45 protein-coding genes, 2 tRNA genes, 1 rRNA gene and 1 pseudogene (1 of these 49 running past the window's edge) are annotated in these 57,671 nt (G+C 33.8%); 30 read left to right on the plus strand and 19 right to left on the minus strand.

Features of this window, described 5'->3' with window-relative positions; translation table 11 throughout:
* Nucleotide 1 precedes the first annotated feature (1 nt).
* The 4 genes from rrf to QLS97_RS14645 all read left to right on the plus strand — a co-directional run bounded on the left by rrf (nt 2) and on the right by QLS97_RS14645 (nt 2,523).
* Nucleotides 2–111 (plus strand): 5S ribosomal RNA (gene rrf, locus QLS97_RS14630).
* Between the two features lie 68 nt (nt 112–179).
* Nucleotides 180–252 (plus strand) — tRNA-Phe (locus QLS97_RS14635).
* A 6-nt stretch (nt 253–258) separates the two neighbouring features.
* Nucleotides 259–344 (plus strand) — tRNA-Leu (locus QLS97_RS14640).
* A gap of 556 nt (nt 345–900) precedes the next feature.
* Nucleotides 901–2,523: an amidase gene (locus tag QLS97_RS14645; protein WP_282717673.1), complete on the plus strand. Its 1,623-nt coding sequence runs from the start codon at nt 901–903 to the stop codon at nt 2,521–2,523.
* 47 nt (nt 2,524–2,570) lie between these two features.
* Here QLS97_RS14645 and QLS97_RS14650 read toward each other — a convergent pair whose 3' ends face one another.
* The 3 genes from QLS97_RS14650 to QLS97_RS14660 form a co-directional block, all read right to left on the minus strand.
* Nucleotides 2,571–3,215: an endonuclease III domain-containing protein gene (locus QLS97_RS14650; protein WP_282717675.1), complete on the minus strand. Its 645-nt coding sequence runs from the start codon at nt 3,213–3,215 to the stop codon at nt 2,571–2,573.
* A gap of 4 nt (nt 3,216–3,219) precedes the next feature.
* Nucleotides 3,220–3,609, minus strand: coding sequence for a peptide-methionine (R)-S-oxide reductase MsrB (msrB, locus tag QLS97_RS14655; RefSeq protein WP_282717676.1), 390 nt, complete (start codon nt 3,607–3,609; stop codon nt 3,220–3,222).
* An 89-nt stretch (nt 3,610–3,698) separates the two neighbouring features.
* On the minus strand, nt 3,699–4,565 hold the full coding sequence (locus tag QLS97_RS14660) for an alpha/beta fold hydrolase (RefSeq protein WP_282717677.1): 867 nt from the start codon (nt 4,563–4,565) through the stop codon (nt 3,699–3,701).
* Nucleotides 4,566–4,732: 167 nt separating this feature from the next.
* Between QLS97_RS14660 and QLS97_RS14665 the strand changes: the two genes are divergently transcribed.
* The 6 genes from QLS97_RS14665 to QLS97_RS14690 all read left to right on the plus strand — a co-directional run bounded on the left by QLS97_RS14665 (nt 4,733) and on the right by QLS97_RS14690 (nt 14,430).
* On the plus strand, nt 4,733–6,154 hold the full coding sequence (locus tag QLS97_RS14665; protein ID WP_282717678.1) for a glycogen synthase: 1,422 nt from the start codon (nt 4,733–4,735) through the stop codon (nt 6,152–6,154).
* Complete coding sequence (locus QLS97_RS14670; RefSeq protein ID WP_282717679.1) at nt 6,151–7,431, plus strand: glucose-1-phosphate adenylyltransferase; 1,281 nt, start codon at nt 6,151–6,153, stop codon at nt 7,429–7,431. The genes QLS97_RS14665 and QLS97_RS14670 overlap by 4 nt, the downstream gene beginning before the upstream one ends.
* 68 nt (nt 7,432–7,499) lie before the next feature.
* A complete protein-coding gene (glgB, locus tag QLS97_RS14675) occupies nt 7,500–9,407 on the plus strand; it encodes a 1,4-alpha-glucan branching protein GlgB (RefSeq protein ID WP_282717681.1) in 1,908 nt (635 codons plus the stop codon).
* A gap of 197 nt (nt 9,408–9,604) precedes the next feature.
* Complete coding sequence (locus tag QLS97_RS14680; RefSeq protein ID WP_282717683.1) at nt 9,605–12,004, plus strand: glycoside hydrolase family 31 protein; 2,400 nt, start codon at nt 9,605–9,607, stop codon at nt 12,002–12,004.
* An 89-nt stretch (nt 12,005–12,093) separates the two neighbouring features.
* Nucleotides 12,094–12,909, plus strand: coding sequence for a M48 family metallopeptidase (locus tag QLS97_RS14685; protein ID WP_282717685.1), 816 nt, complete (start codon nt 12,094–12,096; stop codon nt 12,907–12,909).
* 195 nt (nt 12,910–13,104) lie between these two features.
* Nucleotides 13,105–14,430: an MFS transporter gene (locus QLS97_RS14690; protein ID WP_282717686.1), complete on the plus strand. Its 1,326-nt coding sequence runs from the start codon at nt 13,105–13,107 to the stop codon at nt 14,428–14,430.
* Nucleotides 14,431–14,464: 34 nt separating this feature from the next.
* Here QLS97_RS14690 and QLS97_RS14695 read toward each other — a convergent pair whose 3' ends face one another.
* The 4 genes from QLS97_RS14695 to QLS97_RS14710 are packed head-to-tail and all read right to left on the minus strand — an operon-like array spanning nt 14,465 to nt 17,351.
* Nucleotides 14,465–15,199, minus strand: a complete 735-nt coding sequence (locus QLS97_RS14695) for a head GIN domain-containing protein (protein ID WP_282717687.1) — start codon at nt 15,197–15,199, stop codon at nt 14,465–14,467.
* Nucleotides 15,200–15,215: 16 nt separating this feature from the next.
* On the minus strand, nt 15,216–16,280 hold the full coding sequence (locus QLS97_RS14700; protein WP_282717689.1) for a hypothetical protein: 1,065 nt from the start codon (nt 16,278–16,280) through the stop codon (nt 15,216–15,218).
* On the minus strand, nt 16,264–16,800 hold the full coding sequence (locus QLS97_RS14705; RefSeq protein WP_282717690.1) for an anti-sigma factor: 537 nt from the start codon (nt 16,798–16,800) through the stop codon (nt 16,264–16,266). Before QLS97_RS14705 ends, QLS97_RS14700 begins: the two co-directional genes overlap by 17 nt.
* Nucleotides 16,797–17,351, minus strand: coding sequence for an RNA polymerase sigma factor (locus QLS97_RS14710; RefSeq protein ID WP_282717692.1), 555 nt, complete (start codon nt 17,349–17,351; stop codon nt 16,797–16,799). Before QLS97_RS14710 ends, QLS97_RS14705 begins: the two co-directional genes overlap by 4 nt.
* 308 nt (nt 17,352–17,659) lie before the next feature.
* Here QLS97_RS14710 and lon point away from each other — a divergent pair, with 308 nt between their 5' ends.
* The 6 genes from lon to QLS97_RS14740 all read left to right on the plus strand — a co-directional run bounded on the left by lon (nt 17,660) and on the right by QLS97_RS14740 (nt 26,535).
* Nucleotides 17,660–20,113, plus strand: coding sequence for an endopeptidase La (gene lon, locus QLS97_RS14715; protein ID WP_282717694.1), 2,454 nt, complete (start codon nt 17,660–17,662; stop codon nt 20,111–20,113).
* A 164-nt stretch (nt 20,114–20,277) separates the two neighbouring features.
* Nucleotides 20,278–21,300, plus strand: coding sequence for a type IX secretion system protein PorQ (gene porQ / locus QLS97_RS14720; protein WP_282717697.1), 1,023 nt, complete (start codon nt 20,278–20,280; stop codon nt 21,298–21,300).
* 58 nt (nt 21,301–21,358) lie between these two features.
* Nucleotides 21,359–22,051, plus strand: coding sequence for a (d)CMP kinase (gene cmk, locus QLS97_RS14725; protein WP_282717698.1), 693 nt, complete (start codon nt 21,359–21,361; stop codon nt 22,049–22,051).
* 76 nt (nt 22,052–22,127) lie between these two features.
* Nucleotides 22,128–23,504: a nucleoside permease gene (locus QLS97_RS14730; protein WP_282717700.1), complete on the plus strand. Its 1,377-nt coding sequence runs from the start codon at nt 22,128–22,130 to the stop codon at nt 23,502–23,504.
* 371 nt (nt 23,505–23,875) lie between these two features.
* Nucleotides 23,876–25,654: a 30S ribosomal protein S1 gene (gene rpsA, locus QLS97_RS14735; protein WP_282717702.1), complete on the plus strand. Its 1,779-nt coding sequence runs from the start codon at nt 23,876–23,878 to the stop codon at nt 25,652–25,654.
* Between the two features lie 326 nt (nt 25,655–25,980).
* Complete coding sequence (locus QLS97_RS14740) at nt 25,981–26,535, plus strand: fasciclin domain-containing protein (RefSeq protein WP_282717704.1); 555 nt, start codon at nt 25,981–25,983, stop codon at nt 26,533–26,535.
* Nucleotides 26,536–26,658: 123 nt separating this feature from the next.
* Here the strand turns inward: QLS97_RS14740 and pheT are convergent, their stop codons facing one another.
* Entirely contained in the window at nt 26,659–29,079 is a 2,421-nt protein-coding gene (gene pheT / locus QLS97_RS14745) for a phenylalanine--tRNA ligase subunit beta (RefSeq protein WP_282717705.1), read from the minus strand.
* Between the two features lie 295 nt (nt 29,080–29,374).
* Between pheT and QLS97_RS14750 the strand changes: the two genes are divergently transcribed.
* Together QLS97_RS14750 and QLS97_RS14755 are read left to right on the plus strand one after the other, a co-directional pair.
* Nucleotides 29,375–30,880, plus strand: a complete 1,506-nt coding sequence (locus tag QLS97_RS14750; RefSeq protein WP_282717706.1) for an aldehyde dehydrogenase family protein — start codon at nt 29,375–29,377, stop codon at nt 30,878–30,880.
* A 227-nt stretch (nt 30,881–31,107) separates the two neighbouring features.
* A complete protein-coding gene (locus QLS97_RS14755; protein ID WP_282717707.1) occupies nt 31,108–31,482 on the plus strand; it encodes a DUF779 domain-containing protein in 375 nt (124 codons plus the stop codon).
* Between the two features lies 1 nt (nt 31,483).
* Here the strand turns inward: QLS97_RS14755 and QLS97_RS14760 are convergent, their stop codons facing one another.
* The 6 genes from QLS97_RS14760 to recG all read right to left on the minus strand — a co-directional run bounded on the left by QLS97_RS14760 (nt 31,484) and on the right by recG (nt 41,570).
* On the minus strand, nt 31,484–32,407 hold the full coding sequence (locus QLS97_RS14760) for an AraC family transcriptional regulator (RefSeq protein WP_282717708.1): 924 nt from the start codon (nt 32,405–32,407) through the stop codon (nt 31,484–31,486).
* Nucleotides 32,408–32,481: 74 nt separating this feature from the next.
* Nucleotides 32,482–33,345, minus strand: a complete 864-nt coding sequence (locus QLS97_RS14765) for a bestrophin family protein (RefSeq protein WP_282717709.1) — start codon at nt 33,343–33,345, stop codon at nt 32,482–32,484.
* 28 nt (nt 33,346–33,373) lie between these two features.
* On the minus strand, nt 33,374–34,687 hold the full coding sequence (locus QLS97_RS14770) for a TolC family protein (protein ID WP_282717710.1): 1,314 nt from the start codon (nt 34,685–34,687) through the stop codon (nt 33,374–33,376).
* An 89-nt stretch (nt 34,688–34,776) separates the two neighbouring features.
* Nucleotides 34,777–37,872: an efflux RND transporter permease subunit gene (locus QLS97_RS14775; RefSeq protein WP_282717711.1), complete on the minus strand. Its 3,096-nt coding sequence runs from the start codon at nt 37,870–37,872 to the stop codon at nt 34,777–34,779.
* Between the two features lie 67 nt (nt 37,873–37,939).
* The gene (locus QLS97_RS14780) at nt 37,940–38,998 is read right to left on the minus strand and encodes an efflux RND transporter periplasmic adaptor subunit (protein ID WP_282717713.1); all 1,059 of its coding nucleotides are present in this window, start codon (nt 38,996–38,998) and stop codon (nt 37,940–37,942) included.
* Between the two features lie 466 nt (nt 38,999–39,464).
* Nucleotides 39,465–41,570 carry an ATP-dependent DNA helicase RecG gene (recG, locus tag QLS97_RS14785; protein WP_282717715.1) on the minus strand — a complete coding sequence of 702 codons (2,106 nt, stop codon included), beginning with the start codon at nt 41,568–41,570 and terminating at the stop codon, nt 39,465–39,467.
* A 212-nt stretch (nt 41,571–41,782) separates the two neighbouring features.
* Between recG and QLS97_RS14790 the strand changes: the two genes are divergently transcribed.
* From QLS97_RS14790 to QLS97_RS14805, 4 genes are all read left to right on the plus strand, one after another.
* Nucleotides 41,783–42,352: a hypothetical protein gene (locus QLS97_RS14790; RefSeq protein WP_282717717.1), complete on the plus strand. Its 570-nt coding sequence runs from the start codon at nt 41,783–41,785 to the stop codon at nt 42,350–42,352.
* A 113-nt stretch (nt 42,353–42,465) separates the two neighbouring features.
* The gene (locus tag QLS97_RS14795) at nt 42,466–43,011 is read left to right on the plus strand and encodes a DUF1697 domain-containing protein (RefSeq protein ID WP_282717718.1); all 546 of its coding nucleotides are present in this window, start codon (nt 42,466–42,468) and stop codon (nt 43,009–43,011) included.
* A gap of 402 nt (nt 43,012–43,413) precedes the next feature.
* The gene (locus tag QLS97_RS14800) at nt 43,414–43,839 is read left to right on the plus strand and encodes a hypothetical protein (protein ID WP_282717720.1); all 426 of its coding nucleotides are present in this window, start codon (nt 43,414–43,416) and stop codon (nt 43,837–43,839) included.
* Between the two features lie 253 nt (nt 43,840–44,092).
* The gene (locus tag QLS97_RS14805; protein ID WP_282717722.1) at nt 44,093–45,577 is read left to right on the plus strand and encodes an aminopeptidase P N-terminal domain-containing protein; all 1,485 of its coding nucleotides are present in this window, start codon (nt 44,093–44,095) and stop codon (nt 45,575–45,577) included.
* Nucleotides 45,578–45,644: 67 nt separating this feature from the next.
* On the opposite strand, the gene QLS97_RS14810 is transcribed toward QLS97_RS14805, so the two are convergent.
* A complete protein-coding gene (locus QLS97_RS14810) occupies nt 45,645–46,382 on the minus strand; it encodes a Dph6-related ATP pyrophosphatase (RefSeq protein WP_282717724.1) in 738 nt (245 codons plus the stop codon).
* A gap of 103 nt (nt 46,383–46,485) precedes the next feature.
* On the opposite strand from QLS97_RS14810, the gene QLS97_RS14815 reads away from it, so the two are divergent.
* On the plus strand, nt 46,486–48,549 hold the full coding sequence (locus QLS97_RS14815; RefSeq protein ID WP_282717725.1) for a M1 family metallopeptidase: 2,064 nt from the start codon (nt 46,486–46,488) through the stop codon (nt 48,547–48,549).
* Nucleotides 48,550–48,653: 104 nt separating this feature from the next.
* Here the strand turns inward: QLS97_RS14815 and QLS97_RS14820 are convergent, their stop codons facing one another.
* A complete protein-coding gene (locus QLS97_RS14820; protein WP_132072420.1) occupies nt 48,654–49,175 on the minus strand; it encodes a DUF7935 family protein in 522 nt (173 codons plus the stop codon).
* Between the two features lie 129 nt (nt 49,176–49,304).
* Between QLS97_RS14820 and QLS97_RS14825 the strand changes: the two genes are divergently transcribed.
* The 4 genes and pseudogenes from QLS97_RS14825 to QLS97_RS14840 all read left to right on the plus strand — a co-directional run bounded on the left by QLS97_RS14825 (nt 49,305) and on the right by QLS97_RS14840 (nt 53,736).
* A complete protein-coding gene (locus QLS97_RS14825) occupies nt 49,305–50,075 on the plus strand; it encodes a sulfite exporter TauE/SafE family protein (RefSeq protein WP_131917261.1) in 771 nt (256 codons plus the stop codon).
* 125 nt (nt 50,076–50,200) lie between these two features.
* Complete coding sequence (locus tag QLS97_RS14830) at nt 50,201–52,558, plus strand: ATP-dependent helicase (protein ID WP_282717730.1); 2,358 nt, start codon at nt 50,201–50,203, stop codon at nt 52,556–52,558.
* A 102-nt stretch (nt 52,559–52,660) separates the two neighbouring features.
* Nucleotides 52,661–52,947 (plus strand): annotated as a pseudogene (locus tag QLS97_RS14835) (GIY-YIG nuclease family protein).
* Between the two features lie 168 nt (nt 52,948–53,115).
* Complete coding sequence (locus tag QLS97_RS14840; protein ID WP_282717733.1) at nt 53,116–53,736, plus strand: L-threonylcarbamoyladenylate synthase; 621 nt, start codon at nt 53,116–53,118, stop codon at nt 53,734–53,736.
* A 101-nt stretch (nt 53,737–53,837) separates the two neighbouring features.
* On the opposite strand, the gene QLS97_RS14845 is transcribed toward QLS97_RS14840, so the two are convergent.
* Genes QLS97_RS14845 through QLS97_RS14855 form a run of 3 tightly spaced genes read right to left on the minus strand, consistent with a single transcriptional unit; the run spans nt 53,838 to nt 56,186 of the window.
* On the minus strand, nt 53,838–54,671 hold the full coding sequence (locus QLS97_RS14845) for an OmpA/MotB family protein (protein ID WP_282717735.1): 834 nt from the start codon (nt 54,669–54,671) through the stop codon (nt 53,838–53,840).
* Nucleotides 54,672–54,715: 44 nt separating this feature from the next.
* Nucleotides 54,716–55,723 carry a glycosyltransferase family 2 protein gene (locus QLS97_RS14850; protein WP_282717737.1) on the minus strand — a complete coding sequence of 336 codons (1,008 nt, stop codon included), beginning with the start codon at nt 55,721–55,723 and terminating at the stop codon, nt 54,716–54,718.
* A 13-nt stretch (nt 55,724–55,736) separates the two neighbouring features.
* Nucleotides 55,737–56,186 carry a type I restriction enzyme HsdR N-terminal domain-containing protein gene (locus QLS97_RS14855; protein ID WP_282717738.1) on the minus strand — a complete coding sequence of 150 codons (450 nt, stop codon included), beginning with the start codon at nt 56,184–56,186 and terminating at the stop codon, nt 55,737–55,739.
* 92 nt (nt 56,187–56,278) lie between these two features.
* Between QLS97_RS14855 and holA the strand changes: the two genes are divergently transcribed.
* The 3 genes from holA to ettA all read left to right on the plus strand — a co-directional run.
* On the plus strand, nt 56,279–57,283 hold the full coding sequence (gene holA, locus QLS97_RS14860; protein WP_282717739.1) for a DNA polymerase III subunit delta: 1,005 nt from the start codon (nt 56,279–56,281) through the stop codon (nt 57,281–57,283).
* A 73-nt stretch (nt 57,284–57,356) separates the two neighbouring features.
* Entirely contained in the window at nt 57,357–57,539 is a 183-nt protein-coding gene (locus QLS97_RS14865) for a CAL67264 family membrane protein (RefSeq protein WP_282717740.1), read from the plus strand.
* A 42-nt stretch (nt 57,540–57,581) separates the two neighbouring features.
* Nucleotides 57,582–57,671: the 5' portion of an energy-dependent translational throttle protein EttA gene (gene ettA / locus QLS97_RS14870; protein ID WP_282717741.1), read on the plus strand. 1,605 nt of this gene lie beyond the right edge of the window; only the first 90 of its 1,695 coding nucleotides appear in the window; the start codon lies at nt 57,582–57,584; its stop codon lies beyond the right edge, outside the window.

Genomic DNA, 57,671 nt, shown 5'->3' on the forward strand with positions numbered 1-57,671 from the left:
TTAAGGTGGTTATTGCGGCGGGGCTCACCTCTTCCCATCCCGAACAGAGTAGTTAAGCCCGCCTGCGCAGATGGTACTGCAGTTATGTGGGAGAGTATGTCGTCGCCTTTCTTTGAAGACCCCGTTCTAACGAATGGGGTTTTTTATTCATACTTCTTTCATTTTAAGTGAAGTATACTGGTACCTTAGCTCAGATGGTAGAGCAATGGACTGAAAATCCATGTGTCCCTGGTTCGATCCCTGGAGGTACCACAAAATGCTCGGATGGTGAAATTGGTAGACACGCTGGACTTAAAATCCAGTGAACAGCAATGTTCGTGCGGGTTCAAGTCCCGCTCTGAGTACAAAAACTTCAGTTGGCTAACGCTAGCTGAAGTTTTCTTTGTTTTAAGAATAAAGAATTCTCATCATTTATTTGATTTTTGTATTATAACTCATTCAATGACAGTTATATTTTACAAATGTTTACTCAATGTGTACTGCATTAGTGGGGTTAACATTTTTGAAAAGCAATGTTTATTGAATGGATAAGTATTTAATATTTTTAATCTTTGATGAAGATAGTTTTAGTTAAACTTAAATGTTATACCTTTTTTATATTAAAATTTTGAGGCCTTATTCCTTTATATATATTGTTTTCGTATGAATTTCTTTATTTGAAATAAATTCTTCAACACTGAAGTTATTTAGAGTATAACATAAACGCTGCTCATATTAATGCTGTTTTTAGAAGTAAAAAAGTCTAGTTTTTAATTAACGGTTCATTTTAGATATTTAAGAAGTTGTTGATGAATTATTAAACTTTAACGTTTGTTCCACTTAATAGTTTATTGCATTTGATGAAAAAAAAGTACTTTAGTTAATTGTTTAATAAATCGTTATCCAAAAAACAATAAATCTATGAAAAGAAGATCTTTTTTAACTACTGCAACTTTAGCGTCTGCAGGTCTTACCACACTTTTGATTACAGGCTGTACTTCTGGTACTAAAAAGGAAGAAGATTCAGTATCAATTGAAAATTCCAATGCGATCTTTGAATTGGATGAAGAAACCATCGGTAGTTTAAGAGAAAAATTAGCTTCTGGAAAATATACTTCGGAACAATTAGTACAATTATATTTAAAACGTATTGAAGCTATTGATAAAGATGGACCTCAATTGAATTCTGTTATCGAAGTCAATCCTGACGCAGTTGCTATTGCAGTTGCTATGGATAAAGAGTTGAAAGCTGGTAAAAGCAGAGGACCTTTACATGGAATTCCAGTTTTAATAAAAGACAACATCGATACAGCGGATAAAATGCAAACAACTGCGGGATCTTTGGCAATGGCAGGAAATATTGCTTCAAAAGATGCTTTTGTAGTACAAAAATTGAGAGAGGCCGGTGCAATAATCATTGGGAAAACCAATTTGAGTGAATGGGCAAATTTTCGTTCCACCCAATCGTGTTCCGGATGGAGCAGCAGAGGCGGTCAGACTAAAAATCCATATATTTTAGATCATAATCCATGTGGTTCCAGTGCGGGTTCCGGAACTGCTGTGTCAGCTAATCTTTGTGTAGTTGCTGTTGGAACCGAGACGGATGGTTCAATTGTTTGTCCGGCTTCGGTAAATGGAATTGTAGGCATTAAACCAACTGTAGGTTTGGTCAGTCGATCTGGAATTATTCCAATTTCAAAAACACAAGATACAGCAGGTCCTATGGCTAGAACTGTAACCGATGCCGCTATTTTATTAGGCGCAATGGCAGGTGTTGACCAAGATGATGCTGTAACGCTTCAAAGCAAAGGAAAAGCGCAGAAGGATTATACTATGTTTCTAGATATAAATGCTTTGAAAGGCAAACGTATTGGTATTGAAAAAAAGCCACAGGGAAATAATAAATACATTAATGCACTTTTAGCAGATGCTATCAACCTTCTAAAAAAACAAGGTGCTATTATTATCGAAATTGACTATTTGGAGAAAATCAATGCTTTGGGTCAAGCTGAATTTGAAGTTTTGCAATATGAATTTAAAGACGGACTAAACAACTATTTGGCTTCAGCCAATGCAAGAGTAAAAACTTTAAAAGAGGTAATTGATTTTAATAGCAGTAATGAAGATAAAGCAATGCCTTATTTTAAACAAGAAACACTGGAGAGTTCTAACGTTAAAAAAGGATTAGAGGATAAAAAATATCTAGAAGCACTAACCGTAAGTTTTGAAGGAAGTAAAAGTATTTTAGATGCTGTTTTTAAAGAAAATAAGTTAGATGCCATTTGCGGAATTACCATGGGACCAGCATGTAGTATTGATGTGATTTACGGAGATCGCTGGGGAGGATATTCTTTGACTTCTCCTGCTGCTGCAAGTGGATATCCACATATTACTGTTCCTAATGGGATGGTTTATGATCTACCTGTTGGATTATCTTTTTTTGGAACTCCGTATACGGAAGGGGAATTAATAGGATTGGGTTATGCTTACGAACAAGCCTCTAAAAAGCGTATAAAACCGAAACTTAAAGCTTCTTTTTTATAATAATTACGTTTCAGAAATATTAAAAAGGGTAAAGAGTGAATCACTTTTTACCCTTTTATTTTTTTATAATACTCACAAATAGAGTTAATAGGACATTCTAGACATTTGGGTTGTGGGCGGCAAATTTCTCTTCCTAAAAATGAAATTGCCATCCCGATTTCTCCCCAAATTTCTTTTGGTAACACTTGCATTAGCTGTTTTTCGGCTTTGATTCCGTCTTTGGTTTCCGGGATTAATCCAATTCTTGGTGCAACCCTAATAACATGTAAATCAGCTATAATTCCTTCTGCGGGAATTTTTGCTTCGCGAAGAATTACATTAGCTGATTTTCTTCCAATGCCTTTTAAAGCAACCAAACCTTCCATAGTAAGTGGAATATTTTCGTCTTTTTGGATGGTTTGCGCTATTTCTAAAAGCCAGTTTGCTTTGGTTCCAAAATTTCTGACTTTAGAGATGTATGGAAATAATGCTTCAGCATTAGAAACAGCTAGACTTTCCATATTAGGATATGCTTGAAATAGGACAGGGGCAATTTTATTAATATTGGCATCGGAATCCTGTGCTGATAAAACGACCATCACCATAAGTTGGTATAAATTATGATACTCCAGCGGATGTTTTGTTCCTTTATATTTTGTTAGAATTGGCTCAAAATTTTTAGCCCAATCAGTTGCGTTTCCAAATAAATCCATACTATTATTCTTTAAAGTCAACTGATAAAGAGTTTACACAATAGCGTTGTCCTGTTTTTGTAGGACCGTCATCAAATACATGTCCTAAATGGCTGCCACAATTTGCACAAAGGATTTCGGTTCGTTTCATGCCATGTGTAACATCTGAAATGTATTGTACTTTTCCAGGAATGGATTCATCAAATGACGGCCAACCACAATGTGCATCAAACTTAGAATTGCTTTCGAATAAAGGTTCTCCACAGGCGCCACAACAGTATGTTCCTTTTTCATAATGTAGGTTGTATGTTCCCGTATGCGGATATTCAGTCCCTTTTTGTCGAAGAATTCTATAGCGCTCCGCTCCTAATTGTTCTTTCCATTCTTGTTCGGTTTTTTCTACAGGATATTTCATGATTTATTAATTTTATTAAAAAATTAGTATTCTTTATTTTTTATCTCTTGCGGATAAGAGTTTGATTTTTTTATAATGCTGTGAAACAGTTATTTATTTTGAATGAATTGAACTGTTCTTTCAATTACTTTATGGTTTCCTAGAATTTTTCTATGGCCTAATCCATCAGTTAATAATAACTCCCCATTTTTTAAGTATTCATGAATGTGAATTCCTGCTTTTACAGGAACTTCAGGGTCATTGTTGTCATGAATTACTAAAACTGGAATAGTGGTTTCCTTTGCGGCTAGAAAAGCAGAATAACTATTCATTTTTTCTCCATATTTTTTTTCGAAATGCAAACGTAAAAGAGTGCTTATAGCTGGTTTCAATGCTAACTTTGCCACAAAATCATCCATAATATCTTCTACAATGTCTCCACTGCCAATAACTACGGCATGATTTACTTTTAAACCTTTTTTTATAGCATTCAAAACGGACATTCCACCTAATGAATGACCAATGGCTGCTTCAAATGGTCCAAATTGTTTGTCTATTTCTAAAATTGTAGCGATAAAATCGACCATAATAGTAGTTTTTCCGGGTGATTTCCCATGAGCTGGCGCATCAAAACTAATAGTGGAATATCCTGCTTTAAGCAATTCATCGGCAATTTTGAATAATTGTGTTCCACGCCCTGACCAACCGTGAACTAATAAAATTTTCTTCTCACTTTTTCCATATTCATACAAAACAACCTCTTTATCAATGGCGGGTATTGGGATTAATTTTTGAATGCTATTGCGATCCATTTCTAATTCTCTTTTTGGAATTTTATGTTTTATGGGTGTTGTAAAGAGTTTAGCAGTAAATAATGTAATTAGTTTTGGAGAAATAAAAGAGATTAATTTACTGGTTAATAAAATAATCTTAGGAATTTTCAATGATTGGGTATGATTAGAAGTTTTTTTTGTCATTTCAATAAATTTTCAAGCGAGTTATTATATTATAATTTTTTTAGTAAATTTAGAAAAACATAAAAGTAGTATTTTTTATAAAGTTTTTATTGGTATTAACATAAAAGACGGAAATATTAAATAATTCAATAGTATTAGAATTAACTGAAAACATCAAAATTTCATAAATGGAAATATTTCATATCAGTGCAGAATGTTACCCGGTAGCTAAAGTAGGCGGTTTAGCTGATGTTGTGGGAGCATTGCCAAAATATCAAAATAATGCAGGACATCAAGTAAGGGTTGTGATGCCCTGTTACGACACAAAATTTAAAAAAGAAAATGATTTTGAATGTGTGCATTGGGGGCATGTAAAGTTGGGGAATTTTAATTTTCCTTTTAGTATTCTCAAAGAAAAAACAGATAATTTAGGATTTGAATTGTATTTGGTTGAAATCCAGGAATTATTTGACAGGAAAGATGTTTATGGATATAAAGACGATATCGAACGCTTTTTATCTTTTCAAATCGCTACTTTAGATTGGATTACAGGTAGAAATGAAGTTCCGGATGTAATTAATTGTCATGATCATCATACTGGTTTGATTCCATTTATGATGTTGTATTCTTATAAATACGAAAAAATCCGAAATATTCCTTCCATGATTACCATTCATAATGGTTTGTATCAAGGGCAGTTTGGTTTTGATAAATTGTATTATTTGCCAGAATTTGATTTGGCCCATGTCAAAGTTTTAGAATGGGATAATTGCATCAATTCATTGGCAGTAGCCATAAAATGCGCTTGGGCAGTTACCACAGTTTCTCCTAATTACCTGAATGAGATTAATTATTCGGCTAATGGTTTAGAAATGTTGTTTAATCTGGTTCGCTATAAATCCAGAGGAATTTTAAACGGAATTGATATCGAAGTCTGGGATCCTGCTAAAGACGCGATGTTAGAAAAAAACTATTCGATTAAAAATTTCGAAAAAGGAAAACAAGAAAATAAAGAAAAATTATGCAACCTTTTTAATCTAGACCCAACAAAACCACTTTTTAGTTTCATTGGTAGGTTATTAGAAGAAAAAGGAGGTGATTTATTACCGCATGCTGCAGCGTTAGCTTTATCTGAAAATTATCAACAAATTAATATTTTAATTTTAGGTTCAGGAAATACAGCTATTGAGAATCAATTGAATGGCTTATTATCTGATTACAAAGGGAATTACAATACATTTATTGGTTATAATGAGGAATTAGCGCACTTGATTTATGCAGGCTCTGATTTTTTATTAATGCCTTCAAGAGTGGAACCTTGTGGTTTAAACCAAATGTATTCGTTGCGATACGGAACAATTCCTATAGTACGCAGGACTGGAGGATTGAAGGATACTGTCATTGATTTTGGAGATGATGGAAATGGAATTTGCCATGATCAAGCAACTGTTGGTGATGTTTGTTATTCGATTCAAAGGGCAGTAAATTTATACGACGATAAAAAACACTTAAATAAAATTATAAAAAAAGGAATGAGCACTGATCATTCTTGGGGCAGCGTTTGTCTGGAATATATAGAAATGTACAATTTAATAATTAACAAAAAATGAAAGCTAAAAAGAAAAACGTTATTGCAATTATTTTAGGGGGAGGACAAGGATCCAGATTATATCCATTGACAGAAACAAGATCTAAACCTGCAGTACCAATAGGAGGTAAATATAGATTGGTTGATATTCCGATTTCAAATTGTATGAATTCAGATATTTACAGAATGTTTGTACTGACGCAATTCAACTCTGCTTCTTTAAATGCCCATATAAAAAACACGTATAATTTTAGTATTTTTAGCCATGCTTTTGTTGATATTCTTGCAGCTGAACAAACTCCCGATAACCCAACTTGGTTTCAAGGTACAGCAGATGCTGTAAGACAATGCATGCCTCATTTCTTGAACCATGATTTTGATTATGCTTTGATTCTTTCCGGAGATCAGTTGTATCAAATGGATTTTAATGATATGTTAGAAGAACACATTAAAAGAGAAGCCGATATCACAATTGCTACCTTGCCAGTAAATGCAAAAGATGCTCCTGAATTTGGAATATTAAAAACAAACTCCGAAAGCTGTATTGAATCTTTCATTGAAAAACCAGCAAAGGAATTGTTGCCAGATTGGGAATCGGATGTGAGTGAGCAAATGAAGAGCGAAGGCAAGCATTATTTGGCTTCAATGGGAATTTATATCTTCAACAAAAAACTGTTGGTAGACATCATGTCAAACAAAGAAACCAAAGATTTTGGTAAAGAAATTATTCCACAAGCGGTAGGCCACAAAAAGATATTAAGTTACCAATATGAAGGATATTGGACTGATATTGGTAATATTGATTCCTTTTTTGAAGCGAATATTGGACTGACAGAAGACTTGCCTAAATTTAATTTATTTGATAACGATAATAAAATTTATACAAGACCAAGATTATTGCCGCCATCTAAATTCCAGAAAACAACAGTTGATAAATCGTTGATTTCTGAAGGCTGTATTTTGAATGCCAAAGAAATAAACCATTCCGTAATTGGGATCCGATCCAGAATAGGCGAGGGAACCATAATTCAGAATTGTTATGTGATGGGGAATGATTTCTATCAGAATATTGATGATATGAATGAAGATGTTAAAAGTGATAGACAATTGGTAGGAATTGGGGAAAGATGTTTCATAAACAATGCGCTTGTAGATAAAAATTGCAGAATTGGTAATGATGTTTACATCAATGGAGGAAATCATTTAGAAGATTTTTCTAATGAATTATACGCCATAAAAGACGGAATTGTTGTCATTAAAAAAGGAGCAGTTATACCGGATAATTACATCATAAAGTAAATTTATAAACTGTTTTTTCTTAAAATAATATTCTATTCTTTTTTTAAATAGAATTATACAATTGTTATATGAGCAAAGTTATCTCGCATTCCCTTTTTACCGATTTTGATATTGATTTATTCAAAGCTGGGAAACATTTCCGTCTGTACGAAAAACTAGGCGCACATCTAATAACTGTTGACGGAGTAGATGGTGTTTATTTTGCCGTTTGGGCTCCTACGGCACATTCGGTATCTGTAGTAGGGGATTTCAATTTTTGGACACAAGGAGAGCATCTGTTGGAAGTACGTTGGGATTCTTCCGGTATTTGGGAAGGATTTATTCCAAACGTCAAAAAAGGGACAACCTATAAATATAAAATACAATCCAATAATGGTGGGATTGTAACTGAAAAAGCTGATCCGTTTGCTTTTTATTGTGAGAAACCACCACATACAGCATCTGTAGTTTGGGATTTAGATTATAAATGGAAAGACAAAAATTGGATGGAAACCCGTCAAAATCATAATGGTTTAGACAAACCTTATTCAGTATATGAAGTACATTTAGGTTCATGGAAACGGCATACGGATGAAAATCGTTTTTTGACCTATCTAGAATTTGCCGAAGATTTAGTAAACTATGTAAAAGAAACAGGTTTTACCCATGTGGAGTTTATGCCTATTATGGAATATCCTTACGATCCGTCATGGGGATACCAATTAGTAGGATATTTTGCGCCAACTTCCCGTTTTGGGAATCCGCAGGAATTCATGCATTTGGTAGATAAATTACACGAAGCAGGAATTGGAGTAATTCTGGATTGGGTTCCATCTCATTTTCCAGATGATGCACATGGTTTAGGGTTTTTTGACGGATCGAATCTTTTTGAACATCCTGATCGCAGAAAAGGCTATCATCCAGATTGGAAAAGTTTAGTTTTTAATTATGGACGAAATGAAGTTCGTTCCTTCTTAATCAGTAATGCGTTATTTTGGTTGCATCATTATCATGCAGATGCTTTGCGTGTTGATGCTGTTGCATCGATGTTGTATTTGGATTATTCTAGAAATGATGGTGAATGGGAACCCAATATCTATGGAGGAAGAGAAAATCTTGATACTATAAGTTTTTTAAAGGAATTTAATGAAGCCGTATATCTAAATTATGAAGGAGTACAAACCATCGCTGAGGAAAGTACTTCTTTTCCTATGGTTTCCAGACCTACATCAGTTGGTGGTTTAGGTTTTGGAATGAAATGGATGATGGGTTGGATGCACGATACTTTAGAATATTTTCAAAAAGATACGGTGTATAGAAAGTACCATCAAAATGATTTAACTTTTTCCATGACCTATACTTTTTCGGAAAATTTCATGTTGCCGCTTTCGCATGACGAAGTGGTATATGGAAAGAAATCTATAGCGGGAAGAATGCCAGGAGATGAATGGCAAAAATTTGCGAATTTAAGATTACTCTATGGCTATATGTTTATGCATCCCGGAACTAAATTGTTGTTTATGGGGAGTGAATTTGGACAAAGTAGTGAATGGAATTTTGAAGGAAGTTTAGATTGGCATTTACTGCAATATCCGTATCATGAAGGTGTAAAACTATTAATTACAGATTTGAATAAATTGTACAAAACACAACCTGCTTTACATGAAAAACAATTTAGCCCGGAAGGTTTTGAATGGATTAATTACTCTGATCATCAAAATGCTGTGATGTCTTTCATTCGAAAAGGAAATGATCCAAAAGACGATGTAATTGTAGTTTGTAATTTTACTCAAGTGGTGCGCTCTAATTATCGAATTGGTTTACCTAAAAAAGGTAAATTAACCGAGATTTTTAATAGTGACGCCGCAAATTATGGAGGAAGTGGTCTTTCTAATCCTAAAAAAATAACAATTGAAGCGATGCCTTATGATGGAAGAGATTATTCTACAGCGTTGCTTTTACCTCCTTTAAGCGTTACTGTTTTTAAAATTTCATAGTTTACAAATTGTTGAATTTTGAAGTAATAATAGCTAATGGTTTTCATTTATAATGGAAACCATTATTATATATTACTGATTGTTACATTGAAATACACTATAACGTTTTCGCGAATAAAGCCCACATATATAACTGTTTACAAAGTAATTTTGTAAGTTTGAGTTCTAGAAAAAGATTAAAATTAATACCATATAAAATGATTACAAATACAGAATTAGAATATAAAGGTGATTTATATCCCACAAAAATAACTTCTTTTGAGCATGAAGTAGATTCAATATTTTTTCATACTGATAATAGTGTCATATTAAAAGTAACCGTATTAAGAGATAGTTTAATCCGGTTTCGATTTACGACAAAAGGGTATTTCAGCAACGATTTTTCTTATGCAGTTGATAAAAGTCATTCTCATGGATATAATTTTCTTGAAGTTTCTGAAGTGGAAGATTATTATCAGATAAAAACAAGTAAAGTAAAATGTAGAATTCAAAAAATAGATATGAGATTGTCTATTTTTGATTTAGAAGACAATATTATTTTAGAGGATGAATTGGGTTTTCATTGGGAAGAAAGCTATGAATACGGTGGGAATATCGTAAAAATGAGTAAGGCTTCAAAAGATGGGGAATGCTTTTACGGACTTGGTGATAAGGCAACCCAACTAAATTTGAAAGGAAAGAGACTGGAAAATTTTGCAACAGACCAATATGCTTTTCAAAAAGATCAGGAACCGTTGTATAAAGTAGTTCCGTTTTATATTGGATTACAAAACAAGCAATCCTACGGTATTTTCTTTGATAATACATTTAGAACCTATTTTGACTTTTGTCACGAAAGAAGAAACGTAACCAGTTATTGGGCAGAAGGAGGAGAAATGAATTACTATTTCATTTATGGACCGCAAATGCAAGATGTTGTTACCACTTATACTGATTTGACAGGAAAACCTGAATTGCCGCCACTTTGGGCACTTGGATACCACCAATGTAAATGGAGTTATTATCCAGAAAGTAATTTAAAAGAAGTTGCTGCCAAATTTAGAGAGTTGAAAATTCCGTGCGATGCACTGTATTTGGATATTGATTATATGGAAGGTTTTCGATGTTTTACTTGGAACAAAGAATATTTTCCAGATCCCAAAAGAATGGTGGCTGAATTAGCCGAAGATGGTTTTAAAACTGTTGTAATTATTGATCCAGGAATAAAAATTGACAAAGAATACGCCATATATAAAGAAGCCCTAGAAAAAGATTATTTCTGCAAAAGAGCTGACGGTCCATACATGAAAGGGAAAGTTTGGCCAGGAGAATGTAATTTTCCGGATTATACAAATCCCGCAGTAAGAGAATGGTGGGCAGGATTATTCAAAGAATTAATTTCAGATATTGGAGTAAAAGGCGTATGGAACGATATGAATGAACCCGCAGTAATGGAGGTTCCTAATAAAACGTTTCCTATGGATGTACGACACGATTATGATGGAAACCCTTGCAGTCATAGAAAAGCACACAATATTTATGGTACGCAAATGGCAAGAGCAACGTATCACGGTGTGAAACGATTTGCGTATCCAAAAAGACCTTTTGTAATAACAAGATCAGCATACGCAGGAGCACAACGTTACACATCTTCTTGGACAGGAGATAATGTTGCCACTTGGGAACATTTATGGATTGCAAATATTCAGGTGCAACGTATGTCAATTTCTGGTATGGGTTTCACAGGCTCAGATATTGGTGGATTTGCAGAACAACCTTCGGGAGAATTATATGCACGTTGGATTCAATTGGGTGTTTTTCATCCTTTTTGCAGAACGCACTCTTCAGGAGATCACGGAGACCAGGAGCCATGGGCTTTTGATGAAGAAGTTATTGATATCACCAGAAAATTTGTCAATTTGAGATATCAATTATTACCGTATTTATATACTATGTTTTGGCAATATATTGAGGAAGGAATTCCTATGCTGAAACCATTGGTTTATTATGACCAAGATGATATTCAGACACATTACAGAAATGACGAATTTGTTTTTGGAAATCAAATATTGGTTTGCCCAATTTTAGAACCAAATGCTTTAGGCAGAAGAATGTATATTCCTCGTGGACAATGGTATAATTATTGGACCAACGAAGAAGTTAAAGGAGGAAAAGAAATTTGGGTTGACACTAAATTTGATCAAATTCCAATTTTTGTAAAAGCTGGAGCAATTATTCCTAAATATCCTGTTCAGCAATATGTTGGAGAATTAGAATTTGATGAGTTAACATTAGATATTTATTACAAAGAAGGGAAAGAAAAATCAGTAGTTTATGAAGATGCCCAAGACGGGTATGATTATAAAAAAGGAAGATATAGTTTTTTATCGTTTCAAACAACCGGTAAAGAGAAAGAATTGATTATCCAGCTGCATAAAGAAGGAAAATACGATACGAATTATTCGAAATATAAAATAAATCTTATCGGATTACCATTTAAAGTTAAAATGATCGAAATTGATAATGTAGAAGTATCATTTGATAAAATCACTTTAGAAAAAGAGGGGTACTTAATTGTTGATAAAGGGTTTACGGCATTTCATATTACTGGAGAATAACAAAAAAAGTTGATACTTTTATATTTAATTATGTAAATTTAAATGTTTATAATAATTGTATTTTTGTTTAATATTTAAAATCTAAAATTATGAAAAAGCATTTATTAATAGGGATTTTTGCAATAGGATTGGTTTATTCTTGTGCTACGAATCCAATTACAGGGAAAAAAGCACTTAATTTAGTCCCTAATGATCAGTTGTTCCCAACATCTTTTCAACAATATGGTACTTTTTTAAAGGAGAATAAAGTGATTACTGGAACTGCAGAGGCTAGAAAAGTGGAAGCAGTTGGGATGCGAATTAAAGCGGCAGCAGAAAAATATTTAACCTATTTAGGCCAATCACAATATTTGGCTGATTACCGTTGGGAATATAAATTAATTGACAATAAAGAAGTGAATGCTTGGTGTATGCCGGGAGGGAAAATTGTTGTTTATTCAGGGATTTTGCCAGTAACATTGAATGATTCTGGTTTGGCTACCGTAATGGGACACGAAGTATCTCACGCATTAGCTAATCATGGTGCTCAACGTATGAGTGCTTCTCAATTGCAACAATTAGGAGCGGTAGGTGTTGCAGTAGCGACTGGAGGTAAAAGTGAACAAACACAACAAATATGGGGTCAAGCATATGGATTAGGATCTCAGTTTGGTGTAATGCTTCCTTTTAGTAGAAATCACGAAACTGAAGCAGATAAAATTGGTTTGACTTTAATGGCAATTGCAGGGTATAATCCGGATGAATCTATTGTTTTTTGGCAAAGAATGGCTGCGCAATCTTCAGGACAGGCGCCACCGGAATTTTTAAGTACACACCCATCTGATGCTACCAGAATTGCAAATCTAAAAGCATTAATTCCAGAAGCTAAAGCTCTAGCGGCTAAAGTTGGAATTATTTACAGATAGTTACTTATTATTATTATTATTATTATAAAATATTTAAACAGGCTGTCCTTAAGAAGGATAGCCTGTTTTTTTTCAATTGATGAATAAATATTTTGATTCACATAACTCATTAATGATTTGTTAATGTATAAATTATTTACTTTTTATATTGTTCTTAGCAAAAAATAAATAAATTCGTATCATAAAAAAATAAACATGGCAGATTTACAAAAAGGGAGTAAAAAATTACTAAACGCTTGGGCTTTTTATGATTGGGCAAATTCAGTTTATACGCTTACCATTGCATCTGCAGTATTTCCAATTTTTTATGAAGCTTTATTTTCTGATCGAGATCATTACATTGATGTTTTTGGTTTGCATCTCAAAAATTCAGCTTTAATAAGCTTTGTTACCGCTTTTGCATTTTTATTAGTGGCTTTTATTTCGCCTTTATTGTCTGGTATTGCAGATTATGTGGGGGATAAAAAATCATTTATGAAATTCTTTTGCTACTTGGGAGCGCTTTCTTGTATGGGATTGTATTGGTTTAATCTTGAACATATATACATCGGATTGGCATTTTATTTTTTTGGATTGATTGGATATTGGGGAAGTTTAGTTTTTTATAATTCCTATCTACCAGACATTGCTTATGTAGATCAACAAGATAAAATTAGCGCTAAAGGATATTCATTTGGATACATTGGAAGTGTAATTTTATTGATTATCAATTTAGCGATGATCATGAAACCAAAACTTTTTGGAATTACTGGAACTGATGGAGAAGCAGCCATGAAAGCCATGCGATATTCATTTGTTATGGTTGGAGTTTGGTGGATATTATTCAGTCAATATACGTACTATTATTTACCAAAAGGTAATAAAAATGCCGACCGTAAAGTTACACATCATGTAGTATTTAACGGTTTTAGAGAGTTAAAAAAAGTTTGGTTTTTATTGAAAGAAAACATTGCATTAAGACGGTATTTAGGAAGTTTTTTTGTGTACAGTATGGCCGTACAAACGGTAATGCTAGTTGCCACTTATTTTGGAGCACAAGAAATTGCTTGGTCCTCTAAAGCAGAAAGTACAACGGGTTTAATTATTTGTATTTTGATAATACAATTAGTTGCTGTTCTGGGGGCAGTTATAACTTCAAGAGCCTCAGAAAAATTCGGAAATATTCCAACTTTAATTGTAATTAACTGTATTTGGGCAGTATTTTGTGCACTTGCATTTTTTATTACTTTGCCAATACATTTTTATGTTATGGCAGGAATTGCAGGACTTGTAATGGGCGGAATTCAAGCTTTATCACGTTCAACATATTCTAAATTATTACCTGAAACAGATGATACGGCTTCCTTTTTTAGTTTCTTTGATGTTGCTGAAAAAATCGGAATTGTTATAGGAATGTGTATCTATGGAATTATCGATCAAATCACGGGAAGTCCAAGGTTAGCGATTGTATTTCTTGGTGTATTCTTTGTTGTGGGTGTTCTGTTATTAAAAAGAGTGCCAAAAAAAGGCGTTTTAAATTAATAAAACACCTTTCATAATAATTTTGTTTTTAAAATTAGGCTCTCGATATAGCTCCTGAGCCATTTACTTTCGTATCTTTTTTCTTTGGCTCTCCAATGTATTCAATATCTCCTGAACCAGAAACTCTGGCATGAAGACTTTCACTGCAAAAAACTTTACTGTCTCCTGAACCAGAAACGGTAATCTTAGCGTTTTTAGCTTTCAAATCTCCGGCATCAATATCACCAGAACCATTTAAATTACTGTTGAAATTTTCAGTTTCCCCACTTAAAACCATATCTCCCGAACCACTTAAATTAACATCAAAGTCATTAGCTTCAACATCTAATTTCATATCACCTGAACCGGTTAATTTAGCTGAAAATGATTTAGATTTAATGCTATTTTTAGTTAGTACATCGCCTGAACCAGTCAAAGAAACTTGATCAATGCTTTCGAAAGGGACAACTATGACAATTTGACTTCCTTTGCTGGTACTGATATATTTATTCTTTTCAGTAGAAATTTTTAATACTTGATCAACAACTTCAACTTTAATGTAAGGCAATAAATTTTCTTCTCCTTTTATAGTAATGTTTCCTTCCTTTCCCGAAACTAATTCGACATCAAAAAAACCAGTTATTGCAATTCCGTCATAAGAAGCTGTTGTTCTTTTTTCAGAAATTACTTTTCCATTTCCTTTTATTTTTTGATTGGATGACCATTGTGCATTAGCCATTGTCGTTAGTAATAGTAAACAACTAATAAATAATTTGATTGAATTTTTCATAAATAAAGCTTTAAGATTATTGATTTTTTACTAGCATTACATTTCCGTAATCTGAAATTATAGTGATATTGTTGACTCCTTTTTTCTTGTAGAAACCACTGTATTTTTTCAAATTGTGTGAGTCTTCTTTAGAGTTTATCTCTAATTCATTGTCATATTTAAAATTAGCATATTTTAGAGTCACATTAAAATCAAAAGCATAATTAGCATCAAACCCAATGTTTAATCCCGTGTAACCAGCTACAATAGTTACAGTATTGGCTTTTGCACTAATAGTTCCAATAGTTACTTTGCTGTATTTTGTGGACAGTTTTAAATTATTAGATAATTCACCAACTTTGAGAGTTAAATAATTCCCGGTTGCATCTAACGATTTTACATTCTGAATTTTAATATTTCCGTATTTACTAATGTATTTAACGACATCACTTTCTTGAATATCTACATCCGTATAATCTGAAGCTAAATCTAGTTTTGTGACTTCTCCAATTTTCAAATTTGAATATTTTGCCGTAATAGTTGCATTTTTTAAAAATGAAATACTCGAGTTAGAGCAATATTCTGCTTGTATGTTACTGGAATTTCCGGATAATCTACCTAATGCTATTTTGCCGTATTTACATTTAATTTCAGCTTCAGAAAACAAGTCAGATGTAGTGATATTTCCATATTTATTATGAAGTTTTACACTTCCATTTTTTGGTATTTTGAGCGTATAATTAATTTGAAAACTATTGTTTTTGCCATTACTCTTATAACTGGAGTTTCCTAAAATAGTTTTTGCAGTAATCATTCCTTTCAGTGCAATTATATCAACATCAATATCGTTGATGCGTTGGTTGACCCAATTTTCGTTATCACCACTCACTTTTATGACAATATCCAATTCGGTTTTATCTTCGTCCCAAGTTGTTACTGAAATATTGCCGTATGAGTTATCAATATAAAGACCAGCATCCGAATTGACGAAATAAGCTTTTTTAATATTTTTTTGTTTGGTATGGATATAATCAGGATCATTGGAAAATCCTAAAAATGGAATTAAAACGAATAATAGGAGTAGTTTAAATTGTTTTTTCATTAGAAATATTTTTTAATTTTTCATTGTTTTCAATGTGTAACAGTACATTTTGTAAAAAAGAAATTCGGGTTTGAAGATTGCGGATCATCGCATAAATAATTTGCTTACTTTCTCCATTTGTTTCTAATTCCTTAATTATTTTTTCATAATCACTATCTAATGTTCTCATTTGTTTGAGTGCATCGGAAATTATTTTTTCATTTTCAGGTGATTTTTTCTCTCTTATTTTTTCTAATTCATTTTCAATTAAAACGGTAAAAATAGAATCTGTTTGTTTCGTTTCTTTTGATGCAAATCGCAATTCTTCTGTTTTTTTAGGAGTAGTATTGAAGATTGAAAGTCCCAACATAACTACGATAGAAGCAGCGATTCCAATAGAAACGAAACGTTTCCAATTCGATTTCTTAGATTTTAATTTTTGCACAAATCGCTGCTCATGATTGTTTTCAAGAGCCTCGATGTCCCATTGATTTTCAAATTTGTCAAATAATTTGTCCAGTTTTTTATTTTCCTTTTTCATATTTCCTCTAGTTTTTTTCTTAAACAATCTTTGGCTCTGCTGAGTGTAGTTCTGCAATTGGCATAACTTATATTAAGTATTTCGCTAATTTCTTCTTGGTCATAACCTTCAATAAAAAAAAGAGTCAAAACCATTCTGTAATTGTATTTCAGGGAGTTAATGACCTCTAAAATTTGTTTTACTTTTAGTTCATTGAAGTTTGTAATTTCAGTTAAAGCTGATTCTTTTTCTTCAATTTTATAAAGCGTGGCATCAAAATCTTCCGGTTTGAATTGATTATTCTTTTTGTAAAAATCAATACTACAGTTCACCACAATTCTTTTTAACCAAGCGCCAAAAGCAACTTCTTGTTTATAGTCGTTTATTTTAGTGAATGCTTTTAAAAAACCTTCCTGCATTACATCTTCAGCAAAATGAACATCTTTGACAATCCTAAAGGACACATTATACATCGCTTTTGCATAGCGATTGTAAACCTCACACTGTGCTTTTTGATTTTTTTGCCTACAAAGCAAGATTAATTCTTCGATATTATAGTTGGTTAAACTCAAACAGCTGATTTTAGTTTATTATAAGGACTCTGTCTTTTTACGTTTGTTACACTTTTATAAAATTAAACTATATTTTTTCTTTTGATGTGTTGTGAATTGTTTTATTTGGCTATTGTTTGTTGTGTATAAAATATCTCTTTCTAAAGGAAAATAGGATAAAAATATTATATTTTGGCACAGAGATTGACTCTTTTACCGTTATTCAAATATTGAGGATTAAAGATAGATTTTATATAAAAAGACTACTTTGAAACCTTATATTTGCTTAAATAATGAAATTTTTAATGACAAAAAGACTTAAATAATATATGTCAAATCATAAAATACTTACTATTGACAATCTGTCACTTCAGGAATTTGATTCGGAAGCAGATTTAATTCCACTTTTAACTCCCGAAGACGAGGAGGAAATGAATAATGAAGCCTTACCGGAATCATTGGCTATTTTACCTTTGCGAAATATGGTTTTATTTCCTGGAGTTGTGATACCAATTACTGCGGGTCGTGATAAATCAATAAAATTAATCAATGACGCGAATGCTGCTGGTAAAACGATAGGAGTTGTTGCTCAAGTAAATGAAGAAGATGAAGATCCAACCAAAGATGATATTCATAAAATAGGTACTGTAGCCCGTATTTTGCGTGTGCTAAAAATGCCCGATGGCAATATAACGGTAATTCTTCAAGGGAAAAAACGCTTCGAAATTGATTCAGTTGTTTCTGAAACGCCATACATAACTGCAAAAATTAAGGAAGTTCCTGAAAAAAGACCTAAGAAAAACGATACTGAATTTGTAGCAATTCTGGATTCAATCAAAGAATTAGCAATTCAAATCATTAAAGAAAGTCCAAACATTCCTAGTGAAGCAACCTTTGCGATTAAAAATATTGAGAGCCAATCGTTTCTTGTCAATTTTGTTACTTCAAACATGAATTTATCTGTTAAAGAAAAACAAGATTTACTGGCTATTAATGGGTTGAAAGAAAGAGCTTTAGAGACGCTTCGGTATATGAATGTGGAGTTACAAAAACTCGAATTGAAAAATGATATTCAATCTAAAGTTCGTTTCGATTTAGACCAACAACAACGCGAATATTTCCTTCACCAACAAATGAAAACTATTCAGGAAGAATTAGGTGGTGTTTCTCAGGAAGAGGAAATGGACGAAATGTTACAGAAGTCTTTGACCAAGAAATGGGATGAAAAAACCAAAAAACATTTCGATAAAGAATTGTCTAAAATGCGACGCATGAACCCACAAGCGCCTGATTTTGGTATTCAAAGAAACTATTTAGAGTTGTTTTTAGAATTGCCTTGGAACGAATATTCTAAAGATAATTTTGATTTAAAAAGAGCACAAAAAATATTGGATAGAGACCATTTTGGTCTTGAAGATGTTAAGAAAAGAATGATTGAGCATTTGGCAGTTTTAAAATTGCGAAATGATATGAAATCTCCAATTATTTGTTTGACAGGACCTCCGGGAGTCGGAAAAACGTCCATTGGTAGATCGATAGCTGAAGCATTGGGTAGAAAATATGTTAGAATTTCTCTTGGTGGTTTACGTGATGAAGCGGAAATTCGTGGGCACAGAAAAACTTATATTGGCGCTATGCCAGGAAGAATTATCCAAAGTTTGAAAAAGGCAGGAACTTCAAATCCAGTTTTTGTTTTGGATGAAATCGATAAATTATCAAACAGCAATCAAGGAGATCCATCTTCGGCATTACTGGAAGTTTTAGATCCGGAGCAAAACAATTCTTTTTATGATAATTTCCTTGAAATGGGATACGATTTGTCTAAAGTGATGTTTATTGCTACGTCTAATAATATGGCGGCCATTCAACCTGCGTTGAAAGACAGAATGGAAATTATCAAAATGTCAGGTTATACAATTGAAGAAAAGGTAGAAATTGCGCGTCAGCATTTGTTTCCAAGACAATTGAAAGAACACGGTTTGACAACTAAAGATTTGACTATTGGAAAAAAACAATTAGAAAAAATTGTTGAAGGATATACGCGTGAATCTGGAGTTCGTGGTTTAGAAGCTAAAATTGCTCAAGTAATCCGTAACGCAGCAAAATCTGTTGCGATGGAAGAAGAGTATAACAAAAAAGTAACTGACGAAGATATCATAAAAACACTTGGTGTTCCAAGATTAGAAAGAGACAAATACGAGAATAATGATGTTGCCGGAGTGGTAACTGGTTTGGCTTGGACTTCTGTTGGCGGTGACATTCTGTTTATAGAATCGTTACTTTCCCCAGGAAAAGGAACTATGACTATTACCGGAAACTTAGGTACGGTCATGAAAGAATCTGCAACTATTGCTTTGGAATATATTAAAGCGAATGCAAAACTTTTAGGATTGGATTCAGAGATACTTTCTAAATATAATATTCATTTACACGTTCCTGAAGGAGCCACTCCAAAAGATGGTCCAAGTGCCGGAATTGCAATGTTGACGTCATTAGTTTCGCTGTTTACACAAAAACGAGTGAAGAAAAACTTGGCCATGACAGGAGAAATAACCTTGCGTGGAAAAGTGTTGCCAGTAGGCGGAATCAAAGAAAAAATTCTGGCAGCTAAAAGAGCGAATATCAAAGAAATTATTCTGTGTCACGAAAACAAAAGTGATATTGATGAAATAAAACCAGAATACTTGGAAGGACTTTCTTTTCACTATGTAAAGGAAATGAGCGAAGTATTGAAATATGCTTTGACTGATCAGAAAGTGAAAAATGCCAAGGATTTAAAATAAAAATTAATTCCAAATTTTAAAATTCCAAATTCTAAAACCTGATTTTCAGTGTTTAGAATTTGGAATTTTTATTTGCAAAAACGAGTTTTAAAGGTATCATTTATTGTATTTATAATTTTATCTTCGCAGTTGCGTTTTACCTTACATAAGTTGCAATTTAAAGCATGTTAAAAAAACTTTTATTATACTCCCTATTTTTCATTTGTTCTGTGTCTTACAGTCAAATAGGAGGTAAGTATACCTATCAGTTTTTGAATTTGGTCACTTCGCCAAGACAAGCCGCGTTAGGCGGAAAAGTAATCACGATTTATGATGATGATGTCAATCAAGCCCATTTTAATCCAGCAACTATTAATGCAGAAATGGATAACCATTTGGCTTTGAATTATGGGAGTTATTTCAAGGAAGTAACATATGGAACGGCTTCTTATGCGTACACATACGATCGACATTTGCAAACTTTTCAGGCTGGAGTAAATTATGTGAACTATGGCAATTTTGAAGGCTATGACGAAAATGGTCAGCCAACTTCAGAATTTACCGGAAGCGAAATTGCCCTTTCTTTTGGGTATGCCTATAACATTCCCAATACTACGATTCATTTAGGCGCCAGTGCCAAATTGATATCTTCTACCTTAGAAAGTTATAATTCTTTTGGTGGTGCAATTGATATTGGAGCACTTTTTATAGATGAAAAAAATGATGTGAATTGGGGTTTGGCAATTCGGAATATTGGAACTCAATTTTCTACGTATAATGGAACTAATGAAAAGTTGCCACTCGAAATCATTGCAGGTGTTTCACAAGAATTAGAAAATGTGCCTATTCGTTGGCATCTTACTTTGGAAAATTTACAACAATGGAATATTGCTTTTTCGAATCCGGTCAGAGCAGAATCATCATTTGACGGCACGGAAACCCAAGAAAAAGTTTCATTTGTAAATAATGCGTTGCGACATGTAATAGTAGGAGTAGAGCTTTTTCCAAAAAAAGCATTTAATTTGCGTGTGGGATATAATTTTAGAAGAGCTGAGGAATTACGCCTTCAGGAACAACGTAATTTTTCGGGAGTTTCATTAGGTTTCGGACTTAAATTGAATAAGTTGAAATTTAATTATTCGTATTCCAGATACACATTGGCAGGAAATACAAGCCTTTTTGGGTTAACCATTAATTTCCAAGAATGATTTCTCCTTCGAAATTAATAGCAGAGAACAATTTGATTAATTATTAAAATACTATATTTTGAAAAAAATTACCATAGCAATTGACGGATTTTCATCTACAGGAAAAAGTACATTGGCCAAGCAACTTGCGAATCATTTAGGATATATTTACGTTGATACCGGAGCAATGTACCGTGCCGTAGCTTTATTTGCTATGCAAAACGGTTACATAAATGCGGATTTTTTTGATAAACAAACATTAATTAACAATCTTCCAAATATAAAATTGCAATTCAAATTCAATGCTGATTTGGGTTTTGCTGAAATGTACTTGAATGAAGTAAACGTTGAAACAGAAATCAGAACGATTGAAGTTTCCAGTTTTGTGAGTAAAGTAGCTGAAGTTTCTGAGGTTCGTGCCAAATTAGTCGAACAGCAAAAAGAAATGGGAAAAGACAAAGCAATAGTAATGGACGGAAGAGATATTGGTACCGTAGTTTTTCCGGATGCCGAACTTAAAATTTTCATGACTGCAAGCGCAACTACAAGAGCACAAAGACGTTACGATGAGTTGATTAAAAAAGGCGATACCGTGACATTTGATGAAGTTTTGGCAAATGTAGAAGAGCGCGATTACATTGATACGCACCGTAAGGATTCCCCTTTGGTCATGGCTGAAGATGCTATAGAAATAGATAATTCGCATTTGAATCGTGAGGAACAATTCGAGCTTGTATTGGAATTAGTAAATGAAATTACTAAAAAGGTATAATTATTTGCAGATCTCATTTTTAATAGTAGATTTACGCCCTGTTAATTTTTAAAAAATAAAAAAAACAATTCATCTCATGGGAATTAAAAATAGATTAGTAATAATGAGCTTTCTTCAGTTTTTTGTTTGGGGAGCTTGGCTGATTACCATTGCAAATTACTGGTTTGGCACAAAAAACTGGGAAGGAACTCAATTTGGGTTAGTTTTCGGAACTATGGGAATTGCTTCTTTATTTATGCCAACACTAACGGGGATTATCGCTGACAGATGGATAAATGCTGAAAAATTATATGGAACGCTACATATTTTGTATGCTGCGGTTTTATTCTATATTCCTCAAGTCACCACTCCCAATTCCTTTATCTATATTATGCTTTTGGCGATGTGTTTTTACATGCCAACGATTGCTTTGAGTAACTCTATATCGTATAATGCACTTAAATTAAACAATAAAGATGTTATTAAAAATTTCCCGCCTATTCGGGTTTGGGGAACAATAGGTTTTATTGTTGCGATGTGGATTACTAATTTAACAGGAAACAAATCGACGGAATATCAGTTTTATATTGCAGGTTTAGCGGCAGTATTTCTAGGGATTTATTCCTTCACTTTACCAAAGTGTAAGCCGCAACGTTTGTCTAAAGAGAATGCTTCCATTATGGAAACATTAGGGTTAGAGTCGTTTAAATTATTTGCAGATTATAAAATGGCTTTGTTTTTTGTTTTCTCTATGTTTTTAGGAGGCGCTTTACAATTGACAAATGCTTATGGAGATGTATTCTTGGATGAATTCAAACATTTTCCAAAATATGCGGATTCTTTCGTTGTGGAATATTCAACTATTATAATGTCAATTTCTCAAATTTCGGAAACCTTATTTATTCTTGCGATTCCTTTTTTTTTAAGACGTTTTGGTATCAAACAAGTGATGTTAATTAGTATGTTGGCTTGGGTATTGCGTTTTGGATTATTTGCTTACGGAAATCCAACAAGTGGTTTATGGATGATTATTATGTCTTGCGTGGTTTACGGGATGGCATTTGATTTCTTTAATATCTCAGGATCATTGTTTGTTGAAACGAATACAGACCCTAAAAATCGTTCGTCCGCACAAGGTTTGTTCATGATGATGACCAATGGTTTTGGAGCGGTTTTGGGAAGTTTTACTTCCGGATGGGCTATTGATAAATATTTTACAAAATCATTTAGTAACACTACAGATTTGGCTGGTTTTCTGGAAACAGAAACGACGAATTCAAAAATGTTGGAATTTGTTACTGATCAAGGGAATTCAATAACAGCCGATGGATTGTTTAGTAAAGCCATTTTCATGAAAGACTGGCATACGATTTGGCTGGCTTTTGCTATTTACGCGTTGATAATTGCAGTAGCATTTGCTATTTTATTCAAACACAAACACAATCCTATGGATGTTGAAAATGTAAGTCATTAAAACAGGATTTAAATAAATACAGCCCGATAACTTTTATGAGATATCGGGTTTTTTTATGCTGAAAAATAACGATTTAAGCTAATTAGCCCCGATGGAGCTGATATCCTCGCATCTCGTCTTTTGGGACGAGAGGAGAGATAAAGGCGAGAGCGGGAACTCTGTCAGCAAAAAAGCCAATTAATTCGCTCCTGATTATCAATTGATTATCTTATCTGTAAAATTTTGCAGTTTAAGATAAATGTGTTACTTTTGCAGTCCTTTTGGTGAATAAGAGTTTCCTTTAGGGTTCAACTAATTATACAAACAACTTCTGTTGTTTTCTAGCACATTAAGAAACTCGAGAAAATACAGAATACAAATTTTTAATCAGCATGTCTGAACAAGTAAAATCACAAGAAGAGTTTTTAGCAAATTTTAACTGGCACAATTTCGAAGAAGGTATTGATGCTGTTGATGAGAAAAACTTATTAGAATTCGAAGAACTAGTTTCAAAAACATTTATCGCTACGGATCAAGAAGAAGTGGTTGATGGTACAGTTGTTAGAATTACAGATAGAGACGTTATCGTTGATATCAACGCAAAATCGGAAGGTGTTATTTCATTGAACGAATTCCGTTACAACCCAGCATTAAAAGTAGGTGATACTGTTGAAGTATTAATTGACATCCGTGAGGACAAAACTGGTCAATTAGTGTTATCTCACAGAAAAGCACGTACTATCAAATCATGGGATAGAGTTATTTCGGCTAACGAAACAGGAGAAATCGTTAATGGTTTTGTAAAATGCAGAACTAAAGGTGGTATGATCGTTGACGTTTTCGGAATTGAAGCTTTCTTACCAGGATCTCAAATTGATGTTAAACCAATTAGAGACTACGATGTATATGTAAACAAAATGATGGAATTCAAAGTGGTAAAAATCAACCACGAATTCAAAAATGTTGTTGTTTCTCATAAAGCGCTTATTGAAGCGGATATCGAAATCCAGAAAAAAGAAATCATCGGTCAATTACAAAAAGGACAAGTATTAGAAGGTGTTGTTAAAAACATTACTTCTTATGGTGTCTTTATTGACTTAGGTGGAGTTGATGGATTAATTCACATTACTGACCTTTCTTGGAGTAGAATCAACCACCCAAGTGAAGTTCTTGAATTGGATCAAAAATTAAATGTTGTAATCCTTGATTTCGATGACGAAAAAACAAGAATACAATTAGGATTGAAACAATTAAACGCTCACCCTTGGGATGCTCTAGATGCTAAATTAGCAATTGGAGATAAAGTAAAAGGTAAAGTAGTTGTAATCGCTGATTACGGTGCTTTCATCGAAGTTGCTGAAGGTGTTGAAGGTTTAATCCACGTTTCTGAAATGTCTTGGTCTACTCATTTACGTTCTGCTCAAGATTTCGTAAAAGTAGGTGATGTTGTTGAAGCTGTTATCTTAACTTTAGATAGAGATGACCGTAAAATGTCATTAGGTATCAAACAATTGTCTCAAGATCCTTGGACTGATATCACTGCTAAATACCCAGTAGGTTCTAAACATACAGGTATCGTTAGAAACTTTACAAACTTTGGAATTTTCGTAGAATTAGAAGAAGGAATTGATGGATTAATTTACATCTCTGACTTATCTTGGACTAAGAAAATCAAACACCCATCTGAATTTGTAAACGTTGGTGAAAAACTTGACGTAGTAGTATTAGAATTAGATGTTGAAGGACGTAAATTATCTTTAGGTCACAAACAAACTACTGCTAATCCTTGGGATCAGTATGAAGATTCTTTCGCAGTTGGAACTATCCACACAGGTGAAATTTCTGAAATCGTTGACAAAGGAGCTACTGTAGAATTCGGAGATGATATCGTTGCTTTCATTCCTACTCGTCACCTTGAAAAAGAAGACGGAAAGAAATTGAAAAAAGGTGATTCAGCTGATTTCAAAGTAATCGAATTCAACAAAGAATTCAAAAGAGTAGTTGCATCTCACACTGCTATCTTCCGTGAAGAAGAAGAGAAAAATGTGAAATCAGTTTCTGAAAACACTTCATCTAATTCATCTACAAATGCACCAGCTGCAACTTTAGGTGATAATAATGATATGTTAGCTGCATTGAAAGCTAAAATGGAAAAATCAGAGAAAAAATAATTTCTTGAAATTTTTTGAATATAGAAAGCCCCGCAATTTGCGGGGCTTTTTTTTGTGCTTTAATTTTTAGGAGCAGAACATTTTAATTTACTATCCGCAATCCTCCCGCTGTATGCAGTATCTTTTTATTGTGCAGAAAACGTATTTTTAAAATCAACTTTTGTATAACACAATAAAAAGGATACTTGCTACCATCGGGGCTAATTAGAACTAATATGTATATCATCTCATTCAAAAAAAATAAATTTTAAAAATAATTTCATTTTTTAAAACCAAACGTAATTAAACACCGTAAATGAAATTATATAACTTAAAAAATAGATTTTATGAAAACTAGAAAATTTTTATCCATTGCATTATTTACAGTAGTATTAGGAGCAACTTCTTTCGCTCAAAAAACAGTTATGGTTGGTGGAGCAGCAATGTATCCATCTAAAAATATTGTTGAGAATGCTGTAAACTCAAAAGATCACACAACTTTAGTAGCAGCAGTAACAGCAGCCGGTTTAGTTGAAACATTACAAAGTAAAGGACCATTCACCGTTTTTGCCCCAACAAATGCCGCGTTTGACAAATTGCCAGCAGGAACTGTTACCACATTATTAAAACCAGAAAACTTAAAAACATTACAAACAATCCTTACGTATCATGTTGTTGCAGGGAAAATGAACGCTTCGGATATAGCAAAAGCTATTAAAAAGGGGAATGGAAAAGCTACAATGAAAACGGTTAGTGGTGGAACTTTGACAGCTTGGATGCAAGGAAAAGATTTATATATTACAGATGAGAACATGAATAAAGCTAAAGTAACAATTGCAGATGTTAATCAATCAAATGGTGTGATTCACGTGATTGATGCTGTTGTATTGCCTAAACAATAATTTTAGATTAGAGGTTGATATTTTGTTAGTCTTAAGAGCCCTGCAACTTGCAGGGCTTTTTTGTATAAAAAAGTCCCAATTCTAAACTTAGAATTGGGACTTTATATTATGTAAAAAGAGCTATTATCGTAAGCTGGCTCCAAGTTCAGTTTCAAAATTATTTTGCAGTTTGCTCATAATTTTATCAATTTGCGTATCAGTCAGTGTTTTAGAACTGTCTTGAATTGTAAAACTTAATGCGTATGATTTTTTACCTTCTGGAAGATTTTGTCCTTCATATACATCAAATAAATTAATGTCTTTTAAAAGCGCTTTCTCTGTTTGACGTGCAATATTGTAAATGCTGTCATAGGTTACGTTTTGATCAATTAGCAACGCTAAATCTCTACGAACTTCTGGGTATTTAGGAATCTCAGTATATTTTATCTTGGTTGAAATCAATTTCAAAATCAAAGCCCAGTTAAAATCAGCGAAAAATACTTCTTGTTTGATTCCAAAATGTTTTAATATTGATTTTTTAACTACTCCTAATTCTACCAGTATTTCGGTTCCAGCGCTAATAGCGATCCCTTCAGAAAATACATCCGTGGTTACTGGTACGTTTTGTGTTTTTTGAATCCCTAATCTGGAAAGAATTCCATTTACATATCCTTTGAATAAAAAGAAATCAGATGGTTTTTGAGCGCTAGTCCAGTTTTCTTGATTTCTATTTCCGGAAAGGAATAAAGTCAAATGCTTTTTTTCCTCGTAACCGGCAAGATAGTTATGGTACGTTTTTCCAAATTCAAATAATTTCAAATCGGAATTTTTACGATTGATATTATAAGAGATTGCTTCCAGTCCGGAAAACAGTAAAGATTGACGCATTGTAGCTAAATCAGCGCTTAACGGATTTAACATTGTTACATTGTTTGCTGGATTCAATACTTCTGAAAGTTCAACATAAGACGCAGTTGTCAATGAATTTGCCATCATTTCATTAAATCCTTGAGAATTTAATTGTGTGGCAATCACATTTTGTATTTTGTAATCTTCATTTCTTGGAGAATTAGAAACCGTGGCATTTAGTTTTTTAGAAAAATCAATGTTGTTGTATCCGTATACTCTCAATATTTCTTCAATAACATCTATTTCCCTTTGCACGTCAACGCGGTAAGAAGGAATAGTTAATCCTAATCCTGCATCTGAAACGCTGTTTACTTTAATGTCTAATGAAACTAATATTTTCTTAATAGTGTCTTTCGGTAATTCCTGTCCAATAATTTTAGCCACTTTGCTGAAGTTTAAAAACACAGAGAAGTCTTCAATTTTCTTTGGATACACATTAACAACATCAGATGTTATTTCTCCACCAGCTACTTCTTGAATCAATAAAGCCGCACGTTTCAATGCGTATTCTGTAATAGTTGGGTCAATTCCTCTTTCAAAACGGAAAGAAGCATCAGTGTTTAATTGATGTCTTTTGGCTGTTTTACGAATGCTCACCGGATTAAAATAAGCACTTTCTAAAAATATAGAATTAGTATTTTCAGAAACTCCTGATTTTTTTCCGCCAAAAACCCCTGCAATACATAAAGGTCCTTTTTCGTCACAAATCATTAAATCTTCTTCGTGTAAAGTTCTTTCTATATCGTCAAGTGTAGTAAATTTTGTTCCCGCAGGAAGTGTTTGAACTACTATTTTACCGTTAATCTTTGAAGCATCAAAGGCGTGAAGCGGCTGGCCTAATTCGTGTAAAACATAATTAGTGACATCTACAATATTGTTTTTTGGATTTAATCCAATGGCTTTCAATCTATTTTGTAACCAAGCTGGAGATGGTTTTACTTCAATACCAGAAATAGTTACGCCACAATATCTAGGAGCAAGTTTAGGTTCTTTTACATCAATATCAATTTTCAAAGTTCTTTTATCTACTCTGAAATTACTCACTGAAGGTGTAATCAATTCTACGTTTACACCACTTTGTAACATTCCGGCTCTTAAATCACGTGCTGTTCCTAAATGGCTCATCGCATCGGCACGATTTGGTGTTAATCCAATTTCAAAAACCTCGTCATTTTCAATTTTGAAAACCGTCGCTGCAGGAGTTCCTGTTGCTAATGCATCGTCCAATATCATAATTCCGTCATGGCTTTCACCAAGACCTAATTCATCTTCGGCACAAATCATTCCGTGACTTTCCTGTCCGCGTATTTTTCCTTTTTTGATTGAAAAAGCAACCCCTTCCTTGTCGTATAATGTAGTTCCAATTGTAGCAACCGGTACTTTTTGTCCTGCAGCGACATTATTGGCACCGCAAACAATCTGCACAGGAACACCATTTCCTAAATCTACGGTAGTTATTTTTAATCTGTCGGCATCCGGATGTTGGATACAAGTAAGAACATGTCCTACCACAATGCCTTCTAATCCGCCTTTTACCGATTGATATTTGTCAACAATTTCTACTTCCAAACCTAAATCGGTTAGTAGTGCTGCTGTTTCTTCAGATTTCCAGTCTATTTTAATGAATTGTTTTAACCAGTTGTAAGATATTTTCATCTGTCAATTTTAATGAGATTACTTCGTCAGTTCGACCTTCGGTCTCGGGTGCAAATATAAGGATTGCAGTTTGGAGAAAGAAACAATTTTTTTGGTTTTTTATAACTGATTTAGTGTATTAAGTAAGTATTTAAAATAAGAATTCAATATTATTAGTTGTAAATAAATATGAATTAAATAATAAATTTAGGTTAAAAAAGAAGATATGAAAATTTAATGCTATTAGTTGAATGAATTGTGCTATTCTAACGATATAGATGAAGGTATATTTGGTAAAACATAAATAGATAACGACATGGATAACGTGGTAAAAAGACCTGATTTTAAGGCAACATATGATAATTATATAGGAGGCAAATTTGTAGCGCCAATAGGTGGGCAGTATTTTGATGTAGTTTCTCCGGTAGACGGAAAAGTATTTACAAGAGCCGCACATTCCACTAAAGTAGATTTAGATTTGGCTGTTGATACAGCGTATGAAGCTTTCCAGACATGGGGAAAAACATCCGTAACAGAACGCAGTAATTTATTGAATAAAATTGCTCAGGTTATGGAAGATAACCTTGAATATCTTGCTACTGTTGAGACAATTGATAATGGAAAAGCCATTCGTGAAACATTGGCAGCCGATATGCCATTGGCAATTGATCACTTCAGATATTTCGCAGGTGTAATTCGTGCTGAGGAAAGTTCAATCGCCGAATTAGATTCGCAAACGGTTTCTATCGCTTTGAGCGAACCTTTGGGTGTAATTGCTCAAATTATCCCTTGGAATTTCCCAATTTTAATGGCTGTTTGGAAATTAGCTCCAGCATTAGCTGCAGGAAATACCGTGGTTTTAAAACCAGCAGAAAGTACACCAATTTCAATTATGGTTTTGATGGAATTGATTGGTGATATTTTGCCTCCAGGAGTTATAAATATTGTTAATGGTTTTGGTGCTGAACTTGGAAGAGCTTTGGTAACCAATAAAAAAGTGTCAAAAGCTGCTTTTACAGGTTCTACAACTACAGGTCGTTTAGTGATGCAATATGCTACCGAAAATATTATTCCGGTTACTTTAGAACTTGGAGGAAAATCTCCAAATATTTTCATGAAATCCGTTGGTGATGCTGATGATGATTTCTTTGATAAAGCTATCGAAGGAGCGGTAATGTTTGCTTTAAATCAAGGTGAAATTTGTACCTGTCCATCAAGATTATTGGTTCACGAAGATATTTATGAAAAATTCATTGCAAGAGTAATCGAAAGAACAGCTGCAATCAAATTGGGAAATCCTTTAGACAGAACTACCATGATGGGAGCACAGGCATCTTTGGTTCAAAAAGAAAAAATCCTGACTTACATAAAATTAGGAAAAGAAGAAGGTGCCGAAGTTTTAATTGGAGGTGAAGAAAATCATTTGGAAGGGAATTTAGCAGGAGGTTATTATATCAAACCAACGCTTTTCAAAGGACACAATAAAATGCGCATTTTTCAAGAAGAAATCTTTGGACCGGTTTTAGCCGTTACTACTTTCAAAACTACCGAAGAAGCTATTGCTATAGCAAATGATACGATGTATGGTTTGGGAGCCGGACTTTGGACACGTGATGCACACGAAATTTATCAAGTTCCAAGAGCGATTCAAGCGGGTCGTGTTTGGATTAATCAATACCATTCTTATCCTGCAGGAGCTCCTTTTGGTGGATACAAACAGTCTGGAATTGGTCGTGAAAATCATAAAATGATGCTTGGACACTATCGTCAGACAAAAAATATGCTGATTTCTTACGATAAAAAGAAATTAGGTTTCTTTTAGTTAATTACTGATTATTGGTTGATCTTGAACCTGACAGATTGTATAATTTGTCAGGTTTTATTTTAAAGGAAATAGTTGAATGTAATCAATTAAAAGGGTACACGGATTATAAGTTTTGTACTAAATTTAGATTGTTGATTAGTCTTGAATTGGCTAATTAATGGTGATTTTATAGACTCAAAACAAACACATTTTGAAATATTTTGCAAAAAATAAAATTAAGAAAGATGATAAAAAGAATTGATGCCACAGAAAAAGCAATAGAATTAATTAAGGTTCTAAAAGAAAAACACGGTGATTTGATGTTTTATCAAGCAGGAGGATGTTGCGAGGGAACGCAGCCACAATGTTTTGAAAAAGGCGGATTTTACCAGCGAATGGGTGATGTATGCATTGGCACAATTCAAGATACTGAATTTTGGGTAGACAAGGATTTATTCGAATATTGGAAACATGCTCATTTTACTTTGGATGTAATTGATGCTTTTGGAGTGGGAGGATTTTCATTAGAAACACCATTGAAAAAAACATTCCGAATTGAATATAGAATCTTTACTCCGGAAGAAGAATTATCGCTAGAACCGGTAACATTTATTGAATAAGCTAGTTTACGTACAATAATTGATATTGTTTTGGAGTAATTCCTTCGTGTTTTTTAAACAAACGAATAAAGTAATTACAATCTTCAAATCCTGATAAATAACAAACTTCATTGATTTGTATCGATGGATTTTTTAGTAATTGTTTGGCACATCTCATTTTCTCGCTAATCACAAATTCTATTGGGCTCATACCTAATTCTCTTTTGAAAAAACGATAGAAAGATGTCGTACTCATGCATGCTTTTTCACTCAAGTGTTTCATGCTGATGTTTTCTTTCAAGTTCAATCGGATGAATTCTACGACTTGTGTAATGGGATTTTTTGGGTCGGCAAATAAACCGTCATCTATTGCTTTTGCGGTTTGTGTCTGAATAATTCGAATTAATAATTCCTGCAAAGTCAAATCTGCCAAAGCATCTTTAGTAATTGAAGTGCTCATGCATTCTTTGATCAATTTATTAATAGTCGTTGCCAGTTCCACATTATTGTAAAAAAAATAATTTTGGTAATTCAATTGCCAGAATTGGTCTTTTCCTTCTTTTGGGTAGCGTTCGTTTAAAAATTGCAAAGTATCGGTAATTTTAGTTTGGTCTATCGCCAAAGCCAAACACTGCGTCGGATTGTTTTTTGAGGCCTCCGGAAAATCGATTTTCATTTCCACATTAGAAGGAATCACAACGGTTTCACCGGGTAAATAGACAAAACTGGGGTCGTCAAAAAGATGCATTATTTTTTTGCCTCGCAACATGCTGGTCACCACAAAATCATTAAATTTCAAAGGAACTAATGCCGAAGATTCATACGTTTCAAAAAGATTCAGTTCACAGTGATTTAAAGAGTAAACGGTTCTATTTTCTACTAATGTTTTTAAAGATTTCTCGTTTGATAAATGAGGTGGATTTATAAAAGCGCGGGTACTATTCATAGTTTTAAACTTTAAAAAAGGCAAAGTTTAAATTTAATGAAAATAATTAGAACCAGAACACTGTTTAACAAAATTTAAATTAATTCTTCCACATGTTTTTTGATGTTCTCAGCAATTTTATGAGTTGGTAAATCATTTTCATCGCTTCCAAAAGGATCTTCAATTTCCTCAGCAATTAATTCTAAACTCGCCAAAACATAAAAAATAAATACCACAACCGGAACTACATAATAACCCAAACTAAAAGAATATCCAAAAGGCAGTGTCATCACATAAAAGAAGATGAATTTTTTAAGGAAAGCACTGTAAGAGTAGGGAATAGGCGTGTTTTTGATTCGTTCGCAAGCACCGCAAATATCAGTAAATGATTTTACTTCTTCGTTTAAAATAATCAGTTGATCACCAGTTATTTTTTTGGAATCATACAAATCATTAATTTTTTGAAACAACATTTTAGCGACTTGATTGGGCTTGTGTTTGTGATGATCAATTTCTAAATCCACATCTTCAAACAATTGTTTGCTGGTATCATCATCATTCAAATGTTTATGCAAAATAGAAGCATAGCCGGGAATCATTTTTCGAAAGTATTTACGATCTTTTTCATCATGCAAAATAGCAGATAATTTTATGGCAAAATTACGGCTGTTGTTGACTAAAGCTCCCCACATTTTGCGCCCTTCCCACCAACGGTCATAGGCAGTATTGGTTCTGAAAACTAATAATAATGAAATCACGAAACCAAGCATTCCGTGCATGATTGTAATATTCTTTACATAACTATTGTCCGCTAATTTCCAATATTCAACTTCTAAATAACCGATAATCCCAGAATAAATCCCAATAGCAAGCATTATTGGCATTAACGTTCTGAAAGTGTCCGCTTTGTGAAAACGAAAAATAAAAGTAAACCAGTCTTTTGTATTATATGAAACCATTTAAGATACTATTTTTAGCAAAAGTAAATTAAAAATTAAGATTTCCGGCCAATTCTCGGAGTGCAATTTCAGATAATTTTCCTTGGAATTGAGCATTGCTGTAACGCACTTTAGCATTAACATAATTCAATTGTGCGGTTCTGAATTCTAAAGTAGTTATAGTTCCAATTCTGAATTTGTCTAAAGTAATATTTAGATTTTGTTTGGCAATCGATTCATTTTTTTCTTCTAAAGCAATCAATTCTAAATTGGTCAAATACGTTTGATAGGAAGTTGCTAATTGTGAGTTTAAAGCTAAATTTTGCTGATCTATATTTAACTTCGAATTTTCAATTTGAATCTTGGCTATTTTCTCATTTCGGTTTTGTGAAAAACCATCGAATATATTCAAAGAAGCGCTAAAACCATAGTTCAAACCTCTGGATTGTGATTGTGTCACAAATCCAAGACTGGATTGACTTTCTGAAAAATTGTAAGCAGTATTCACTCGAACAGTTGGATAACGGGCTGCTTTAATTTGCTTTAATTCTAATTCAGCTACTCTTTTATTGATAATCTGTGCTTCTAATTGCGGATTTTGTTTCTCGGCTAAAGCTCTTAGTTCTGGAAGTAGTAATAATGCATCCACTTCAAGTTCATCAATAACTTTGAAATCAGTCGCAACATCTCTAGCCAATAGTTGATTTAATAAGATCTTACTGTTAGCGTACAATTCTTTTTGTCTTAATAACGCAACTTGATCCGTATTCAAATCTACTTGGGCATTCAAAACTTCTAATTTAGATGCTTTTCCAATGGTAAATCTGTTTTGCGCCAAAGTCAATCGCTGGTTTGAAATAACAATTGTTGTATCCAAAGCAGCTAATTGTTGTTGCAGTTGCACCAAATTGTAATATGCCGCATTCACGTCACTGATTCGTGTGATTACGGTTAATTTTAATTGCGCTTCACCCAGTTTTTGTAATTCTTTCAATTGATCCAGTCTGGCAAACATTCGCATTCCGTCAAAAACAGTCCAATCCAATCCAACGCCATACGTCAAACTATTGTTTTTGGCATTGTCTAATTCAGTTTCTGTTCCGTCCTGACGCGTTTGGGAACTGTTTTGAATACTGTTGTTATCCAAAACAGTTGCAGTAACTGTGGGTAACATTCCTGCATTTCCAATGGCAACGTTTGTTTTTTCAATGGTTAAATTATTGGTGGCAATTTTTATTTCATAATTGTTTTCCAATGCAATTTTCACTGCGCTTTCCAATGTCAAAACTTCTTGGGCATTGGTTTTTACCACACAAAATAAGAGTAGTACAAAGCTTTGAAATAGTATTTTAGTATGTGTCATAATTATTTTTTTTAGCCACGAATCAACGAATTTCAGATGAAAAATTAGGGTAAATCTATTTAATCCGTGTCATCAGCGTTCCTTTCAAATTATTTAACTTCTTTTTCATATTCTTCAATATGATCAAATTCAGGATAATGTTTTCGGGCTTTAGACCACATTAAATACATGGCTGGAATAACAAATAATGTTAAAACCAAAGAGAAAATAGTTCCTCCTACAATTACAACTCCCATTCCAATTCTACTGGTTGAAGCCGCTCCAAGAGACATCGCAATTGGCAAAGCTCCTAATGAAATGGCTAAACTTGTCATTAAAATAGGACGTAATCTCGCTTCCGAAGCTTCTAAAATAGCTTCCATTTTAGGCTTGCCTTGTTCTCGTAGCTGATTCGCAAATTCGACAATTAAGATTCCGTTTTTGGTCACCAAACCAATAAGCATTACGGTTCCAATTTGGCTGAAAATATTCCAAGTCTGATCGAATAACCATAATGAGAATAGCGCTCCAGCAACGGCCATTGGAACAGTCAAAATGATGATAAGCGGATCAATAAAACTTTCAAATTGTGCCGCTAAAATTAAAAATATCAATACCAAAGCCAATCCGAATGCAAAAGCAGTATTCGAACTACTTTCGACAAAATCTCTGGATTCTCCACCTAAATCGGTAGTAAACGTATCGTCAAGGACTTTAGCTTTAATTTCATTCATCGCATCAATTCCATCGCTGATACTTTTGCCTGGAGCAAGACCTGCAGAAACAGTTGCAGCCATGTAGCGATTGTTGTGGTATAATTGTGGCGGATTACTTTTTTCTTCAATAGTTACCACATTGTCCATTTGAATTAATTGTCCCAAATTATTTTTGACATACATCGAGGTTAAATCCAATGGTTTCGAACGGTCTTTTTGGTCAAACTGTCCAATAACCTGATACTGTTTTCCGTTTCTCATAAAATAACCAAAACGTTGCCCGCTTAAAGAAAGTTGTAAAGTTTGTGCAATATCAATAACTGAAATCCCTAAACTTTCGGCTTTTTCTCTGTCAATGGTAACATTGACTTCTGGTTTGTTAAATTTTAAATTCACATCACTAACAGCAAAAGTTGGGTTTTTAGCTACTTCATCCATAAAAACAGGAATCTTTTCTTCTAGTTTTTTAAAGTTTGGCGCTTGAATAATGTATTGAATCGGCAATCCACCACGTCTGTTAACGGCAATTGTTGGTTGCTCAATTACGGAAGTTTTTGCATCTGGATATTGTTTGGTCCATTTGGTTAATTTCTCTGCAATTTCTTTTTGTGAATCGGTTCTTTCATTTGGTTGAACCAATGATACTCTAATAAAACCACTATTTACAGAAGAAGATCCAAAACCGGGTGATGTAATAACCAAGGCTACTTTTTTTCCGGGAATCGAGTCATCTACTAATTGAGATACTTCTTGCATGAAACGATCCGTATATTCGTAAGAAGATCCTTCGGGTGTTGACATTCGTAAGACAAAACCACTACGGTCGTCATACGGTGCAGTTTCTTTTTGCAAAAGGTTGAAAAACAAATAAATTAATCCAAAACAAGCAATTAAAATAGGGAAACTCAACCATTTTTTCTTCATAAAACGATCTAATGCACTGGCATAACCACTGTTTAATTTTTGAAAATAAGGTTCAGTACGGATGTAGAATTTTGATTTTTTTTGTTCGCCGCCTTTCATCAAATAGGCGTTTAACATTGGTGTTAATGTTAACGATACAAAAGCCGAAATCAATACCGCAGCACCTATGACGACGCCAAATTCCCTAAACAATCGCCCGACAAATCCTTCGAGGAAAATCACTGGAAGAAATACCGCTGCTAAAGTTATCGAAATCGAAATTACCGCAAAGAAGATTTCGTTAGATCCTTTGATGGCTGCCTCGATAGGCGTCATGCCTTCTTCCACTTTTTTGAAAATATTCTCTGTCACTACAATTCCATCATCGACCACCAATCCTGTTGCCAAAACAATAGCTAATAATGTCAATACATTTATAGAAAACCCGAAAAGCCACATGATAAAGAAAGTAGCAATCAACGAAACAGGAATGTCAATCAACGGTCTAAAGGCAATTGCCCAATCCCTGAAGAATAAATAGATGATCAAAATAACCAAAACAATAGAAATCCCTAATGTTTCCGCAACTTCAATAACTGATTTTTTTACAAAAATGGTGTTGTCAATCGCAATATTAAGTTTAATATCCTTTGGTAAATCCTTTTTTAAACGTTCGAATTCTTTGTAAAAAGCAGTAGAAATATCTAAATAATTAGCTCCGGGAAGCGGTACAATGGCAACACCAACTAAAGGTGTTCCAGATTGCGTCATTTTGGTTTCTGTATTTTCTGGTCCAAGACTCGCTGTCCCTACATCGCTGAAGCGAACTACTTTTTCCCCTTCGGAACGAATAATGATATTGTTAAATTCTTCAGCGGTAGAAAGGTTTCCAACTGTTTTTACCGTTAATTCGGTGTTGTCGCCGGTAAGTTTTCCGGAAGGTAATTCTACATTTTGTTTGTTCAACGCATCTCTCACTTCAGAAACGGTACAACCGTAAGAAGCCAGTTTCACGGGATCAATCCACAAACGCATCGCATATCTTTTTTGTCCCCAAATTTGGACCCCACTCACACCTGGAATCGTTTCTAATCGTTGTGAAATTACATTTTCGGCGTAATCACTTAATTCTAATGCGTTTCTGGTATCACTTTGAACAGTCATTGATATAATCGCCTCACCATTGGCATCAGCCTTAGAAACAACTGGCGGAGAATCGATATCTTGCGGAAGATTTCTAACAGCTTGAGAAACTTTATCTCTCACATCATTAGCAGCTTCTTCCAAATCTTTATCCAGATTAAACTCTATAGTAATATTACTGCTTCCTTGCGCACTCGAAGAAGTTACGTTTCTAATCCCATCAATGGAATTGATTGCTTTCTCTAAAGGTTCCGTAATTTGTGATTCGATAATATCAGCATTTGCACCAGCATAATTCGTACGGATGGAAACTTGTGCTGGATCAATCGATGGGAATTCTCGAACTCCCAGAAAAGTATAACCAATTATTCCAAACAATACGATGGCTAAATTGATTACTATAGTAAATACGGGTCTTCTAATACTTGTTGTGGATAAACTCATTTTTTTTGAATTATGAGTTATAAATTATGAATTACTGGATGCAAACTCATAATTCATAACTTTAAAATTATTTAATTTTAACAGTCACTGGAGTTTCATTTTTTAGAGACATAACACCACTGGTAATAATGGTATCACCCGCTTTTAACCCTGAAAGCACTAAAATAGAGGCATCCGTTCTTGTGGCAGTTTCTATCATTACTTCTTTGGCTTGACCATTACTGGAGATGAAAACTTTTTTACCGTTTTGCACCGGAATAATAGCTTCTGTAGGTACAACGATGGCATCTTTTATGATGTCCAAAGGCAATTCGACATCAGCAAATGTTCCCGGTAATAATTTTCCGTTTTTATTTTCGGCAATCGCACGAACTTGTAATGTTCTGGTCGCTACGGCAACTTCTGGTTCAATGGCATATACTTTGGCGGTATACTTTTCAGTTGAACCCGAAACAGTGAAACTTATGGTGGTATTCGTTTTTACTTGACTGGCGTATTTTTCAGGGATTGAAAAAGTGATTTTTAGTTTTCCTGTATTTACTAATTTTGCCACCAAAATTGTAGGTGTAATATAGGTTCCCGGCGAAATAGAACGCAATCCGATTCTTCCTGAGAATGGCGCTCTAACGGATGTTTTTGCAATTTGTGCTTGTATCAACTGACTTTGTGCTTGTGCAGATTTTAAATCGGCTCTGGCCAAATCATATTCTTCCTGACTGATGGCTTCTTTTTGTAATAACAATTTAGCTCTTCTTTCGTTTTCCGAAGCTAATCCTTCTCGGGTAGAAGTTTGTCTCAATTGCGCTCTTAATTCTAAATCATTTACTTTAAAAAGTACCTGTCCTTTGCTCACATTGCTTCCTTCCTGAAAATAAATAGCCTCCACAATTCCAGAAACTTCACTGCGAATTTCCACTTGTTCATTGGCTTCAATAGAACCGGAAAGTGATAAATTGTTGTCAAAAGTTTGTGGTGTTGCCACAATTCCGTTAACGTTCATGGACTTGCCTTTTCCTTTTTGGTCTTTCGAATCGGCATTTTTATTTTTGTTTTCTGTGATTCGGTAGCCAATAAATCCAATGATTCCAATGGTTAACAAGGCATAAACTAGGTATTTAATTTTCATAGTTATAGAATAAAGTAGGATTAGGTTTCAGTATTTTTAGTTAAAACAAATTTAGGTTTTAGAAATGGCAATTTTGATATTGTTAATTTTTATTTAACGTTTGTACATACAAATATTAATATTGAGCTAAACTAATGAATGAAAGCCCTTAATAGAAAAGATTAAGACTATCAAAAATTGAAATGGTTTAATTGAAAAAAAATTAATTAATATAATTCCATATTTTTTTTCGTCAGTTCGAGTGGTTTTATAAAATAGCGACAGCATTTTTATAAAAATGTATCGAGAACCATTATGTCGAGAAAACTTCTCGATACATTTTAGGCTTATCAAATTCCGTTTTCAAACCTAATTCTTTCAAGCCAAAAACACTCGAAGAGACGTTAACCAAGGTATCTTGAGTTTGTCCGTTCGATTTTTGAAAAAATCATATCGAAAATAGAAAAATTATTACACGCAAAAAGACTTAACTAATATAATTCCAGATGTTTTTCTTTTTGGTCATTTCGATAAAAACAGCTCTCAAAGCAGCATGCTCCAGTTTTTGCATTCCCGCATCTTCCTTAAGTAGTTTCAAAGCATAATTTCTGGCTAATGCCAAAGTATCTCTGTCTCGAACCAAATCGGCAATTTGAAGGTTAAGTACGCCGCTTTGTTGGGTTCCCATTAAATCTCCCGGACCGCGAAGTTTCAAGTCGACTTCAGCAATTTCGAAACCATCGTTCGTCTGCACCATCGTTTCCATACGGGTTTTACTGTCAGAACTCAATTTATGGCTCGTCATCAGGATGCAATAACTTTGTTCAGCACCACGACCCACGCGACCTCGAAGCTGATGCAATTGTGATAATCCAAAACGTTCCGCACTTTCGATAATCATCACACTGGCGTTAGGAACATTCACGCCAACTTCAATTACGGTTGTGGCGACCATAATATTGGTTTTTCCTTCCGAAAAGCGTTTCATTTCAGCATCTTTATCCGCCGGTTTCATCTTTCCGTGCAGAATGGAAATTGAATATTGAGGCAACGGAAAATCTCGGGAAATACTTTCGTAACCATCCATCAAATCCTTGAAATCCATTTTCTCCGATTCCTGAATCAACGGATACACAATATAGATTTGGCGACCCAAAGCGATTTCGTCCCGAAGGAATTTCCAAACCTTTAATCTGTTGCTGTCAAAACGGTGTACGGTTTGAATCGGTTTTCGTCCCGGAGGCAATTCATCAATCACCGAAATGTCTAAATCGCCATACAAACTCATCGCCAAGGTTCTGGGAATAGGCGTGGCAGTCATCACCAAAACGTGTGGCGGAATCACATTTTTCTTCCACAATTTAGAGCGTTGTTCTACGCCAAAACGGTGTTGTTCATCAATTACAGCTAGCCCTAAATTCTTAAATTTTACTTTATCTTCCAGTAAAGCATGCGTTCCGATGAGAATATGTAACGTACCGTTTTCCAGTTCTTCATGGATAATTCTGCGTTGTGCTATTTTGGTGGAACCCGTTAGGATTCTGATATTTATATTTAGAGTTTCTGCCAATTCAGATAAACCGATAAAATGCTGGTTCGCCAAGATTTCCGTTGGTGCCATTAAGCACGCTTGAAAACCATTATCAAGTGCCAAAAGCATGCTCATAAAAGCCACAATGGTTTTTCCGGAACCTACATCGCCTTGCAGCAAACGGTTCATTTGGGCGTTGCTTCCCATGTCGGTTCGTATTTCTTTGATAACCCTTTTTTGAGCATTGGTCAGTTGAAAAGGCAAATGATTCTGATAAAAATCATTGAAATATTCGCCCACTGTACTGAACGGATGCCCTTTTATTTTATGTTTCCTAATCAGATTTTTAGTGATTAATTGTAACTGAATAAAGAACAATTCTTCGAAGATTAATCGGAATTTGGCTTTCGCCAAAACGTCTGCGCTTTTTGGAAAATGAATGTTGAATAAAGCTGCTTTTTTAGGAATCAGTTTCAGTTCGTTGATTAAATAATCTGGCAAAGTTTCCGTGAACAACGCTTGCGTTTCCAGAAACAATTGTTGCATCAGTTTATTAATCACTCGGTTTGAAATCCCACGGTTCGTCAATGTTTCTGTCGAAGGATACACGGGTTGCATTGCAGAACGCAGACTTTTTTCATGTTCGCTCATCAGTTCGATTTCCGGATGAGCCATATTGAACGCATTCCCGAAAGACGTACATTTCCCGAAAATTACACAGATTTCATTAAGCTTTAAACTCTCTCGAATCCATTTGTGGCCTTGAAACCAAACGAGTTCCATTTGGCCCGTATCATCCACAAAAGTAGCGACTAATCGTTTTTGGTTTCGTCCAAATTCAACGGTTTTTATGTTGATTATTTTACCGATAATCTGAACTTCGACAATGTTGTTTTGCAGTTCGTTAATCTTATAATACCGCGTTCTGTCAATGTATCTGTTAGGAAAAAAATTAACCAAATCTACGTACTTATAAATTCCCAATTCCTTACGCAGCAATTCGCCCCGATTGGGACCAACGCCTTTGAGGTATTCAATGGGAGTGAGTAGGAGGTTGCTCATTTAGATTTTTTTGGACACGGATAAAACGGATTTGCAAAAGCAAAAACGCAGATTAAAACGGATTTTTAATTCGATGGAGCGAAGATAGTTTTTTGTTTGGAAATTTGGAAATGGGAATGCTTGGAAATGGAGTAGGAAAATTTGTATATTTGATTGGTTTTATAGGAGTGAAAAATACCTTTTCATTTTCAAATAATTAAAAGATTTAAAATATGATAGTTTTAATAACAGAACTTTTTCCATTTCAAAATACTTTGATAATAGCACTAATTGGTTCTTTTATTGGACAATTAATTATTATTTGTATTAGTTTGATTAAAAGAAAGATTGATTTGAAAAGAAAAAAAAATATGATTATTAGTGACTTAAAAAGTCAATTAAAAGTTTTAAATCTTGTTTCTGAGAAATATTTTGAATTAAAAAATATGTTTCAAACAAGAAATGTTGATAATTTTACAGTAAGTATTTTTCAAACTCTTCAACTAGATATATATCAAAGTGTTCCAAAAAACGAGTTATATGCAATTTTTAAAACAAAATTATTTTTATTAGTAGATATCTATAAGTCTATAGAATTTATTAAACAAAATTCGCCTTATTTGGTTTATAGTGATTATTTAATAAAATCCGAATTACATTTTGAAGAAACAAAAGATGATTCTAATCATGATAAATTTTGTGAAGCAGAACTTGGATTTATAGAAATTGCTATAAAAAACATTAATAATCATATGAAAACTATTGTTCAAATAGAAGATGATATAAAAAAACTAATTATTTAAATAAAAGCTGAATCTTTGTTTATCAAAAATTCAGCCTTATTTTAAAATAGTTTCATCAATTTTTAATTGAAAAGTTATATAAACTACCTTCGCAAAAATAAAAAGCTTAAATAATGACAACTCATCTCGCATTGCTTCGTGGCATTAATGTTTCCGGTCACAACATGATAAAAATGGAGGCGCTAAAAACTACTTTGGAAGCCATTGGTTTTCAAAATGTACTAACGTATATTCAATCGGGAAATGTTTTTGTGGATACGGAGGAAGAAAGTCCTGCGAAAGTTGGTTTTTTAATCAAGCAGGAAATTTTCAAGGTTTTTGGTCATGAAGTGCCTATCGTGGTAATTGCCAAAGAAGACTTGGAAGCGTGTTTCAAGAACAATCCTTTTTTGAAAGAAAAGGACATTGATATCAAAAAATTATACGTGGCGTTTATTTCTACCACTTTGCAAAGTACCAGTATGAATGATTTGAAAATTAGCCAATTCAAGCCTGATGAAGCCAGTATTGACGGCAGTAGAATTTTTATTAAGTACGCTGTTGGAGCCGGAAAAACTCGATTTGATCAAAAATACATCGAGAAAAAACTGAATGTTACCGCAACAATCCGCAATTGGAATACAGTGACACAATTGCTAAAAATGTACGAGGAAAGATAATAAAACTTTAAGTCTGGCTCAACCGCTAATTCGCTAATTTTCAAATGCTATAAACCATTTGAAAATTAGCGAATTAGCGGTATTTTTTTAGAGTCAAAACAAAGTTTTTTCAGAGTCTATTTTTTGTAATTATTCAAAACGTCTGTTCGAGTGTTTTTTGTAGAGTAAAACGGAACAAAAAATGTATCGAGAACAGTTTTTAATTCAAAATTTTCTTGTTCTCGATACGATTTTCTTCCCGAGGCTTCGGGAGAAAATCACTCGAACTGACGAAAATTATAATTAAAAACTAATTACACCCAACGGGTTATTTTACCTTTTTTACTTTAGAAAAAAAAAATATAATTTGACGCAACCTTTTGCAATAAGTTTCATCTAAAAAGTATCTGTAAAATCTGATACATGAAAAAACTAATCATTCTTGTTGCTTTTCTTGCTATTTTCAGCTCCTGTTCAAAGGATGAAGCTGAAGCAATTGTTACTACGGATTTTTACGGAAAATGGACTTTGGTTGCAATGACAGGTAGTTTTCAAAATTCGGAAACTACAGGCGCAGCGATGGAATGGCAAGAATTTTATTTGTTCAACACCAACGGAACATTTACAAAATCCAGAGAAAGAAATGGGGTTAAAACAACACTTTCTGGTACCTACACGACCACAACTCAATCAGACGGAATTTATTTTGAATTAACATATCCCAATGACAGCGAAATTATAGGAAGCTGTTACGGAAATCAAAAAGAAGTATTGTATTTAACTGCCAATAATTCTTTGTCCAGTACATGGAGTTATTGCGATGGTCCCGGATTAGAATATAAAAAGTAAATTATAAGTGCTTATTAAAAAACATTTTTCATGAAATTTAGTTTTGGTTAATTTTAGAATGATGAAGCACTTTTGCTAAAGAGTACTCAGAAGTTGAAAAACTTTTGGTGCTCTTTTTCTATTTTTAAACGAATAAAAGAAAGTGACTTTCAATAAAAATAGTAATTGGTACGCACAAAAAAATTATATTTACCTATTAATTCATTCATCCAAAACCTCGCTTTATTTTGCAAGAATCTAATATTTTAACGCTATGAATTTAAAACTTTCTTTTGTTTTTACAGTTCTTTTTGTTTGTGCAGCAATAGCACAAAACGGAAATCCAAACGATTATTTGTCGGCTCAATTCCATAAAGAGCGTAGAGAAGCTTTACGTGCCAAAATGCCTCAGAATAGTGTGGCGGTATTTTTTGGAAATCCCATTCGGAACAGAGCCAATGATGTGGATTTCATTTACCATCAAGATCCCGATTTTTATTATTTGACAGGGTATAAAGAACCTAATTCAGTTCTGGTAATTTTCTCAAACAATCAAACCAATAAAGATGGAAAGTCATTTAATGAATTGCTCTATGTTCAGGAAAAAAATCCAAGAGCGGAGCAATGGACAGGAGTCCGTTTAGGAACGGAAGGCGCTAAAAAAGAGTTGGGTTTTGAAAATGCTTTCAATGGAGCAGCATTTTTAAATTCAGGGATTGATTATGCCAGTTTTGATACTGTTTTCTTTAAGGAATTTGAAGAAGACACTCGAAATTCAAAAAATGAGAAAGCCGATTTATACAAATTAATTGGAGCGTTTAAATCCCAAATTGGCTACAATGAAAAAGTGAAATCTCAAATGGATTCGAATGTGCAAAACGAAATTAATGCTAAAAAAAGCATCACTTCAAAAAAGGCCACTATAAATACCAAATCGATTTTGACGTATATGGCAAGTTTGCGTGAGAAAAAATCCAAAGAAGAGTTGGTTTTGTTGACAAAAGCCGTTCGGATTTCGGCAATGGGGCAACGTGAAATCATGAAAGCGATGCATCCCGGAATGTCTGAAACAGAAATACAGGGAATTCATGAATTTGTCTATAAAAAGTACGGCAGCGAGTTTGAAGGTTATCCGTCAATCGTGGGCGCAGGGAACAACGGTTGTGTGTTGCATTATATTGAAAACAGTAAAATGAAAGTCGAAAATGATTTGGTTTTAATGGATTTAGGCGCTGAATATCATGGCTATACTGCTGATGTAACTCGAACCATTCCTGCTAACGGAAAATTCTCTACCGAACAAAAACTGATTTATGATTTAGTATATGATGCTCAAGAAGCGGGAATTGCTGCCGCAAAAGTGGGTAATAATTTTAATATGCCGGATGCTGCGGCACGCAAAATAATCAGCGTAGGTTTAGTGAAACTGGGAATTGTAAAAACCGAACAAGAATCCAGAAAATATTTTCCGCACGGAACTTCGCATCACATTGGGTTAGATGTTCACGATCCAGGTTTGTACAATGCTTTTGAGGCGGATATGGTAGTTACAGTTGAACCAGGTATTTACATTCCTAACGGTAGTGATTGTGATAAAAAATGGTGGGGAATTGCGGTACGAATTGAAGATGATATTTTGATTACCACAAATGGACCCGTAAATTTATCTGCGGAAGCACCAAGGAAATCAAATGAAATTGAAGCTCTTATGAATGAAAAAAGCGTTTTGGATACTTTTTCTGTACCAAGTTTGGATTAGTAATTTCTTTCAGATTCTATAAAAATGAAACTCCGTTGTCTTATGACTTCGGAGTTTTTTATTTAAATTATTTTTGAACCAGATCACAATACCAAAATCCAAAATCAAACGCATCAGAAGCACTCGTATCACAAGCGGTATCGGACGAATCTTCTTTTTCTGGTTTTTCATATTTTCGGTACACAATTTCACCAATTTCAAAATCAATTGGTTTCGAGAAAATGGGACCGTCAAAAGTGAACGTATGGAATTCCCCGTTTTCGCCACAAACATCAACATCTTCCGGTAAATCGTTGATGAAATCCTGGTCAATGATGCGACCAACGAAGCTTTTGTCTAAGTGACGTTCGTTGACACAAACCACAATTGTTTTAAAACCTAAACTGATAAATTCCTGAATGAGTTCGTGAGTTGGGATTTTCCAAAGCGGGAAAATGCCATCGAAACCTATCTCGGCTAATTTATCTTCGCGGTATTTACGCAAGTCTTCTAGAAAAATATCCCCAAAAACAGAATGGGTTACGCCTTGTTTTTTTAGTTTAGCCAATGTTTCGCGCATCACGTTTTCATAGACTTCCATCGTCGGCATTTCTGGAATTTGCATGATTTCAAGTGGCAATCTGATGCTTTCGGCTTGTTGTTGCAATAATTCCACTCGTACGCCATGCATCGAAATACGCTGATATTGTTGGTTTACACTGGTGAGCAAACAGGCAATTTCAATTTCGGGATTTTGTAGTGTTTTATATAAGGCAAGCGCAGAATCTTTTCCGCTGCTCCAATTAAATAACGCTTTCTTTTTCAAAGTAATTTTCTTCTGATTTTCTGAAGGTAAACTTACAAAATTAGTCGGATTAGTTTGGTAAACCTTTGTAACTTTGAAAATCGCAGCATTAAATGCCCTAATAATGAAATACCTATTCTTTTTTATTTCCACGTTCACATTTGCCCAACAAACCCAATTTGTTGATTTTAAATCGGTTTTGGGAAAAATTTCCGTAAATCCGATTGAAAAAACAGTTTCAGGAGATGTCGATTATGATTTTGACGTATTGAAATCCATTGATACCATTAAAATTGATGCTCAAAATATGGAATTTTCGGATTTAAAACTCAACGGAAAATCCATTAAATTTCACAATACACAGAAACAATTGCAAATCATTTTTTCATTTAAAAAAGGAAAAAACAACCTGACTTTTCAGTATTTGGCAAAGCCAAAGCAAACGATGTATTTCATTGGTTCAGAAGCAAATGATAATATACAAATTTGGACACAGGGACAAGGAAGATATACCAGTCATTGGTTTCCGAGTTTTGATGATGTGAATGAAAAAGTGGTTTTCAATTTGAATATTGTATGTAATAAAGAGTATCAAGTAGTTTCAAATGGAGCGTTGAAATTTAAGTCAGAACTTGATGGACTTTCGGTTTGGCAATACCAAATGCAAAAACCAATGAGTTCGTATTTATTGATGCTCGCCATCGGTAAATTTAAAAAAAACAGCCAAAAATCAAATTCTGGAATTCCTTTAGAAATGTATTTGGAACCAAAAGACGCAACTAAATTTGAACCAACCTATCGTGATTCTAAAAGAATGTTTGATTTTTTAGAAAAGGAAATAGGAGTGAAGTTTCCTTGGGGGATTTACAAACAAGTTCCTGTTCGGGATTTCTTGTATGCCGGAATGGAGAATACATCGGCAACGCTTTTCAATACGCGTTTTGTGGTCGATTCTACAGGTTTTGAGGACAGGAGTTACACAAATGTCAATGCGCATGAATTAGCGCATCAGTGGTTTGGGAATTTAGTCACTGCCGAAAGTGGAAAACACCATTGGTTGCAGGAAGGTTTCGCGACCTATTATGCGTTACTAGCCGAAAAAGAAATTTATGGAGAAGATTATTTTTATTCGAAATTATATGAGTCGGCGCAACAACTGAAATTTGCTTCCCGAACGGATACCATTCCCGTTTTGAATACCAAAGCCAGTTCATTGACTTTCTATCAGAAAGGCGCTTGGGCACTTTTTGTTTTACACGAAGAAATAGGCGATAAGGCGTTTAAAAAAGTGGTAAAAAACTATTTGAAAAAACATGCGTTTCAGAGTGTAAATACACAAGATTTCTTTGCTGAAATCAAAAAAGTATCGGACTATGATTTGGATAATTTTAGTAAAGTATGGCTTGAATCAACTGTTTTTAATACACAACAATCCAATAGTTTATTGCTTAAAAATAAATCAATTCAAACACTGTTTGAAGTCGAGAAATTAAAAAAGAAACCGCTGTCAGAGAAAAAGGAATTTCTTAAAAAAACACTCCAGTCTGAGGTGCATTTTTCGGTAAAAGAAGCAGTTGTAAACCAATTGAAAGAGGACCGTTTTCGAGAGAAAGAATCGCTCTTAACGTTGGCTTTAGAAACTAAAAATATTCCAGTTCGTCAAGCTGTTGCCGCATCATTAAATGAAATTTCAGAAAGTTTCAGAACGCAATATGAAACTTTATTGGAGGACAAATCCTATCAAACACAAGAAATTACGTTGTATAATTTATGGAATAATTTTCCGGAGCAACGCATTCAATATTTAGATAAATCAAAAACTTGGATGGGTTTCAATGATTATAATTTAAGAACTTTGTGGCTTACCTTGGCCTTATCAACGCCCAATTATACGGTAGATAAAGTAGCATTGGCAAACGAATTAATACAGTATTCATCGATTAATTACGAAGCGAATACAAGACAAAATGCTTTGGAGAAACTGCTTGCTTTCAAAATAATAAATGATGTTGTTTTGGGAAATTTGGTAAATGCAACTACCCATCACATGTGGCAGTTCTCGAAATTTGGAAGAGATAACATTAGAAAATTATTAAAAAATCCAGAAATGAGAGTTTCTTTGGAAAGAATAGTTCCAGATTTAAATCAAGCCGAACAGTTTCAATTGAACCGATTATTGAAAGAATAAGTTTAAAACCAACAAGGATTAATAATCGCTAATTCACTAATTTCAAAAGATTATTCTTGTAGAAATTAGTAAATTTGAGTCTTTTTTCATTGATTTATAATGTTTTACCATAACTGACCCACTTCGTTTTTGATATAAGCCAAAGCAGCATTACTAGGGGATTGCTTTTCCATCAAATCACTTAAAACTACTTCACGTAATTTATCGGCATTGTCCACACGATCACTCATATTCGCTTTTCGAATCATTTGGATTGTAGCATTTTTTGCGGTGACAATAATCGTCCAACATTCGTCTGACATATAGATTTGCTGGGTTAAATTGTGTTCAAATTCTTGTTCGATTTGTGTAATTATCAGATTTTCGTAATCGTTTTTATCGTTAGAAATTGGAGCAATCCGAATCAATAATTTAGTAGGATTGATGCGTTCCATGTATAATGACATGCGCTCATATGCTTGCAAACGCAGGGGTAAAGCATTTTTTTGAGCTTCTTTGTTTAGTAAATAACGACGTCTTCCTTCTTCGTTTTTGGTATGGAGATCAAAAAAATAATAGGCAACAAGACCCGTAACAATTGCCGGTAACGTATAACTTAGTAATTCTATAATTTTTGTAGTATCCATATTTTAATAAAATTTATAAAAGCAAAAATATACTTTTTTGACTATAAATCAATTCCATTTTAATAGCAATACATCAATACGAATAGTATTTTTGCCAACTACTACGGGAATTATAAAAATAATAGTTAAATGGAAACCTACATATTAGTTTTACTTTGTTTGGCTGCTTTTGCCGCAGGATTTATTGATGCTATTGTTGGCGGTGGAGGACTGATACAAACTCCCATGGGTTTGATTTTATTGCCTAATCTTCCTGTTTCAACCGTAATTGGAACCTTGAAAGTTCCTGCTTTTAGTGGGACATCCTTTGCGGCCTATCAGTATCTTAAAAAAGTGGATATGAACTGGAAATTGCTGGCTATTATGATGCTTTTGGCATTTCCTTCGGCATTTTTAGGTTCTACTTTGTTGACGTATGTGAGCAATGATTTCATGAAACCGTTATTGCTGGTTGTTCTTTCTTTTTTAGTGATTTACACGTATGCCAAGAAAAATTTTGGGCAACATATCGAGAAAAATCATTCTTCGAGAACCCAAATTTGGAATGCGATTGGAATCAGTTTTGTCGTTGGGTTGTACGATGGATTTATTGGCCCGGGAACCGGAAGTTTTTTGGTAGTCGCTTTTATTGCCATTATGGGATTCGATTTTTTGCATGCTTCCGCAAATGCTAAAATGGTGAATCTGGCGACTAACTTTGGGTCCATTTGTCTTTTTATTTTAAAAGGAAAAATAATTTGGGCAGTTGCATTGCCTATGGCTGCCAGTAATGCTCTTGGCGGTTGGATTGGTGCTAAATTAGCCATCAATAAAGGAAATAGTTTTATCCGAATTTTCTTTTTGGTTGTGGTTGTCGGTACTCTAATCCGTTTTGCGTACGATGTGTTTTTTAAAGATTAACAATTTTGCTAATGACTTTATGGTAAGTGATTTTTTGGTTAAATCAGAACTCATTATGATTGTAATTTAAACCTGTTTTCTAAATCTTAAATTCTTATTTTTGCATAATAAATTTAAATTTCTCCATGCATAAATATATCGATCAACTCAACGAAGCCCAACGCGAACCTGTTCTTCAAAAAGACGGGCCAATGATTATCATTGCTGGTGCGGGCTCTGGAAAAACGCGTGTGTTGACTATTAGAATTGCTTATTTGATGAATCAGGGTGTTGATGCTTTCAATATTTTATCACTTACGTTTACCAATAAAGCGGCACGGGAAATGAAAACCCGAATCTCTCAAATTGTAGGTGCAAGTGAGGCCAAAAATCTTTGGATGGGAACATTTCACTCGGTTTTCGCCAGAATTTTACGTTCCGAAGCAGATCATTTGGGATATCCTTCGAATTTTACGATTTATGATTCCCAAGATTCATTGCGTTGCATTTCCGGGATTATCAAAGAAATGCAATTGGACAGAGATGTGTATAAACCAAAACAGGTTTTAAGCAGAATCTCCAGTTATAAAAATAGCTTGATTACGGTAAAAGCCTATTTAAACAATCCCGAATTACAAGAAGCAGATGCAATGGCTAAAAAGCCAAGATTAGGAGAAATTTATCAAAATTATGTTGATAAATGTTTCAAATCCGGAGCAATGGATTTTGATGATTTATTATTGAAAACCAATGAATTATTGACTCGTTTTCCGGAAGTTTTAGCCAAATATCAAAACCGTTTCCGTTATATATTGGTGGATGAGTACCAAGATACGAATCATTCACAATATTTGATTGTTCGTGCTTTATCGGATAAATTTCAGAATATTTGTGTGGTGGGTGATGATGCGCAAAGTATTTATGCGTTTCGTGGTGCGAATATTAATAACATTTTGAATTTCCAGAAAGATTATGAAGGAGTGAAAACCTTTAGACTGGAACAAAATTACCGTTCGACAAAAAATATAGTGGAAGCAGCGAATACTATTATTGATAAGAATAAAATAAAGCTGGATAAAATAGTTTGGACTGCGAATGATTTTGGTCCAAAAATAAAAGTCCACCGTAGCATGACCGATGCCGAAGAAGGGCGTTTTGTAGCCAGCACGATTTTCGAACAAAAAATGCAAAACCAACTTAGTAACGGCTCTTTTGCAATTTTGTATCGTACCAATGCACAATCCCGTGCCATGGAAGATGCGCTTAGAAAAAGAGATATTCCGTATCGAATTTATGGTGGTTTATCTTTTTATCAAAGGAAAGAAATCAAGGATGTATTGTGTTACTTGCGATTGGTTATCAATCCAAAAGATGAAGAAGCTTTGGTTCGTGTAATCAATTATCCGGCTCGCGGAATTGGAGATACAACAGTTGAAAAGCTTACAATTGCAGCCAATCACTACAAACGTTCCATCTGGGAAGTGATGCAGAACATTGATAAAATTGATCTGAAACTGAATTCGGGTACGAAGCAAAAATTGCAAGATTTTGTGACCATGATTCAGAGTTTTCAAGTAATTAACGAAAATCAAGATGCGTTTTACATCACCGATCACGTTGCCAAAAAAACAGGATTGGTTCAAGAATTAAAGAAAGATGCTACTCCGGAAGGAATGGCAAAAATCCAGAATATAGAGGAATTATTGAACGGTATCAAAGATTTCACCGAAGGGCAAAAAGAAATTGATGGTGCTCGTGGCGCCTTGTCTGAGTTTATGGAAGATGTGGCTTTGGCAACAGATTTAGACAAAGATACCAGCGATGAAGATCGTGTGGCATTGATGACGATTCACTTGGCAAAAGGATTGGAATTCCCTCATGTTTTCGTAGTAGGAATGGAAGAAGATTTGTTTCCGAGTGCGATGAGTATGAGTACAAGAAGTGAACTCGAAGAAGAGCGTCGTTTGTTCTATGTGGCTTTGACTCGTGCGGAGCATCAAGCATATCTAACGTATGCACAATCGCGTTATCGTTGGGGGAAATTAACTGATAGCGAACCTTCTCGATTTATTGAGGAAATTGACGCACAGTATTTAGAATATCTAACTCCGGCTGAATCAAATTACAGGTATAAACCAATGATTGATAGTGATATTTTTGGAGATGTGGATAAATCTAGATTGCGTCTGGCAAAACCGGCCAACGGAACGCCGCCGACCAAATATAGTTCAGATAATGAGCCTAAAACGGATATAAATATTCGTAAATTGAAACCTGTTAGCAGTAACGCTACAGCTAGCGGGAGTGCGAATTTGTTTGATAATAAATTGGTTGCCGGAAATATTGTAATGCATGAACGTTTTGGTAAAGGAGAAGTTTTAAACCTTGAAGGAGTGGGAGCGGATAAAAAAGCCGAAATCAAATTTGAAGTTGGTGGAATAAAGAAATTATTGTTACGCTTTGCGAAACTCGATATTATTGGATATTTTTTTTTTAATTTGTAGTTTCTTTTTGGTCGTCTGTTCGAGTGTTTTTTGTGGAGAGAAACGGAACAAAAAATGTATCGAGAACCATTTGCAACAAAAATTTGTATAGAGAAAAATAATATGAAACAGTCTTACGTATATATCTTAAAATGTTTTGATAATTCGTATTATACTAGAGTTACCAGTAATTTAACCCAAAGACTTTTTCAGCACGAAACAGGTTTTTATCCCGATTGTTATACCGCAAGCAAAAGACCCTTTGAACTAGTTTATTATTGTGAATTCACGGATATTAATTTTGCAATTGATATAGAGAAAAAATTAAAAAATGGTCTAGAGCAAAAAAAGAAGCATTGATTAATGAAGAGTATGACAAACTTCCTAATTTAGCAAAGAAAAAGTTTTAAAAGGGCTTTTGAAGTATCGAGAATTAAACGCTTTATTATGCTTCTCGATACAATTTTTAATAGTAAAGCTGTCGCATTACTATTAAAAATCACTCAAAGAGACGTCCAAAGCGACTTAACATAATGTTATTACCCTCGAAGTGAAGGTAAAATAATAAACTAAAAAAAATGGCTCAATTTATAAAAATATACAAAGAAAAACCTAACGAAGCGGCAATTGCCAAAGTGGTGAAGGTTTTAAAAGACGGCGGGTTAGTAATTTATCCGACGGATACTGTTTACGGATTAGGTTGTGATATTACCAATACCAAAGCTTTGGAACGGATTGCGAAGATAAAAGGCATAAAGTTGGAAAAAGCTAATTTTTCTTTTATTTGTCACGATTTAAGTAATATATCTGATTATGTAAGACAGATTGACACAGCAACTTTTAAACTATTAAAAAGAGCTTTGCCGGGACCTTATACGTTTATTTTACCCGGTAATAATAATTTACCAAAGGAATTCAAAAAGAAAACTACTGTCGGAATCAGGGTTCCTGATAATTCCATAGCATTAGAAATTGTGAAGTTGCTAGGAAATCCAATTGTTTCCACTTCTATTCACGATGATGATGATGTAATTGAATATACGACTGATCCGGAACTCATTTTCGAGAAATGGCAAAATCTTGTCGATATGGTTATTGATGGCGGTTATGGTGATAATATTGGATCAACAATTATTGATTTATCGGGTGATGAACCTATTGTAGTTAGAGAAGGTAAAGGAAGTTTGGATATTCTTTAATTAGTATTCAGCCCCGAAGAGTCGTGATTAGTGTTCGGTAAAAACCATAAAAAAAACGTCTTGATTTCTCAAGACGTTTTTTAGTTCAAATTATATTTGAATTATGGTCTTTGTTTTTTCATCTCTTTTTCAATCATGTCATAAAACTGATCGATTTTAGGTAAAACAACAATACGTGTTCTTCTGTTACGTGCTCTGTTTTCAGCTGAATCATTAGCTACTAAAGGAATGTATGAACTTCTTCCTGCTGCAATCAATTGTTCTGGTTTAACACCTAATTGAGTTGTTAATACACGAATGATAGAAGTAGAACGTTTCACACTTAAATCCCAGTTGTCTAATAAAATCCCTGAACCGTTATAAGGAACATTATCAGTATGACCTTCAACCATACATTCAAAATCCGGTTTGTCATTTACTACTTTAGCCACTTTAGCTAAAACACCTTTTGCTTTATCAGTTACATCGTAACTTCCTGTTTTAAACAACAATTTGTCAGCAATAGATATAAATACAACTCCTTTTTCAACATTTATTTCGATATCTGGATCAGAGATTCCTACAGCGCTTTTCAAACTAGTAACTACAGCAAGTGTTACACTGTCTTTCTTAGTTAAAGCATCTTGCATTCTGCTGATTTTTAAATCTTTCTCTTTGATAGATTCTAATGCTTTTTCAATATTTTCAGCTCCTTTTGTAGACAAGATAGTCATGTCTTTAGAAGTACTAATTAATCCTTGGTTTTGCTCTTTTAAAAGAGATGCAGTAGCCGAAAGTGCTGCTTTTTCTTCTAAACAAGAATTTAATTTTACTGTTGCAGTATTTAATAAGTCTTGAGTTTCTTTGTTTCTAGCTTCTAAATCAGTGTATTTCTTCTTAGATACACATGATGACAGTACCGCTAATACAGATAAGGCAATTACTATTTTTTTCATAGATGGTATTGATTTAATTAAATGTTAAAGACAAATTTACTTTTTTATATTTGTTTTGTTCTAAATAAATCGTTAAAAACAACGATTTTCTTAATAAAATAGATGCAAACGATACTTTTTGTGTTATAGTATTTTGGTTCTTGAAATTTGGTTCTTTTTTTATAATGTTTTAAAAATAATCTGTAAAAAGAAAAATGTGCTTTTAATATTGCAACAAAATGATTGAATTTTCCTTTCGTAAGGAATTGAATTCCAGCAATCCCATCCAGAACCATTCTGCCTAAAAGAATTGGATATAATTTATTTTTAGGAAGGTTTTTTGTCAGCATTAACAATGAATTTCTAAAATTCAAAAACGTTTTTTTCGGGTTTCCTTGTTGTAATGTAGCTCCACCAACATGATATACAATCGATTCTGAAATGTATTTTATTTTATATCCTTTATTGAAGGCACGCCAACACAAATCAATTTCTTCCTGATGTGCAAAAAAGACAGCATCAAAACCATTTAATTCTCTATAAACGGTACTTCTAATAAAAAAACAAGCTCCAGTTGCCCAAAATATTTCGCAATTATCATCGTACTGCCCGTTATCTTTTTCTAAAGTATCAAAAATACGCCCGCGACAATATGGATATCCATATTTATCTATAAAACCACCGGCAGCACCAGCATATTCAAAATATTCCTTATTTTTGAAATCAAGGATTTTAGGCTGGATTATAGCGGTTTTTGGTTCATTTTCGAAAGTTTTAAGAATGGGTTGCAACCAATTCTCGGTCACTTCAATATCAGAGTTTATTAACGCATACAAATCAGCCTCAATATGCTTTAAAGCTTGGTTGTATCCGTCTGCAAATCCTAAATTAGTGTCGTTTTTTACAATTTTAACCGAAGGAAAAAAAGCTTTCACATAGGAAACAGAATCATCCGTAGAAGCATTATCGGCAACATACACTGTGGCTTCCGGAGAATATTTCAGCACTGAAGGCAAAAATTTTTCTAACAATAAAATTCCATTCCAATTCAGGATGACAACAGCTATTTTCATTTAGATTATTTGATTATACAATTTTATACATTGGCAATTCAGGGAGGAATTGATATTTTTCATTTTCAAAATCCATTTGGCAAAAGTAATGATTCAATCCATTGGTTACCATCAAAAATTCGGACTTCATTGTCATATTGTATCTTGCAATCTGGTCGAAAGTCGTTTGAGCAATTTTTACTTCAGGTGCTTTGCATTCGATTAAAATGAAAATGGAACCATCAGAATTGAAAACTACTACATCGTATCTTTTGCGCAAGCCGTTGACTTTTAAAACTTTCTCTACATTGATCAATGATTTTGGGTATTTTTTTTCTTCCAATAAAAACTGGACTACATGCTGACGAACCCATTCTTCGGGAGTAAGAATGATAAATTTTTTCCTGATTTCATCAAAAATGGAGACTTTATTTTCGCTATTTTTGAAACGGAAATTATAAAGCTGAAAATTTAGTTTTTGCATAAAGCAAAAGTATTAAATAAGTTTAAAGTTTAGGGTTTAAAAGTTTCATTCGAAGCAACAAACTTTAAACTTCAAACTTTAAACAAAAAGGAATGGACGAGGTCATAAAAATTGTAAATGATATAAAAAGCGGGAACATCAAACCAATCTATTTTTTGATGGGCGAAGAGCCGTATTATATTGACAAACTTTCGGATTATATTGAAGAAAAAGTCTTATCCGAAGAAGAAAAAGGCTTCAATCAAACCGTTTTATACGGAAGAGATGTTTCAATAGAAGATATTATTTCGACAGCCAAACGTTATCCAATGATGGCAGAGCGTCAAGTGGTCATCGTAAAAGAAGCCCAAGATTTAATCAGAACCATAGATAAACTGGAAAGCTACGCTGAAAACCCAATGGCAACTACGGTTTTAGTTTTTTGTTATAAATACAAAACGCTTGATAAACGTAAAAAAGTTACAAAGTTATTAGCCAAAAACGGTATCGTTTATGAAAGCAAGAAATTATATGAGAACCAAGTAGGAGAGTGGATTAAGCGCGTTTTATCTGGTAAAAAATATTTAATCGAGCCTAAAGCAAACGCCATGCTGGTGGAATTTCTTGGGACAGATTTGAGTAAAATAAACAACGAACTCGAAAAATTACAAATTATCTTGCCGGTTGGAAGTACCATCACTCCCAAGCATATTGAGGAAAATATAGGGTTCAGTAAAGATTTTAATGTGTTTGAATTGCGAAAAGCACTTGGCGAACGCAACCAGTTAAAAGCGTATACTATTGCTGAAAACTTTGCACAAAATCCAAAAGACAATCCAATGGTGGTAACGACAAGTTTAGTCTTTGGATTTTTTATCCAATTGCTAAAATACCACGGGTTAAAAGACAGAAATCCAAAAAATGTGGCGGCTGTATTAGGTGTAAATCCATTTTTTTTGAAAGAATATGATGTGGCTTTGAAAAACTATCCGATGAAAAAAGTGAGTCAAATTGTTGGGGCTTTAAGAGATATTGATGTAAAAAGTAAAGGTGTTGGCGCTAATGCAATGTCTCAATCCGATTTGTTACGAGAAATGCTTTATAAAATATTTAATTAAAGGACAAAAAATTCCGATATTTGCACTCCTATTCCGAGACTTCGGAATCGGGTTTAAAATAAATACCACAATTATGGGAATGAATAAAAACACTATTTTAGGTTGGGCTACTTTGATAATGATCGTAATGGGTTTATTGCTTATCGCATTAGGCGCTTTTAGATATGATGACGTAGCGGGCTGGGGATTTGCAGCTGTTGGTGTTGGATTTTTGGCTAATGCCTGGGTGTTTAGTTCTTTAAAAGGGAGAGTATAATTGTTTTAAATGTTGAATTTTAAATTTTAAATTAAAAAAATAATGGCAGACGATAAAAAAGTGATATTCTCAATGTCAAAATTGAGTAAAACCTATCAAGGAGCAGATAAACCAGTACTTAAAAACATCTAT

This window comes from Flavobacterium yafengii (assembly GCF_030010375.1).
GTDB lineage: Bacteria > Bacteroidota > Bacteroidia > Flavobacteriales > Flavobacteriaceae > Flavobacterium > Flavobacterium yafengii.

Excerpts from the sequence above, each read along its gene's own strand:
- QLS97_RS14645 (WP_282717673.1), top strand. The coding sequence starts at position 901 with ATGAAAAGAAGATCTTTTTTAACTACTGCAACTTTAGCGTCTGCAGGT.
- QLS97_RS14650 (WP_282717675.1), bottom strand. The coding sequence starts at position 3,215 with ATGGATTTATTTGGAAACGCAACTGATTGGGCTAAAAATTTTGAGCCA.
- msrB (WP_282717676.1), bottom strand. The coding sequence starts at position 3,609 with ATGAAATATCCTGTAGAAAAAACCGAACAAGAATGGAAAGAACAATTA.
- QLS97_RS14660 (WP_282717677.1), bottom strand. The coding sequence starts at position 4,565 with ATGACAAAAAAAACTTCTAATCATACCCAATCATTGAAAATTCCTAAG.
- QLS97_RS14665 (WP_282717678.1), top strand. The coding sequence starts at position 4,733 with ATGGAAATATTTCATATCAGTGCAGAATGTTACCCGGTAGCTAAAGTA.
- QLS97_RS14670 (WP_282717679.1), top strand. The coding sequence starts at position 6,151 with ATGAAAGCTAAAAAGAAAAACGTTATTGCAATTATTTTAGGGGGAGGA.
- glgB (WP_282717681.1), top strand. The coding sequence starts at position 7,500 with ATGAGCAAAGTTATCTCGCATTCCCTTTTTACCGATTTTGATATTGAT.
- QLS97_RS14680 (WP_282717683.1), top strand. The coding sequence starts at position 9,605 with ATGATTACAAATACAGAATTAGAATATAAAGGTGATTTATATCCCACA.
- QLS97_RS14685 (WP_282717685.1), top strand. The coding sequence starts at position 12,094 with ATGAAAAAGCATTTATTAATAGGGATTTTTGCAATAGGATTGGTTTAT.
- QLS97_RS14690 (WP_282717686.1), top strand. The coding sequence starts at position 13,105 with ATGGCAGATTTACAAAAAGGGAGTAAAAAATTACTAAACGCTTGGGCT.
- QLS97_RS14695 (WP_282717687.1), bottom strand. The coding sequence starts at position 15,199 with ATGAAAAATTCAATCAAATTATTTATTAGTTGTTTACTATTACTAACG.
- QLS97_RS14700 (WP_282717689.1), bottom strand. The coding sequence starts at position 16,280 with ATGAAAAAACAATTTAAACTACTCCTATTATTCGTTTTAATTCCATTT.
- QLS97_RS14705 (WP_282717690.1), bottom strand. The coding sequence starts at position 16,800 with ATGAAAAAGGAAAATAAAAAACTGGACAAATTATTTGACAAATTTGAA.
- lon (WP_282717694.1), top strand. The coding sequence starts at position 17,660 with ATGTCAAATCATAAAATACTTACTATTGACAATCTGTCACTTCAGGAA.
- porQ (WP_282717697.1), top strand. The coding sequence starts at position 20,278 with ATGTTAAAAAAACTTTTATTATACTCCCTATTTTTCATTTGTTCTGTG.
- QLS97_RS14730 (WP_282717700.1), top strand. The coding sequence starts at position 22,128 with ATGGGAATTAAAAATAGATTAGTAATAATGAGCTTTCTTCAGTTTTTT.
- rpsA (WP_282717702.1), top strand. The coding sequence starts at position 23,876 with ATGTCTGAACAAGTAAAATCACAAGAAGAGTTTTTAGCAAATTTTAAC.
- QLS97_RS14740 (WP_282717704.1), top strand. The coding sequence starts at position 25,981 with ATGAAAACTAGAAAATTTTTATCCATTGCATTATTTACAGTAGTATTA.
- pheT (WP_282717705.1), bottom strand. The coding sequence starts at position 29,079 with ATGAAAATATCTTACAACTGGTTAAAACAATTCATTAAAATAGACTGG.
- QLS97_RS14750 (WP_282717706.1), top strand. The coding sequence starts at position 29,375 with ATGGATAACGTGGTAAAAAGACCTGATTTTAAGGCAACATATGATAAT.
- QLS97_RS14755 (WP_282717707.1), top strand. The coding sequence starts at position 31,108 with ATGATAAAAAGAATTGATGCCACAGAAAAAGCAATAGAATTAATTAAG.
- QLS97_RS14760 (WP_282717708.1), bottom strand. The coding sequence starts at position 32,407 with ATGAATAGTACCCGCGCTTTTATAAATCCACCTCATTTATCAAACGAG.
- QLS97_RS14765 (WP_282717709.1), bottom strand. The coding sequence starts at position 33,345 with ATGGTTTCATATAATACAAAAGACTGGTTTACTTTTATTTTTCGTTTT.
- QLS97_RS14770 (WP_282717710.1), bottom strand. The coding sequence starts at position 34,687 with ATGACACATACTAAAATACTATTTCAAAGCTTTGTACTACTCTTATTT.
- QLS97_RS14775 (WP_282717711.1), bottom strand. The coding sequence starts at position 37,872 with ATGAGTTTATCCACAACAAGTATTAGAAGACCCGTATTTACTATAGTA.
- QLS97_RS14780 (WP_282717713.1), bottom strand. The coding sequence starts at position 38,998 with ATGAAAATTAAATACCTAGTTTATGCCTTGTTAACCATTGGAATCATT.
- recG (WP_282717715.1), bottom strand. The coding sequence starts at position 41,570 with ATGAGCAACCTCCTACTCACTCCCATTGAATACCTCAAAGGCGTTGGT.
- QLS97_RS14790 (WP_282717717.1), top strand. The coding sequence starts at position 41,783 with ATGATAGTTTTAATAACAGAACTTTTTCCATTTCAAAATACTTTGATA.
- QLS97_RS14795 (WP_282717718.1), top strand. The coding sequence starts at position 42,466 with ATGACAACTCATCTCGCATTGCTTCGTGGCATTAATGTTTCCGGTCAC.
- QLS97_RS14800 (WP_282717720.1), top strand. The coding sequence starts at position 43,414 with ATGAAAAAACTAATCATTCTTGTTGCTTTTCTTGCTATTTTCAGCTCC.
- QLS97_RS14805 (WP_282717722.1), top strand. The coding sequence starts at position 44,093 with ATGAATTTAAAACTTTCTTTTGTTTTTACAGTTCTTTTTGTTTGTGCA.
- QLS97_RS14815 (WP_282717725.1), top strand. The coding sequence starts at position 46,486 with ATGAAATACCTATTCTTTTTTATTTCCACGTTCACATTTGCCCAACAA.
- QLS97_RS14820 (WP_132072420.1), bottom strand. The coding sequence starts at position 49,175 with ATGGATACTACAAAAATTATAGAATTACTAAGTTATACGTTACCGGCA.
- QLS97_RS14825 (WP_131917261.1), top strand. The coding sequence starts at position 49,305 with ATGGAAACCTACATATTAGTTTTACTTTGTTTGGCTGCTTTTGCCGCA.
- QLS97_RS14830 (WP_282717730.1), top strand. The coding sequence starts at position 50,201 with ATGCATAAATATATCGATCAACTCAACGAAGCCCAACGCGAACCTGTT.
- QLS97_RS14840 (WP_282717733.1), top strand. The coding sequence starts at position 53,116 with ATGGCTCAATTTATAAAAATATACAAAGAAAAACCTAACGAAGCGGCA.
- QLS97_RS14845 (WP_282717735.1), bottom strand. The coding sequence starts at position 54,671 with ATGAAAAAAATAGTAATTGCCTTATCTGTATTAGCGGTACTGTCATCA.
- QLS97_RS14850 (WP_282717737.1), bottom strand. The coding sequence starts at position 55,723 with ATGAAAATAGCTGTTGTCATCCTGAATTGGAATGGAATTTTATTGTTA.
- QLS97_RS14855 (WP_282717738.1), bottom strand. The coding sequence starts at position 56,186 with ATGCAAAAACTAAATTTTCAGCTTTATAATTTCCGTTTCAAAAATAGC.
- holA (WP_282717739.1), top strand. The coding sequence starts at position 56,279 with ATGGACGAGGTCATAAAAATTGTAAATGATATAAAAAGCGGGAACATC.
- QLS97_RS14865 (WP_282717740.1), top strand. The coding sequence starts at position 57,357 with ATGGGAATGAATAAAAACACTATTTTAGGTTGGGCTACTTTGATAATG.